47 protein-coding genes (1 of these 47 cut by a window edge) are annotated in these 45,489 nt (G+C 42.6%); 24 read left to right on the top strand and 23 right to left on the bottom strand.

The genetic code is table 11. The features are described 5' to 3' along the window. From L2096_RS11245 to rfbB, 8 genes are all read right to left on the bottom strand, one after another. Window positions 1-617, bottom strand: the 5' portion of a protein-coding gene (locus L2096_RS11245; protein WP_250365434.1) for a glycosyltransferase. The gene continues 565 nt to the left of window position 1, outside the view; the window shows 617 of its 1,182 coding nt (coding positions 1-617); its start codon is at window positions 615-617; the stop codon falls past the left edge of the window. Between the two features lie 4 nt (window positions 618-621). Beyond that, the gene (locus L2096_RS11250; RefSeq protein ID WP_250365435.1) at window positions 622-1,401 is read right to left on the bottom strand and encodes a hypothetical protein; all 780 of its coding nucleotides are present in this window, start codon (window positions 1,399-1,401) and stop codon (window positions 622-624) included. A 183-nt stretch (window positions 1,402-1,584) separates the two neighbouring features. After that, window positions 1,585-2,478 carry a glycosyltransferase family 32 protein gene (locus L2096_RS11255; RefSeq protein ID WP_250365436.1) on the bottom strand — a complete coding sequence of 298 codons (894 nt, stop codon included), beginning with the start codon at window positions 2,476-2,478 and terminating at the stop codon, window positions 1,585-1,587. Next, the gene (locus L2096_RS11260) at window positions 2,478-3,767 is read right to left on the bottom strand and encodes an oligosaccharide flippase family protein (RefSeq protein WP_250365437.1); all 1,290 of its coding nucleotides are present in this window, start codon (window positions 3,765-3,767) and stop codon (window positions 2,478-2,480) included. Before L2096_RS11260 ends, L2096_RS11255 begins: the two co-directional genes overlap by 1 nt. A 3-nt stretch (window positions 3,768-3,770) precedes the next feature. Further along, window positions 3,771-4,337, bottom strand: a complete 567-nt coding sequence (rfbC, locus tag L2096_RS11265) for a dTDP-4-dehydrorhamnose 3,5-epimerase (protein ID WP_250365438.1) — start codon at window positions 4,335-4,337, stop codon at window positions 3,771-3,773. A gap of 67 nt (window positions 4,338-4,404) precedes the next feature. Next, entirely contained in the window at window positions 4,405-5,295 is an 891-nt protein-coding gene (gene rfbA, locus L2096_RS11270) for a glucose-1-phosphate thymidylyltransferase RfbA (protein WP_250365439.1), read from the bottom strand. After that, a complete protein-coding gene (rfbD, locus tag L2096_RS11275; protein ID WP_250365440.1) occupies window positions 5,292-6,200 on the bottom strand; it encodes a dTDP-4-dehydrorhamnose reductase in 909 nt (302 codons plus the stop codon). The genes rfbA and rfbD overlap by 4 nt, the downstream gene beginning before the upstream one ends. Window positions 6,201-6,213: 13 nt before the next feature. Next, window positions 6,214-7,296, bottom strand: coding sequence for a dTDP-glucose 4,6-dehydratase (rfbB, locus tag L2096_RS11280; RefSeq protein WP_250365441.1), 1,083 nt, complete (start codon window positions 7,294-7,296; stop codon window positions 6,214-6,216). Between the two features lie 465 nt (window positions 7,297-7,761). Here rfbB and L2096_RS11285 point away from each other — a divergent pair, with 465 nt between their 5' ends. From L2096_RS11285 to bamJ (L2096_RS11305), 5 genes are all read left to right on the top strand, one after another. Continuing rightward, window positions 7,762-8,865, top strand: coding sequence for a polysaccharide biosynthesis/export family protein (locus L2096_RS11285; RefSeq protein ID WP_250365442.1), 1,104 nt, complete (start codon window positions 7,762-7,764; stop codon window positions 8,863-8,865). Window position 8,866: 1 nt separating this feature from the next. Next, the gene (locus tag L2096_RS11290; RefSeq protein WP_250365443.1) at window positions 8,867-9,295 is read left to right on the top strand and encodes a low molecular weight protein-tyrosine-phosphatase; all 429 of its coding nucleotides are present in this window, start codon (window positions 8,867-8,869) and stop codon (window positions 9,293-9,295) included. A gap of 23 nt (window positions 9,296-9,318) precedes the next feature. Beyond that, a complete protein-coding gene (locus L2096_RS11295) occupies window positions 9,319-11,511 on the top strand; it encodes a polysaccharide biosynthesis tyrosine autokinase (protein WP_250365444.1) in 2,193 nt (730 codons plus the stop codon). A gap of 181 nt (window positions 11,512-11,692) precedes the next feature. Further along, window positions 11,693-12,400 (top strand): BamJ family beta-barrel-assembly machinery protein, encoded by a 708-nt coding sequence (gene bamJ, locus L2096_RS11300; protein ID WP_004941793.1) that lies wholly within the window; start codon window positions 11,693-11,695, stop codon window positions 12,398-12,400. A 64-nt stretch (window positions 12,401-12,464) separates the two neighbouring features. Then, window positions 12,465-13,157, top strand: a complete 693-nt coding sequence (gene bamJ / locus L2096_RS11305) for a BamJ family beta-barrel-assembly machinery protein (RefSeq protein WP_250365456.1) — start codon at window positions 12,465-12,467, stop codon at window positions 13,155-13,157. A gap of 100 nt (window positions 13,158-13,257) precedes the next feature. Here the strand turns inward: bamJ (L2096_RS11305) and murJ are convergent, their stop codons facing one another. Together murJ and ampD are read right to left on the bottom strand one after the other, a co-directional pair. Next, entirely contained in the window at window positions 13,258-14,805 is a 1,548-nt protein-coding gene (murJ, locus tag L2096_RS11310; RefSeq protein ID WP_250365445.1) for a murein biosynthesis integral membrane protein MurJ, read from the bottom strand. Between the two features lie 52 nt (window positions 14,806-14,857). Further along, window positions 14,858-15,448 (bottom strand): 1,6-anhydro-N-acetylmuramyl-L-alanine amidase AmpD, encoded by a 591-nt coding sequence (ampD, locus tag L2096_RS11315; RefSeq protein ID WP_250365446.1) that lies wholly within the window; start codon window positions 15,446-15,448, stop codon window positions 14,858-14,860. A 177-nt stretch (window positions 15,449-15,625) separates the two neighbouring features. Here ampD and nadC point away from each other — a divergent pair, with 177 nt between their 5' ends. Further along, a complete protein-coding gene (gene nadC / locus L2096_RS11320; protein ID WP_151815299.1) occupies window positions 15,626-16,471 on the top strand; it encodes a carboxylating nicotinate-nucleotide diphosphorylase in 846 nt (281 codons plus the stop codon). Here the strand turns inward: nadC and L2096_RS11325 are convergent. From L2096_RS11325 to L2096_RS11340, 4 genes are all read right to left on the bottom strand, one after another. Then, window positions 16,468-16,650, bottom strand: a complete 183-nt coding sequence (locus L2096_RS11325) for an ABZJ_00068 family colistin stress protein (RefSeq protein ID WP_151840458.1) — start codon at window positions 16,648-16,650, stop codon at window positions 16,468-16,470. The two genes, nadC and L2096_RS11325, sit on opposite strands and share 4 nt — an antisense overlap. Before the next feature lie 244 nt (window positions 16,651-16,894). Further along, complete coding sequence (gene rph, locus L2096_RS11330) at window positions 16,895-17,611, bottom strand: ribonuclease PH (RefSeq protein WP_004941812.1); 717 nt, start codon at window positions 17,609-17,611, stop codon at window positions 16,895-16,897. Window positions 17,612-17,722: 111 nt separating this feature from the next. After that, window positions 17,723-18,877 (bottom strand): fatty acid desaturase family protein, encoded by a 1,155-nt coding sequence (locus L2096_RS11335; RefSeq protein WP_004941814.1) that lies wholly within the window; start codon window positions 18,875-18,877, stop codon window positions 17,723-17,725. Between the two features lie 32 nt (window positions 18,878-18,909). Further along, the gene (locus L2096_RS11340) at window positions 18,910-19,932 is read right to left on the bottom strand and encodes a flavin reductase family protein (RefSeq protein ID WP_250365447.1); all 1,023 of its coding nucleotides are present in this window, start codon (window positions 19,930-19,932) and stop codon (window positions 18,910-18,912) included. A 191-nt stretch (window positions 19,933-20,123) separates the two neighbouring features. Between L2096_RS11340 and L2096_RS11345 the strand changes: the two genes are divergently transcribed. Further along, window positions 20,124-20,759, top strand: coding sequence for a TetR family transcriptional regulator (locus L2096_RS11345; RefSeq protein ID WP_004941819.1), 636 nt, complete (start codon window positions 20,124-20,126; stop codon window positions 20,757-20,759). A gap of 129 nt (window positions 20,760-20,888) precedes the next feature. Continuing rightward, a complete protein-coding gene (locus L2096_RS11350; RefSeq protein ID WP_004941821.1) occupies window positions 20,889-21,524 on the top strand; it encodes a TetR/AcrR family transcriptional regulator in 636 nt (211 codons plus the stop codon). An 80-nt stretch (window positions 21,525-21,604) separates the two neighbouring features. Here L2096_RS11350 and L2096_RS11355 read toward each other — a convergent pair whose 3' ends face one another. Continuing rightward, a complete protein-coding gene (locus L2096_RS11355; protein WP_250365448.1) occupies window positions 21,605-22,225 on the bottom strand; it encodes a thiol:disulfide interchange protein DsbA/DsbL in 621 nt (206 codons plus the stop codon). Window positions 22,226-22,404: 179 nt separating this feature from the next. Here L2096_RS11355 and ubiG point away from each other — a divergent pair, with 179 nt between their 5' ends. From ubiG to L2096_RS11410, 11 genes are all read left to right on the top strand, one after another. Continuing rightward, window positions 22,405-23,115: a bifunctional 2-polyprenyl-6-hydroxyphenol methylase/3-demethylubiquinol 3-O-methyltransferase UbiG gene (gene ubiG, locus L2096_RS11360; RefSeq protein ID WP_004941828.1), complete on the top strand. Its 711-nt coding sequence runs from the start codon at window positions 22,405-22,407 to the stop codon at window positions 23,113-23,115. Beyond that, window positions 23,115-23,825 (top strand): HAD family hydrolase, encoded by a 711-nt coding sequence (locus tag L2096_RS11365; protein ID WP_250365457.1) that lies wholly within the window; start codon window positions 23,115-23,117, stop codon window positions 23,823-23,825. The genes ubiG and L2096_RS11365 overlap by 1 nt, the downstream gene beginning before the upstream one ends. 31 nt (window positions 23,826-23,856) lie before the next feature. Further along, window positions 23,857-24,603: a YciK family oxidoreductase gene (locus L2096_RS11370; RefSeq protein ID WP_004941833.1), complete on the top strand. Its 747-nt coding sequence runs from the start codon at window positions 23,857-23,859 to the stop codon at window positions 24,601-24,603. Between the two features lie 308 nt (window positions 24,604-24,911). Then, on the top strand, window positions 24,912-25,313 hold the full coding sequence (locus L2096_RS11375) for an RcnB family protein (RefSeq protein WP_004944447.1): 402 nt from the start codon (window positions 24,912-24,914) through the stop codon (window positions 25,311-25,313). Between the two features lie 182 nt (window positions 25,314-25,495). After that, entirely contained in the window at window positions 25,496-25,801 is a 306-nt protein-coding gene (locus tag L2096_RS11380; RefSeq protein ID WP_004941838.1) for an RcnB family protein, read from the top strand. Window positions 25,802-25,910: 109 nt separating this feature from the next. Then, entirely contained in the window at window positions 25,911-27,263 is a 1,353-nt protein-coding gene (gene argA / locus L2096_RS11385) for an amino-acid N-acetyltransferase (RefSeq protein WP_004941842.1), read from the top strand. A 401-nt stretch (window positions 27,264-27,664) separates the two neighbouring features. Beyond that, entirely contained in the window at window positions 27,665-28,639 is a 975-nt protein-coding gene (locus L2096_RS11390; RefSeq protein WP_250365449.1) for a sulfonate ABC transporter substrate-binding protein, read from the top strand. 17 nt (window positions 28,640-28,656) lie between these two features. Next, window positions 28,657-29,652 (top strand): aliphatic sulfonate ABC transporter substrate-binding protein, encoded by a 996-nt coding sequence (locus tag L2096_RS11395; protein ID WP_250365450.1) that lies wholly within the window; start codon window positions 28,657-28,659, stop codon window positions 29,650-29,652. A gap of 27 nt (window positions 29,653-29,679) precedes the next feature. After that, the gene (gene ssuD / locus L2096_RS11400) at window positions 29,680-30,864 is read left to right on the top strand and encodes an FMNH2-dependent alkanesulfonate monooxygenase (protein WP_025095217.1); all 1,185 of its coding nucleotides are present in this window, start codon (window positions 29,680-29,682) and stop codon (window positions 30,862-30,864) included. After that, on the top strand, window positions 30,861-31,661 hold the full coding sequence (ssuC, locus tag L2096_RS11405; protein ID WP_004941853.1) for an aliphatic sulfonate ABC transporter permease SsuC: 801 nt from the start codon (window positions 30,861-30,863) through the stop codon (window positions 31,659-31,661). The genes ssuD and ssuC overlap by 4 nt, the downstream gene beginning before the upstream one ends. 12 nt (window positions 31,662-31,673) lie before the next feature. Beyond that, window positions 31,674-32,468, top strand: coding sequence for an ATP-binding cassette domain-containing protein (locus tag L2096_RS11410; protein ID WP_151978140.1), 795 nt, complete (start codon window positions 31,674-31,676; stop codon window positions 32,466-32,468). Between the two features lie 62 nt (window positions 32,469-32,530). On the opposite strand, the gene rutG is transcribed toward L2096_RS11410, so the two are convergent. The 5 genes from rutG to rutA all read right to left on the bottom strand — a co-directional run bounded on the left by rutG (window position 32,531) and on the right by rutA (window position 36,797). Then, window positions 32,531-33,895: a pyrimidine utilization transport protein G gene (rutG, locus tag L2096_RS11415; protein ID WP_004944467.1), complete on the bottom strand. Its 1,365-nt coding sequence runs from the start codon at window positions 33,893-33,895 to the stop codon at window positions 32,531-32,533. Between the two features lie 27 nt (window positions 33,896-33,922). Continuing rightward, window positions 33,923-34,489, bottom strand: a complete 567-nt coding sequence (rutF, locus tag L2096_RS11420; RefSeq protein WP_250365451.1) for an NADH-dependent FMN reductase RutF — start codon at window positions 34,487-34,489, stop codon at window positions 33,923-33,925. A gap of 69 nt (window positions 34,490-34,558) precedes the next feature. Continuing rightward, the gene (gene rutC / locus L2096_RS11425; RefSeq protein ID WP_004944472.1) at window positions 34,559-34,945 is read right to left on the bottom strand and encodes a pyrimidine utilization protein C; all 387 of its coding nucleotides are present in this window, start codon (window positions 34,943-34,945) and stop codon (window positions 34,559-34,561) included. 11 nt (window positions 34,946-34,956) lie between these two features. After that, a complete protein-coding gene (gene rutB, locus L2096_RS11430) occupies window positions 34,957-35,691 on the bottom strand; it encodes a pyrimidine utilization protein B (RefSeq protein WP_151840447.1) in 735 nt (244 codons plus the stop codon). Beyond that, a complete protein-coding gene (gene rutA / locus L2096_RS11435) occupies window positions 35,688-36,797 on the bottom strand; it encodes a pyrimidine utilization protein A (protein WP_250365452.1) in 1,110 nt (369 codons plus the stop codon). The genes rutB and rutA overlap by 4 nt, the downstream gene beginning before the upstream one ends. A 449-nt stretch (window positions 36,798-37,246) precedes the next feature. On the opposite strand from rutA, the gene L2096_RS11440 reads away from it, so the two are divergent. After that, window positions 37,247-37,861 (top strand): TetR/AcrR family transcriptional regulator, encoded by a 615-nt coding sequence (locus L2096_RS11440; protein ID WP_004941873.1) that lies wholly within the window; start codon window positions 37,247-37,249, stop codon window positions 37,859-37,861. Window position 37,862: 1 nt separating this feature from the next. On the opposite strand, the gene rutD is transcribed toward L2096_RS11440, so the two are convergent. Further along, entirely contained in the window at window positions 37,863-38,678 is an 816-nt protein-coding gene (rutD, locus tag L2096_RS11445) for a pyrimidine utilization protein D (RefSeq protein ID WP_250365453.1), read from the bottom strand. Between the two features lie 417 nt (window positions 38,679-39,095). Here rutD and ribF point away from each other — a divergent pair, with 417 nt between their 5' ends. From ribF to L2096_RS11465, 4 genes are all read left to right on the top strand, one after another. Continuing rightward, complete coding sequence (gene ribF / locus L2096_RS11450; RefSeq protein WP_104125137.1) at window positions 39,096-40,097, top strand: riboflavin biosynthesis protein RibF; 1,002 nt, start codon at window positions 39,096-39,098, stop codon at window positions 40,095-40,097. A 64-nt stretch (window positions 40,098-40,161) separates the two neighbouring features. Further along, a complete protein-coding gene (ileS, locus tag L2096_RS11455) occupies window positions 40,162-42,999 on the top strand; it encodes an isoleucine--tRNA ligase (protein ID WP_151815309.1) in 2,838 nt (945 codons plus the stop codon). Then, a complete protein-coding gene (gene lspA, locus L2096_RS11460) occupies window positions 42,992-43,531 on the top strand; it encodes a signal peptidase II (protein WP_004941885.1) in 540 nt (179 codons plus the stop codon). Before ileS ends, lspA begins: the two co-directional genes overlap by 8 nt. Beyond that, the gene (locus L2096_RS11465) at window positions 43,524-44,006 is read left to right on the top strand and encodes an FKBP-type peptidyl-prolyl cis-trans isomerase (protein ID WP_004941888.1); all 483 of its coding nucleotides are present in this window, start codon (window positions 43,524-43,526) and stop codon (window positions 44,004-44,006) included. Before lspA ends, L2096_RS11465 begins: the two co-directional genes overlap by 8 nt. A 255-nt stretch (window positions 44,007-44,261) precedes the next feature. On the opposite strand, the gene L2096_RS11470 is transcribed toward L2096_RS11465, so the two are convergent. Both L2096_RS11470 and L2096_RS11475 read right to left on the bottom strand, forming a co-directional pair. Next, a complete protein-coding gene (locus tag L2096_RS11470) occupies window positions 44,262-44,573 on the bottom strand; it encodes an ankyrin repeat domain-containing protein (protein WP_250365454.1) in 312 nt (103 codons plus the stop codon). An 11-nt stretch (window positions 44,574-44,584) separates the two neighbouring features. After that, entirely contained in the window at window positions 44,585-45,373 is a 789-nt protein-coding gene (locus L2096_RS11475; RefSeq protein WP_250365455.1) for a hypothetical protein, read from the bottom strand. Between the last annotated feature and the right edge of the window lie 116 nt (window positions 45,374-45,489).

Here is a 45,489-nt window from a genome sequence, read left to right on the forward strand (position 1 = left end):
GGATATACAATAGACTTATCCTTATAAGTCAAAAATTGACTATAATCATGTGATGATATAAAAATATTTTTTTTTGATCTTTTTAATAAAACACTTTCAAAAAATTTTATTTTCATATAATTTAATATATTAAAAAATAAATTTATTTTTTTATCAAAAAACACTTTCTGATAATGAAAATCTGATTCATTATTATGGGCTATATATATTATATTCAAGTCTTTTAATTCGTAAAGATTTGAAAAAGCATCAAAGTGATCTAATATAACAACAATATCGCTATTTGAACGATAAGTACTCTCTATCTCAGAGATAACTTTCTTTGAATAAACAACATCCATACTTCTTGGAAATTTTGAAAATAAGTTACGAAATATAGCAACCAAACTTGTCGATAAGTTTTTAACTGGTGGAATATCTCTCTGAAATATTTTTACTGTCACATTTTCTGGAACATCATTTTTATTAAACTGATCAGAATCATATTCCACATCAATAAAAAATGCATAAATTTGATCATATTCCTGACTTATTTTCATTAAATGATTGTAACTTGCAAGACGACCTCCTGATTTTCCATTATATGGTATACATCCAGAAATATAGATAGCTTTCATACAATTATCTCCCAAATAGTTTCTTTAAAAAATTTATTACCTTAGGAATAAAAAAGGAATTAATATCAACAACCTTACCGCCATTATATAAAACATTAGCTGTTAATTTTTTTTCGTTTAAAATAGATTTTAGTTTATTTTCTTTCACGCTTAATGGAGCATGCCTAGATTTATACCAACCTTTGGACGGGTCTAGTGGAAATAACCAATTATTTAAATGCTGTGCTAAATTTAGATCAAAATCAGGATTAAATTGAACTCCGGTTTCAGTCACATAAGAATAAAATTCCGATTCAGCACCAGTTACATTATCAAATCTTAAATTATAATTATCTAACAAATCTGAAGAAATAATAAATAGATAGGTACTAATCCAACCATCAATTTCGATATCACTTATACGAAAACTTTCTGAAATTTTATTCTTTTCACCACACAAACCAGATAGCTTTGATTGAATAAAATTATTAAATGCATGTGAAAATTTATATTTTTGATAAATTCCCCATTTTCTATGCTGACAAAAAGTATCATTAGCAAAAATAATATAATCATTTTTAAATACATATTTTTTTCTTATAAAGCTTACTGCACTATCCCACCCTGAAAACTCTAAACCATCATTATTTCCCAAAATATCAAACTTAAATAGTAAATCAGGATTGTTGTTAACTATAATTATCTTATAATCATCGACTTCTAAACTTTTTACCAATTTCTCAAACTCAGAAAGAGTTTTTTTATAATACTCTTTTGAATACACTAACAATACACAATAAATCATATCGATATCCTCCGTAAAAATATAACGATATATAATATACAATCAATAAAGATATAACAATATAATCAAAGAATCTTTAGCTTCAATTCTCAGATAATCAAAATATATTTATTTTTAATTTATATTTCAACAAATATACTTTATCAAAGATAAATTTAAACCAACATCAATTAAAAAATAATTCTACTTAAATAGAATTGATTTTTTTTTATAAACTTTATATTTCAATAAAAATTCTATTAATTTTCTAGAATTTGATGTAAATTTTAATAATGGTGGAATATAGATATCATCTTTATCTTTTAAAAGAATATTAAATGCTATACCGTAGCCATTCCAAAAGTGTTTATAATTATAATAATGACCAGTAACACCTGATGACACATATAAAATATTATACTTCTCTCTATTAAGACATACAATCGCAGATATATAACATAAAAGGTAATCTGGAACTGTAAGATTTTGAATCATTTCTTTATTATTTTTTACATTATCATAATATTTTACTGGATTTTCACTAGTAATACACTTTTTAAATTCATCACGCCATGCATTAATAAATCTACTATTTCTTCTACTTATTATAAACCAATTTTCTGAAATTGGATTTTTTATATTCGATGTACATTCATCTGAATAAAACATAAAAGCATCATGATATTCTATTTTTTTTAAAATCCAGTCTATATTTCTAGTTAGAAAAACAGTTGCATCCATCCATATACCACCATATTTGGACAATAACTCAAGTCTAATTAAGTCTGCTTTTTGTGCCAATAGTATTTTTTGAGACAATTGTGGTAAATCAATATATTGATTTACTGTTACATTATTCAACAAAATCACTTCAAATCCTTTGCAATGTTTAATTATACTTTTCATGCAAATTTTTACTAACGTTGGAATATTTTCATCTTCCCAGTATAACCATATAATTTTAGGAATCTCTTCTATAGAGTCTAATTTTCTAATATCTCTATTTATTTCAATAAAATTTATAGCTGGATCAAAATCTTTTCTATAAAATAAAGCATGATACAAACCAATAATAAATCTATAAAATTTATTCAACATTACTTACCCAATATATATTTCAATGAAAGCTTAATAGATTCAATTTTAAAATCAGACATACTCAATATATAAACATTATGTCTTCTTAAAATAAAAATCTGATAAAATGTTATTAATATCTCACTTAATGTCCATATCAAAGCAATTGTTACAGCCCCACCAAAAGGAAGAATAATCAAGCTTGCTGAAACACTAAGTATTGAAACAATCAATTGAATTTTTACAAAATCTTTGTCTAATCCAATATTTAACATTACTTGACCACCTATCAAGATACCATAAAATACAGCAGCTAGACCAAAAGATAAAATTACAAGAATTTTATAAGAATCTAAAAACTCAATACCAAATAATATTAATATTAAAAAATAACCTGTGAAAATCAGCCCACATAACACTATAAGAGTAATGATATTAAAGATAGGAAGAATTTTTTTTACAGCCTCAACTCCAATTATTTGGCTTTCTCCGAATTTTCTGGCCAAAATAGGAAATACAACTTGGTAAATTGGCATTGCTACTACATTTTTTGCCAGCTCTATAATTTTTTGTGCTGCTCCATAATAACCTACTTCGACTTTGGTCGATAATGCACCCAAAATAACTATGCCAGTCGTTGTATATAGATTAGTTACAATACTAGAAAGAAAAAGATACTTATCCTCTATTAAGTATTTAACCACCTCTTTAAACTTGACAAATTTTAAATAAATATTGAATTTCTTACAAATATAGTAAAATCCAATAATTGCAATAACTAAATTTGAAAAATTCAACAAGATTGCATATTTTATAACATCATCTTTAGATTTTATTAAAATTACGACTCCAATTGTCACAGCCAATTTAGCAACAAAATTAAAAATCGCAATTTGCTTAAACATATTTTTAGCTTGTAGAAACCACATATTAGTAAATATTGGAACTAAACAAGATAAAAAGAAAATACCAAGCAATAGATAATTTTCTCTTAAATCATTAATAAAATATAATGAGATAGAAAATACAATAATACTAACTAAAAACAAATAACATCTTGCTGTTAAGATTGTATTAAACACCTTAACCGGATTAAGCTCATCTTTGGAAATTCTTCTTACACCTGTAAAATTAAAAGAATAATCAATTAATAATACAAAATATGCTGTAATTGCCGTAATATAGGTTATTAAACCTAAATTTTCAGGGCCAAATGCTCTGGCAAGAATAGGAATATTTATTAATGGTAAAAGATAATTTGCTACTTGAACCATTAGCATATAAGACAAGTTTTTTATATTATTGTTCATTAGCTACTTAAACTTATCAGCATTGATAAAAGTTGATGCTGTTCGATCTTTATCAGTCAATTTTAATTCAGTCCCTTCTTCAATAGGCCAATCAATCGCAAGATCTGGATCATTCCATACAATACTTCTTTCACATTCCTTAGAGTAGTAATTCGTGGTCTTATATAAAAACTGAGTATTATCTTCGAGTGCTATGAATCCATGTGCAAAACCAGCAGGTATCCAAAACTGTTTGTGGTTTTCACCTGTAAGCTCAAGCCCTACCCACTCCCCAAATGTTGGTGAGTTTTCGCGAATATCTACTGCCACATCCCACGCTCGGCCCTGTACCACACGTACCAGTTTTCCCTGCGCATGCGGATTAAGCTGATAATGCAAACCGCGCAATACGCCTTTTTGTGAAAACGAGTGATTATCTTGTACAAATTGTGGTACATCTAAATCACGCTCAGTAAGCGCATGCTCAAAGTTTTTTTGGTTAAAACTTTCCATAAACCAGCCACGGTCATCACCAAATACACGCGGCTCTAAAATGAGTAAACCATTGATTTTAGTTTCAATAATATTCATTACGACAATATCCAGTGTGGTTTATATGCAAGGCATCATGTTGATTTAGATAATGACTTGATTACATTTATTTTGAATGTTCTTGATGCAATTTTAACAAGTACTGACCATATCCAGTTTTCTTAAAAAATTCACCACGTGCTTTAAGTTGGTTTAAATCGATCCAGCCATTGTTAAAAGAAATCTCTTCTAAACTGGCAACTTTTAAACCCTGACGATGCTCAATGGTTTGTACAAACTGACTTGCTTCAATCAGTGAATCATGTGTACCTGTATCTAGCCATGCAAAACCTCGGCCAAGTACTTCTACATTTAGCGCTTGTTGCTGTAAATAAATATTATTTACGTCGGTAATTTCAAGCTCCCCGCGATGTGATGGTTTAATATTTTTGGCAATCTCAACCACCGAATTGTCGTAAAAATATAAACCCGTCACTGCATAATTCGATTTTGGCTGCTCTGGTTTTTCTTCAATACTTAAAGCTTTACCCGATGCATCAAAATCGACCACACCAAAACGCTCTGGATCACTCACATAGTAGCCAAATACTGTTGCACCCGTCTGTTGCTCGGCTGCACGCTTGAGCTGCTGCCCAAAACTTTGACCGTAAAAAATATTGTCACCCAAAATTAGGGTGACATTATCTTGACCAATAAACTCTTCACCCAAAATAAATGCTTGAGCAAGCCCGTCAGGAGACGGTTGAACTTTGTAAGAGAGTTTGATTCCAAGCGCCTCACCTGTTCCTAAAAGTTTTTCAAAATTTGGTAAGTCTTCTGGGGTAGATATAATTAAAATTTCACTAATCCCTGCCAGCATAAGTACAGACAGTGGATAATAAATCATGGGTTTGTCATAAATTGGGAGTAGCTGTTTTGATGTACCCATGGTAATTGGATACAAGCGTGTGCCAGAGCCGCCCGCTAAAATAATCCCTTTACGGTTTGTTTGAGTCATGGAAGAAGTTCCTCTAATACTTGTATTACACCTTGCTGCCAGTGAGGAAGATGCAATTTAAAATTTTGTTCTAGCTTGTTGGTGTTTAAACGTGAATTAAGCGGGCGTTTTGCCGGTGTTGGGTATGCCGATGTTTCAATTGGATTTACTTTATTTAAAGCTAAAACTTGTCCTGCATGTCGTGCATGTGCAAAAACAAATTGAGCGTAATCATGCCATGTAGTTTCACCTTTTGGCGCCAAATGATAATGACCATGCAGATTTTGTTTTTCAGTTTCAGATTGTAAGGTGTAATAGCGAATCGCTTGAGCCGTAACATCAGCAATCAGTGCTGCGCCTGTAGGCACCCCAACCTGATCATGAATAATACTCAGTTCTTCTTTGGTCTGAGCCAGTTTGAGCATGGTTTTTATAAAGTTATTGCCTCGTGCAGCATATACCCAGCAGGTACGAAAGTTTAAAAACCGAACATTGCTCTGTTCAAGTGCTAACTCGCCTTCACGTTTGGTGAGGCCATAGTAATTCACTGGTGCGGTTTGATCATCTTCATTCCATGGAGCAATACCATCTCCACTAAAAACATAGTCAGTCGAGTAATGAATCAACAGTGCATGATGCTTTTTGCACTCACTAGCCAAATGCTTCACTGCTTGCGCATTGATAAGCTGTGCCTGTTGCTGATCAGATTCGGCTTTATCAACCGCAGTATATGCAGTGGCATTCACGACGATATCTGGATTAATTTTATCAAACACATCAGAAATGGCAGCGAAGTCTGCAACATTGCCACTGAAGCCCTCAGATGACATATTACGATCAAGTGTAACCACTTCACCAAGCGGTTGGAGTGCGCGTTGCAACTCCCACCCAACTTGACCATTTTTTCCAAGCAACAGTATTTTCATAGTTTCACGCAACTTAATTCATTTTTTCGGTGGTTGTGTACTGTTGCTGAATCCAGTTTTGGTATTCACCACTTTGAATATGCTGTACCCACGCTTGGTTGTTTAGGTACCACTGCACTGTTTTTCTAAGGCCTGTCTCAAAGCTTTCTTGCGGCACCCAGCCTAAATCTTGCTGGATTTTACTTGCATCAATCGCATAGCGCAAATCATGTCCCGGACGATCTGTCACATAAGTGATCAGGTCCTGATAACGTGCTAAACCTTCAGGTTTGTTTGGAGCAAGCTCTTCTAAAAGTTCGCAAATTGCTTTGACCACATCAATATTTTTTTGCTCGTTGTGACCGCCAATGTTGTAAGTTTCACCCACTGCTGCTTCTGTGACTACTTTATACAGTGCGCGGGCATGATCTTCTACATACAACCAGTCACGAATTTGTGTACCGTTTCCATATACAGGTAGTGGCTTACCCGCCAGTGCATTTAAAATTACCAGCGGAATGAGTTTTTCAGGGAAATGGAACGGCCCATAGTTGTTTGAACAATTGGTCAGTACAACTGGTAAGCCGTACGTGCGGTACCATGCTCTAACCAAGTGATCCGAACTGGCTTTGCTGGCAGAGTAAGGTGAACTTGGAGCATAAGGTGTTGTTTCTAAAAACAGATCTTCTGTACCTTCTAAATCGCCATACACTTCATCTGTTGAAATATGATGAAATCGAAATGCTTGTTTTTTATTTTGATCTAGTTGATTCCAGTAATGGCGTGCTGCCTCAAGTAGTTGGTAGGTACCAATAATATTGGTTTCAATAAACGCCGCAGGGCCAGTAATTGAACGGTCGACATGCGATTCAGCAGCTAAATGCATCACAGCATCGGGTTGGAAATTTTCAAATAATTCATCTAAAGCAGCACGATCACAGATGTCAGTTTGAGAAAATGTGTATCGCGGATTTTTAGCAATACGTGCTAAAGATTCTAAATTTCCTGCATAGGTGAGTTTATCGACATTTAATACTTCGTTTTCTGTATTTTCAATAACATGACGAACAACGGCTGAACCAATAAAACCCGCGCCACCTGTAATTAATATTTTCATATATTTCCTGTAATACGACTTAAATGCTTGATCTATCAGTTGGTTGATTCATCTTATGGAAGAAATCGTCTTTATCTATGTTTAAAATAGAATATGTTTATGACATATTTGATAAAAACCGTTATCTGGCCTTTATCTCTTTAAAAGATTTAATTTACAACTCAAATTCATATTTAACTTAGCCGCAAATAATAGCTTCGATTTCAAGGTTTTTAAATAGAAAACTTCAAGCATTTAAAGCAATTTTCTTAAGCATGGGCACTATCGTTGTAAAAAAGTAAAAAATGACGAGAGAAGATCATTTTGCCAATAGTGTGAAGGCTTTTTCGTTCAGACTCATTTTTTCGCTAAACATACAAACTTAAGTTGAAAACGCTATAACTCTCATAAATTATGGTCTAGAATGTCGCGTTATAACGACATTTTAAAATATCACGCTAAAGCTTACAATCTAAGGGTTTCAATGTGAAGTATAAAAGCACTTTACTTTTTTTATCGTCCTGTTTTATAGGTTTATCAGGTTGTGCCGTTACTTCAGGTTTGCAAACACACGACATACCTGAACAAGGCACTTATGTAACCGATCAGGGCGCTCAGGTTTCAATTGTACAGCTCAATCAAACCAATTTGCCTAAACTACAGCCTGCTGAAAATATTCGCTATCAATCGGATATTGCAGCTTTATTTAGAGCATCACACCAGTTATACCGCTTAAGAGCAGGTGATGTTTTATCTATACAGCTTTGGGCCTATCCTGAAATTACACCTCCTCTTCAAGATGGAAATAACATTAAAGGCATTGGTTACCCTATTGATAGTAATGGGAATATCTACTTACCTTTAATTGGAAAAGTACAAGCACAGGGTAAAAGTGTTTCCGAGCTGACTCAGCACCTCCGCGCCAGATTTGCTCAGTACTTAAAAGCGCCAGATGTCGTGGTTCGTGTACTCTCTTATGAAGGTAGCCGTTACTTTGTAAATGGTCAAGTCATGAAAAGCGGACAATATACCTTAAATGACCAGCCGATTAGTATTTACACGGCGCTCAGTATGGCCGGTGGCGTAAATACCGAAACAGGTGACAATACCTCTATTCAGCTCATTCGAAATGGTAAAACCTTCGATTTAAATGCAATAAGCCTAGAAAAACAGGGTTATTCTTTACACAATTTATTGATTCAACCCAACGATACGATTTTTGTAAATACCAAACAAAATCAGAAACTTTACGTGATGGGTGAGTCGAATAAAAGTCAAGCAATTGCTTTACGCGATCAGGGCATGACTTTAAGTGATGTATTGGGTGAAAGCGAAGGGATTAACCCATATTCGGCTAGTGCTGCCCGAATTTACGTGATGCGTACGAACTTACAAGATCGTACATCAAAGCTGTATCATTTAGATTTGTCTAACCTCGGCAACTTGGCTTTGGCCAATCAGTTCCAGATGCAAAAAAATGATATTGTGTATATCGATGCAACGGGCCTGACTCGCTGGCAACGTGTGATTGGGCAAATCGTTCCATTCGCAAGCGCAATTTATTCATTTAAGATTCTTGGAAATAACTAAAATGCAAATCCAAAATGTTTTGGTCATTTGTGTGGGTAATATTTGCCGCAGCCCGATGGCCGAATATCTGCTAAAACAAAAGCATCCTGAGTTACATATAGAATCGGCCGGTATTTCTGGTTTGACTGGCCATAGTGCAGATGATAAAGCCATTAAATGTATGGATGCCTTAAATATTGATATGCGCAACCATGTGGCACGTAAGTTGAATGCAGAGATGATCAAGAAAGCCGATCTTGTGCTAGTCATGAGCAATAATCAGCAAAAACATATTGAGCAGACTTGGCCATTTGCCAAAGGCAAAACCTTTCGACTTGGGCATTGGCAAGGGCAGAATGTACCCGACCCATATCAGCATGATCAGGCCTATTTTGACCAAACTTGTATCAACATTCAGTCGTATGTCGCGGACTGGGCATCACATCTATAATTTGAAGAAGTAACATCGACACTATGAGCCAAAATTCAAATACCAATGAAGACACAATCGATTTAAAAGAGTTGCTCTTCTCGTTAATTGCACAATGGAAATTGATTGCCGTCTGCACCTTATTCTGTCTTATTTGCGCCCTTCTTTATCTGCGGGTTTCTCCAAGTATTTATGCGACAGATGCCATGATACAAGTTGAAGACAGTAAAAGCGCCGCATCTAAAGCACTTTTAGGCGAGCTTGGAAACATCGCTGGTGGTGCAGGTCAAAAATCCCCAGCAGACGCTGAGATTGAAATTTTAAAGTCCAGATTAGTGCTTGGGAATGTCATTGAAAATTTAAATTTAAATATTCAAATAACAGATACCCAAGATACACTTCTTCACCGACTGTTTAATCGTGATAATACTCAAATCGATTACTCACACAAAGGCGTAGAATATAAAGATCCAACTCATGCTTTCTTTATTCAACGTTTAGATGTACCTGAGTACTATCTTGATAAACCCTTAAACTTAGAATTTAAACCTCAAACGCAGCAATTTAGTTTGAGCTATAAGGATATGCCTGTTTTTGAAGGTACGTTAAACAAAGAGAATATTCTTAAAGATACTAAAGGCACATGGCAGGTACGAATCGACAGTCAAGTACCTTTTAATCGTACTTTTATACTTCGTCGTTTATCTGTCCCGACAGCAGTGAAAGAACTCACTCAAAACTACGCAGTGGCTGAAAAAGGCAAACTCACTGGTGTGGTGGGGCTCACTTACCAAGGCCAAGATCCTGTTCATATTACGCAAGTACTGAATAATATTTTAACGGTATATCACGCGCAAAATATCGAGCGTAAGTCTTTAGAGGCACAGCAAACACTAAGCTTTCTAGACAAACAATTGCCAGAACTTAAAAAGCAGCTTGAAGAGTCTGAGCTTAAGTTTAATAAATTCCGTGAACAATACAATACAGTTGATGTCACACAGGAATCTGAACTGTTCTTGAAGCAAAATATTGCACTCGAAACTACAAAAATCGAGCTCAAACAAAAACAAGCCGAACTCGCAGCAAAATATACCAGTGATCATCCACTCATGGCTGAAATCAATGCCCAGCTCGATGCTGTGAATAAAAAGTCTGCCGAGTTAAATGCCACGATTAAAAGACTACCAGAGTTACAGCGCCAGTATCTGCAATATTATCGTGATGTAAAGGTCAATACGGAACTCTATACCAATTTACTCAATAACTATCAGCAGCTTAAAGTTGCGAATGCAGGTGAGATTGGCAATGTACGAGTGATCGATACCGCAATCGAACCTGTGAAACCAATTAAACCTAAGAAATTAATTGTGTTAATTTTATCTCTTTTTGTGGGAGGTTTTATTGGTGTACTGATTGCATTGATGCGTAAAATGCTCCGTACAGGCATTAAAGACTCTGCACAAATCGAAAATGAACTCGACCTGCCTGTGTATGCAACGATACCTCGCTCGCCTATTCAGGAAAGTCGAATCAAATTGCTTAAAAAGAATAAAACTATTCCAATTTTATCGATTAAAAACAGCGACGATATTGCCATTGAAAGCTTGCGTAGTATGCGTACCGCTATTCACTTTGCTTTGGCAAATGCAAAAAATAATTTGATTATGATTGCAGGCCCAGCGCCTGAGGTAGGTAAGTCGTTTGTTTCGGTGAACTTGGCGGCGATATTGGCACAGAGTAATAAACGCGTGCTGTTAATTGATGCAGACTTACGCCGTGGCTACCTAAACAAATACTTTAATGTCGAGATTAAACCTGGCTTATCGGAATATTTAAGTGATCAGACCAGCTTTGAGTCGATCATTCATCATTCTGAAGTGGCTGGTTTAGACATGATTACTCGAGGCAAAAGCCCTACGAATCCGTCTGAAATGCTCGGCTCTGCTAAATTTAAAGCCTTTCTTGATGAAATCATGCCGCTTTATGACCATATCTTGATTGATACGCCGCCAGTACTTGCTGTAACCGATGGTATTATCATTTCACAATATGCAGGGGTAAACCTGATCATTGCGCGTCATAATAAGACGCAAATGAAAGAGCTTGAATTAACCGTAAGTCGCTTCGAACAGGCAGGCGTGAAAGTGAATGGCTTTATTTTAAATGATATCGAGAAGTCGAGTGGCGGCTATGGATACAACTATGCCTATAGCTATACCGCGGCAAAAGATGATTGATCATCTAATCTAATAAACTCAAAAAAGCCGAATCACATGATTCGGCTTTTTCGTTTAAACAACGCAAACAGTATAAAAATCCACTCGTTTTTTTTTACAAACATTATATGCTAAACAGATGCATGCTAAGATCACATGTATTTTTAACATGATCAAATAAACATCTTTTTTGGAACATTGTATGAGTAAAGCCTTACCCGTTGCTGTCGCTATCATTTTAGGCGGTGCTGCACTTATTCCTGTTTATTACGCGACTCAGCATCCTGCAACAAACGTAGGCAGCAAGGCTGATCAAAATGCGTCTCCGGTGCAAAAAATCAGCTATGCGCTCGGTTATGAAGTTGCCAACCAAACACCTGCAGAGCTTGATGTTAATGCATTTGTACAAGGTATTCGTGATGGTCATGCTCATACACCTGCAGCTTACACGCAAGAGCAGCTTCAAGCCGCCTATACTGCTTACCAGCAAGAAGCGCAGCAAAAAGAGCTTGAGCATGCCAAAAAGTCTGAATCGAGTAGCAATGACTTCTTAGCCGAAAATGCCAAAAAAGAAGGCGTTAAAACCACAGCATCAGGCTTGCAATACAAAATTATTACCGAGGGTACAGGTAAACGCCCAACAGCCACGTCTGTGGTCAAAGTTCACTACAAAGGTCAGCTCACCGATGGTAAGGTCTTCGATAGCTCGTATGATCGCGGCGAGCCGGTTGAATTCCCGCTCAATAAAGTGATTCCGGGCTGGACTGAGGGCTTGCAACTGCTCAAAGAAGGCGGCAAAGCGACTTTTTATATTCCGGCAAAACTCGGTTATGGCGAACAAGGTGTTCCAGGCATGATTCCGGCCAACAGCACCCTGATTTTTGATGTTGAGCTTCTCGAAGTAAAATAATCGCTCAAAGGAGAGTCATGTACTCTCCTTGTTTTTTATATGACATATGATTTGGATAAAAATGATGAAAAAAACTGTGCTCGGTTTGGTTTTAACCAGTCTGTCTGTTTCAGGCTTTGCAGCAATTACCAAAAATAGCCCGCAAAAAGATCAATTAGGCTATAGCTATGGATACGTGATGGGTCGTACCAATGCCGATACCCTAAAAGATCTCAATATTGAAGCTTTTGTGCAGGGCCTTAAAGAAGGTGCACAAGGCAAAGATGCCGCTTTGACAGATGAAGACATGGCCAAGGTGCTTAGTCAGTATAAAAAGCAAATGGAAGCCAAACAACTGTATGCCTATCAGCAACTGGCTCAGCAAAATCTGAAAAGTGGCGATGCATTCTTGGCAGAAAATGCGAAAAAACCAGGTGTGATCACCACTAAATCTGGTCTTCAATATCAAGTTTTAAGTGCAGGTAAAGGTAAATCGCCTAAAGCCACATCACGAGTAAAAGTAAATTATGAAGGCCGCCTACTCGATGGTACCGTATTCGATAGTTCGATTGCGCGTAATCATCCGGTCGAGTTTCAACTCAGCCAAGTGATTCCGGGCTGGACCGAAGGCTTACAACTGATGAAAGAAGGTGAAAAAGCACGTTTGTTTGTGCCTGCCAAACTGGCCTACGGCGAAGTCGGCAGTGGGGATGCGATTGGGCCAAACAGTACGCTGATTTTTGATGTTGAATTACTCGAAGTATTACCGGCCAAATAATTAAAAAAACCGCTGTCACCACAGCGGTTTTTTTGACGCTTCACTTGTCTTGCGACATAAAATAAAGCGCAATTTATGTATTGCCACGCGCTGCTTTATTTTATGTCTCATGCTTTAAGTGGCGAGGTCTAAAGCCCGTTGCAAACAGTGCGATTGCATAGGCAGCCACACCCACTATACAAAAAACAATCACTTCGATGATGCGCATCAGTTGAGAAGACTGTCCATCGTACCAATGCAGTGCGCCCCAAAGCGCCCCAATCATGGCTAAATTAGCGACAGCATACTGGAGTGCGAGTTTTTTCCAGTGTCCGCCAAAACGGAAAATATTACGCTTGTGCAGATAAAAATACAGCATTCCAGCATTCACCAAGGCCGAACCCGATGAGGCCAGCGCCAGTGCCATATGTTCGGCTTTCCAGTCGATCAGCTTAAATAGCCCAATAAATATCACGTTTAAAAGCGCATTTGTGGCAACAGCAATCAAGCCTACACGTACGGGAGTTTTGGTATCTTGCTGGGCATAAAAACCCGGTGCAAATACTTTAATTAACATAAAGGCAATCACGCCACCACTCATGCATTGCAGGGCCAGTGCTGTCATTTTGGTGTCTTCCCAAGTAAATTCACCGCGCTGAAACAGCGCCTGAATAATCGGTGTCGACAGCATAAACAGTGCAATACTGGCAGGTAAACCCACCAATACAATCACGCGTGCAGCCCAGTCCAGCATTCCGCGAAACTTCTCCTGATTTTGCTCGGCATGACGGGCAGATAAAGAAGGCAAAATCACTGTCCCAATGGCAACACCAATAAGTCCGAGCGGTAGCTCGGTCATACGCTCGGCACTATAGAGCCACGAAACTGAACCATCCTGCATAAAAGATGCCCAAATAGTGTTGAGCAACAGGTTAATCTGAGTAACCGAAACACCAAACAAGGCCGGTAACATCAGTTTCATGATGCGCTCGACCCCTTCATGCTTGAAGTCAATTTTTGGTGGGATCAGGAGTTTTTTACGCCAAAGCTCTGGAATCTGGATCGCAAGCTGCAAAATACCCGCCCCAAGTACGGCCCAACCCAACGACATAATCGGCTGCTGCATATAAGGCGTGAGCCACCATGCCCCTGCAATCATGGCCACGTTAAGCAAAACGGGAGAAAAAGCTGGTGAAGCAAACGAGCCATAACTGTTGAGAATACTGCTGGCAAATGCGGTCAGCGACATAAACATCAGGTAAGGAATGGTCAGACGAAACATTCCGACAGCCAGATCAAACTTTTCTGGATCGTTGTGAAAACCGGGGGCATAGGCATAAATAATCACCGGTGCAATGATCATGGCCACTAAGGTAAGTAAGCTCATCACCATCAGCAGGCAACCAAACACCCGGCTAATCAGAATTTGTACTTCAGCATGAGCACGACCCGTTTTATATTCGGTCAAAATAGGAATAAAGGCTTGTGAAAATGCACCTTCGGCAAACAAGCGCCTAAAAAAGTTTGGAATCCGAAATGCCACCACAAAGGTATCAAAATCTTTTCCTGCCCCAAACACATTGAGCAGGACCATATCGCGGACCAAACCCAATATGCGAGATAACATCGTCATTGCACTGACAATAAACGTCGATCGCCACAATGCCATCGCCTCTACCCACGCCTAAACACAAAGTCGTTATTGTAATGAAACTTGGATATTATTTCGTTGCGAAATCATGTCTAGCAGCAGTTTTTTTTGCATGAAGTTTTGCGCGAAAATGAGGCCAGTTAAAAAAAGGCCCCGGATCGGTTTTTCTGACGGGTGCGATATCGGAGTGCCCCGCAATATGTGTCTGGATTTTAGGATACGCATGCTGCAAACAACATGTGACATCGGCCAGTGTTTCGTACTGTTCTGGCTCAAAGGGCTGATCGTCACTGCCCTCCAGTTCAATGCCAATCGAATAATCGTTGCACTCGACCTGACCAAGATACTGTGAGCGACCAGCATGCCATGCACGATCGTTAAAGTTTACAAACTGAATCACCTCACCGCTACGCAAAATCAGCAAATGTGCCGAAACGCACATGCCTTCAATTTCTTTAAAATAAGGATGCAGCGACCAGTCTAACTGGTTTTGAAAAAACTGCTGAATGTAACCGCCACCAAATTGTGAAGGCGGTAAACTGATATTGTGAATCACCAGCAAACACATCTCGGTCTGTGGCGGACGCTGATTAAAATTTGGCGAAGGCAACTGCTTTGCCCCGATTAACTGACCATCTTTGACTTCAAAACGCGGCATCATCTGAAACAACTCTCTTTTTTCGCCATAACATTCGCGACATCATCCATCACGTATCGACAGATTGAAACTGCCGAGCGGTATCTGCATTTTAGGAATATTGTGCCAAGAATACTTATTTTTTAAAACGACAATGCTAATATATCGCTCAATTTTCTGGGTTACATCTTGGACGTACTTATGAGCATTCCACAATCATTGCTTGAACAATCGATTCAACTCAATATCCAACAGGCGTTGAACGAAGATATTGGTGATGGCGATATTACGGCATTGCTCACCCCAGAACACGAACAAGCAACTGCGACCATTATTACACGTGAAAATATGATTTTAGCCGGTCGTCCGTGGGTTGATGCGCTTATTCAACACTATGATCATCGAGTCAAAGTGGAGTGGCTCAAAGCCGAAGGTGAACACGTTCAGGCGGGTGAAGCTTTTTTAAAATTGGCAGGTTCGGCACGTAGCCTTTTAACGGTCGAGCGCCCTGCATTGAATTTTATTCAAACTTTATCGGCAGTGGCGACCAAAGCTGCATTTTATGTGAAACAACTCGATGGCTTGCACACCAAACTGCTTGATACACGTAAAACCCTACCTGGTTTACGTATCGCACAAAAATATGCAGTAGCAATTGGTGGCGGACAAAATCATCGCCTCGGTTTATTCGATGCCTTTTTAATTAAAGAAAATCATATTATGGCAGCCGGTGGAATTGCACAGGCCATCGCGCAGGCACGCCAGATTGCACCGAACAAGCCTGTTGAAGTAGAAGTAGAAACTTGGAATGAGCTGGAACAGGCCTTAGAGGCGGGTGCCGATATTGTAATGCTCGATAATTTTTCTCAACAGCAAATGATTGATGCTGTACAGCATGTAGCAGGTCGCTGCAAACTTGAAGCCTCAGGTAATATTACGCTAGATAACTTGCGCGAAGTGGCAACAACGGGTGTCGACTATATTTCGATGGGTGTTTTAACCAAAGACGTCACTGCCATCGATTTATCGATGCGTTTTAACGCTTAAGCATCTTCATGCGCTGAGTTATTCGGCTGCTCAATAATTTTTTGAGTAGCCTGTGATGGTTTCGACTGATCTGGTTTTTGCCATGCAGAAGCCGTTTGCTGATCTTGGCTCGGGCGCGGATCGGCTGCCATCACCGTAAATGTAATCACCGCACAAATCACAATAAATATTTGTAGCATAGTTCACTCCCCTATTTCTCAATTTCAATGCTGAACAACTTTAATGAGTAAGCATGATCAGGATGGGCAGAGAGTGTAGGTGCTTCAATACAAAAGGTTACGCTTTGTGAAACAATTTGAAATCTTGTAACGAAGTTTCTGTTTTCACTATTTTTTTAAACTAGAAAGTGACGCCTAATCTGCATCATATTGGAAATAGACATAAAAAAACGCATCCTAAGATGCGTTTTCTATTGAAACTATTTTACCAGCCTAGTGCATCTTGCTGCTTTTTAATGAGCTGCTGAATTCCTTTTTCAGCCATTTCCAACATGGCATCGGCTTGTGTACGGGTAAACGGCTTGTCTTCTGCTGTACCCTGAATTTCAATGAATTCGCCCGACTGAGTCATGACGACGTTTAGGTCAGTCTGACAGTTTGAATCTTCTTCATAGCACAAATCGAGCAAGACTTCGTCTTGATACATGCCTACAGAAATTGCAGCCACCAAGCCTTTGAGTGGATCATGCTTGATTTTTTTCTTTTCCAGTAACACGTTCATCGCATCGACCAACGCCACAGCAGCACCCGTAATGGCAGCAGTACGCGTTCCTCCGTCAGCTTGGATCACATCGCAGTCGATGGTGATGGTATTTTCACCCAGCTTTTTCAAATCGACCATAGCACGCAGGCTTCGACCAATCAGACGCTGAATTTCCTGTGTACGTCCACTTTGCTTGCCACGCGCCGCTTCACGGTCACTACGTGTATGCGTTGAGCGCGGCAACATACCGTATTCAGCGGTTACCCAGCCCTGGCCTTGGCCTTTTAGAAAACGCGGCACGGAATGATCGATACTAGCAGTACATAAAACCTTGGTATGACCAAATTCAACCAATACGGAACCTTCTGCATAACGCGTATAATTGCGCGTAATTTTTACATCACGTAATTGATCGAGAGCACGTTGGTCAATACGCATAACTTATCCTTAATAGCCACTATTCAAATTGCTGCATAGTATAGCAAACCTGACTTTGAAGATTGGACAAATTTTCAGCGCCTCTTACAACTGTACAAAACAGCAACTGACTCAGGTGTACCCACCCAACAAGCGCTGTTTGATTTTCTGCCAGCGTCCAGTCACTTTGATCGATACATCATTGGGTAACGAACATTTAGCGAGGCGAACCCATACACTCCAAAACTGTTGGGTAAAATTGGCTTCGTTGTAATGTACGCCATACGCTTCGCATAAGGCTTTTACTTTTGGTGCAACCTCGGCATAACGGTTGGCCGGCATGTCTGGAAACAAGTGATGCTCAATCTGGTGGCTCAAGTTACCGCTTAAAATGTGTAACCATTCGGCACCACTAAAGTTGCTCGATCCGCGAATTTGACGTAAGTACCACTGCGCGCGTGTTTCGGTAGCCGTATGATCTTCTTCAAAGGTTTCAGCATCTTCGGTAAAGTGACCATTAAAAATCACCGCAGAAGACCATAAATTACGAATCACATTTGCGACAGCATTGCCCATAAAGACAGGAATCGCATTTGGGCCGGCAATGAGTGGAAAAAATACATAGTCTTTGCCCACCTGACGCACCACTTTTTTGCGCAGTTTGGCAGAGTCCAGCCAGACCTGTTTCCAGCTTCTAGTTTTATACACCAAGGCATCTTCTAGGTGCAGATTTTGCACACCGACGTACCATTCAAAAAACAGCATCAGCTGCGCTGCCATCGGGATATTCAAAAGAAAGCGCGGTTCCCATTTTTGCTGTTCACTCACGCGCAGTAAGCCATAACCGACATCGTGATCTTTACCGACGATATTGGTGTAAGTATGGTGCACATAGTTATGCGTGTGTTTCCAGTCGTCGCCTGTAGCAATAGTGTCCCAGTCGTAATTGGCGCCGTTCAGACTCGGATCATTGAGCCAGTCAAACTGACCGTGCATGACGTTGTGTCCGAGTTCCATGTTTTCTACAATTTTAGAGACACCCAATAGCCCTGTTCCGAGAAGCCATACAGGTGGAATCCAGCCGCCAAACATCAGCATGCCACGTGAAGCAATTTCGCTGTAGCGGACAAAGTTGCGAATTTTATAGATATACAGTGCATCGGCTTCGCCTAAGTGATCCATCACCTCACGGCGAATCGTTTCAATCTCTTGGCCAAAGGCCTCGATTTGTTCAGGGCTTAAATAGCTCGATTTACTGTGTTCAGGAAATTTAACCGACATATTCATTGTTTTTCTCCGAATCCTGATCTTGTAACGTTTTATAGGTTAATCACGACAGGACTGACCGCCTGACTAACGCAAAGTTTGATCTGGGTATTGCTGCCATGATCAATTTCACCGGTCAGTATATTTTTGGTGCTTCCGCTGACTTTGGTGCATGTGCAGGTATTGCAAATTCCCATACGACAGCCATGCGCAGGGCGTAGTCCAGCCTGCTCGGCACTTTCAAGCAAGTTACCTCGGGCCTCAAATTGCTGCTGTGCACGCATAAAAGTCACTGGCTGTGCCTCAAGCGATTCATCCACTTGGGTCTGGAAATACTCCATATGCAATTTGTCGCGGCACCCTAACTGGGTAAAAATGTCATCTGCTGCATGCATCATCGCCGAGGCACCACAGGCATAAACCTGACACTGTGCAAGATCGGATATGCGTTGATTTAAAAAATCCAAACTCAGATGCTGTGGCTGCTGTGCAGTATTAATGTGATGATAGCGGACTGTTTCGTGCTGATCGGCCACCTGCTGCAACATGGCATGAAATGCATCGTCGCGGGTGAAGTAAACCACATCGATTTGCTCAGATTGCTGAAGAAGTGCTTGCTCTAACAAGGCATAAATGGCCGTAATGCCGCTGCCAGAGGCAATGAGTAATACACGATTCGCTGCCGGCGCCAAAATAAAGTCACCTTGCGGCTGCGAAATCTCAATCACCTGCCCCACATTAAGCTGGCTCATTGCACGAGACACCTTGCCTTGTACCTTAACGCCTAAATCAATCTGACCATTGGGGTGGCTACGCATAATCGAATAACTGCGCTGCTGATGAACACCCTCAAGCACCAGCGTGACCAAGAGGTTTTGTCCGGCACGGATCTGCTGTGTATTAAAATGAGTATTCGGTAATAAAGACACTTGATAAAAATCAGGCGCTACGGCTTTAACCGCAACCACCTGTGCTTTGGCTTTCTTCCACGACCACATTGGGTTGACCTGTTCGAGTACAAAATCGACAAAGTCTTCACGAATCCATTGCGGCTGGTAGCGGGCTAACATGTTCATACGTTCCTCGTTTGTATCTGGCTATTTATATGAGTGAACAAATGTGCTTTTAGTGAACACTTGTACACAATAGACTCTTTTTTTATTTCAGTCAACAGGTGTTCACTGGTTTTTTGATTGCTTATTTTTACTTTTTTGAAATACCGATGCTTTTTGATAGACTCGTGGCAGGTTTTTATTAGGTCATGGGCATGTCGATCCGGGATGAACGTAAACAGCAAAGTCGTCAGGCATTACTCGATGCCGCGTTACAACTGAGTACAGGGGGTCGTTCATTTAGCAGTATCAGTCTGCGCGAAGTGGCCCGCGAGGTCGGCTTGGTTCCCACTGCGTTTTATCGGCATTTTCAAGATATGGATGCATTAGGACAAGAACTGGTCGATCAAGTTGCGCTTCATATTAAAAGTCTGATTCATCAGCTCGGTCAAAGTTATCTGCAACAAGCCAATTCACATCCGCAAACCAGTATTGAGCTGTTTTTTCAAGCCATCAACCGCAGCCCTCTAGAATGGCAATTTATGATTGCTGAGCGTTGGGGCGGCTCTGCGGCAGTACGTCAGGCCATTGCACGCGAAATCGACGATTTGATTGAAGATCTGGCCAGCGACCTGCGCAAACTGCCGATGTTTGAACATATTCAGCATTCTCAAGATTTAAAAGTGCTTTCCGATATTTTGATTAATATGTCTTTTACCTGGGCCATGACATGGCTAAGCCTGCCACGTCAATTACAAGAGCCTATGTTGTCTGATCAGCAACACAACTTTGTTGAAAATGCCACAACCCAAGTGCGCTTATTGTTCAGAGGCGTTGCAAACTGGGAATAGCGTGGCTTTTTTTGTTGATGACAGGTGATGCAACATGCTATAGATGGGAGGTATCACCTAAGACAACAGATAATTTCGCCCAAAGCAAATGGATGCTGGCGTGTGATCAAAACAGTGACAGGAATACTCATGAATCCAGATCGCCATCAACAATTTTTAATCCGTAAAGAACGCATCTTAAGTGTCGCCGAAAAGCTGTTATTGGAAAACAATCAGGAAATTACCCTAGACGAGCTGGTGGCAGAGCTTGATATCGCCAAAGGCACCCTCTATAAACATTTTAAAAGTAAAAATGAACTACTTTTAGAGCTGGTGATTCAAAATGAAAAGCGTTTGCTGGAGATTTCCCAACAGCACAATCGTGATTTCAAGGAATATGCACCAACCTACATGTTGCACCATTTGACGGCGCCTGCACGTACCATCTTGCTGCATCAGCTTGAAGAAAATCTGACCATGACCGAATCGAAGCTGAATCACCTATTCGAAGCGCTCTATGAGATTCGTCAGGCACGTATTCTGGCCATCAAGGACATTACTGAGGCCTATTTGAAATCGGTCAATTACGATATGTCGATTCGTGATTACCTGTCGTACATTTGGTCACTGACGTATGGTGCGGCACTGTTGCTCAATTCGAGCTATTATCAGCGTTCGATTGGCTCACGACAAAAACTGATCAACTTGTATATCAATCAGGCGCTTTCTTTACCTGCGCAGTCGATCAATCTGGATGCATTCGAGATTGAACTCAAAGATGCCTAACCCTTGCAAAAGCAGCATGTACAAAAAAGGTTTCTGATGTTCAGAAACCTTTTTATGAGGGCTAATCGCAATTTTGTGGGTTATTTTTTCGCAGCGCGCTCTTTTTGCACCAGATAGTTCACCACCTGAACCACTTTACCATCTTCACCCTGTACCACGTATTTGCCGTTGACCACCACAGCCGGCACGCCCGTTAATTGATACTGCTGCGCCAGTTTGTTCGATTCAGCAATTTTGGCCGTAATCGGGAAAGAGTTAAACATGCTGTTGAACTTTTGCTCTGGCACGCCATAGTTCACATAAAACTTGGCCAAAGATGCCTGATCAAAAATTTGCTGGTTTTGGGCATGGATCGCATGGAACAACGGGAGATGCGTTTTTTGACGTACACCCAGCGCTTCAGACACATAATAGGCACGAGCACCCTGCTCCCAGACTTTGTTCATGGCAGCCGGCGTGCGCAAGAAATTCACATCTTTTGGCAGTTGCTTTAACCATGTTTGCATGTATGGCTCAAGCTTATAACAGTGCGGACAGCCGTACCAGAAAAACTCACGTACTTCAATTTTGCCCGGTACCGCGACTTTACCCGGGTTTGCAATCACGGTGTAGTCCTTGCCTGCCACAAAGTCGGCTGCCATCGTGGTGCCCGAAAAGACCATTATTGCAGCAGAAAGTCCGCCCAAAACAAATTTTTTCATTGTCCGTATTATCCTCTGAATCGTTATGCTGAGTGTATGCGCTAAATATAAAACAAATATTCAATTTTCGTTTCGTTGTGTGAAGATTTTTTCTGAATTTATCGCTTTTTCTAGAATTATCGCTACACTAAACAATATATCAAAATCATGACAATCCATTTTAATCTGAGGTCACCCGCATGTCACAGTTGAATGTTGATCCACAAGAAATTGCAAAATTTGAAGCACTTGCGGCCCAATGGTGGGATCAGGATTCTGAATTTCGACCATTGCATCAGATCAATCCATTGCGTCTGAACTGGATTGACGAGCATGCAGGCGGTTTGGCGGGTAAAAAGGTGCTTGATGTCGGCTGTGGGGGCGGTATTTTAGCCGAAAGCATGGCACGCCGTGGTGCAGATGTACTCGGAATCGATATGGGTGAAGCGCCGCTGAATGTGGGTCGTTTGCATGCCCAGCAAGAAAACGTCAGCAACATCGAATACCGTCAGGTACTGGTGGAAGACTTGGCCAAAGAACAAGCCGGTCAGTACGATGTCGTGACCTGTATGGAAATGATGGAACACGTGCCAGACCCTGCATCGATTATTCGTGCTTGTCAGGCTTTGGTTAAACCGGGTGGACATGTTTTTTTCTCCACCATTAACCGTAATCCAAAGTCTTATGTATTTGCCATTTTAGGTGCCGAATACATCTTGCGTTTGTTGCCAAAAGGCACGCATGACTATCACAAATTTATCCGACCGTCCGAAATGGCGCAAGACATTCGCCATGCGGGGCTCACGCTCAAAAATATGATCGGTCTGCATTATAATCCGCTGACCAAGCGTTACTGGCTCGCGCCAAATGTCGATGTTAACTACATGGTTCATACGGTAAAACAAGGATAATCATGAGCGCTGTTCTTTTTGATCTTGATGGTACCCTGATTGACACAGCGGCTGACTTTATTCGCATCATTCAGACCATGTGCCGTGAAGAACAGCGTGATGTAGTCGATGCCGACTTGATTCGCACTCAAGTGTCTGAAGGCGCTCGTGCCATGGTGAAGTTGGTCTATCCAGAACTGGCCGTCGATGATGCGACCTTTCTCGCGCATCGTCAGCGCTTTCTCGATTTGTATGAGCAAGATATTGTCGTCGACACCGACCTGTTTAGCGGGATGACATCTTTACTCGAACAGTTAGAAGCGCAGCAGATTCCGTGGGGTATTGTCACCAATAAACCACGTTATCTGACCGAATTGCTGTTAAAGCGACTTGATCTGACCGAGCGCTGTGCGGTATTGGTATGCCCAGAAGATGTCAAACATGCCAAACCTGATCCAGAACCCATGTTTCTGGCGGCCGAGCAGCTTCAGGTTCCAGCCGAGAAAATTATTTATGTGGGTGATCATCCGCGTGATATCGATGCAGGACGCGCAGCCAACATGTATACGATTCTGGCCGCTTATGGTTACCTACCGCTGGCCTACAAAGACGATCTGGCGGCATGGCAAGCCGATGCGATTGTGCACACGGTTACAGAACTTGAAACAAAAATTTTGCAGCAGCTGGGTTTAAAATCAAATCCAGCTGAACAGATGCAACAGCATGCTTGATAACAACACTCAATTTTAAGGAGGTTCCACAATGAAATATTCAGAATATCAACCTCGTACCGATTTACTCAAAGACCGCATTATTTTAATCACGGGTGCTGGCGATGGCATTGGGCGTGCAGCAGCACTAAGTTATGCCTTGCACGGCGCTACAGTGGTCTTGCATGGCCGTACCCTAAACAAACTTGAAGTCATTTATGACGAAATTGAGAGTCTGGGTGCACCGCAACCGGCCATTTTGCCGTTACAGCTTTCAAGTGCTTCAGATCGTGATTACGAATTGCTGTTTAATACTCTTGAAGACCAGTTTGGTCGCCTAGACGGTATTTTGCACAATGCGGGCATCTTGGGTGAACGTGTTCCGCTGGCGCATTATCCTGCCGACGTATGGGATGATGTCATGGCAGTAAACCTGCGCGCACCGTTTGTATTAACGCAGGCACTATTGCCCTTGCTTGAAAAATCGCAAAATGCATCGGTAGTGTTTGCCAGCTCCGGTGTGGGCCGTGAAGCGCGCGCATTATGGGGGGCTTATTCGGTTTCAAAAGTTGCCATTGAAGCTGTCAGCAAAATTTTTGCCAGCGAACATACTTATCCGAATATTCGCTTTAACTGCATTAACCCGGGGGCAACACGTACCGCCATGCGTGCTAAAGCCTATCCTGAAGAAGATCCACTGTCTTTACCAACATCCGAATCGATCATGCCCGCCTATCTGTACTTGATGGGTGATGATAGTCTCGATTTAAACGGCGTCAGTATCGATGCACAGGATTAACGGATAAAGCGAATCTTGAACAGCATGTGTTCGGTCACTTACACATTGGTCTAGGTCTGGTTGCGTATGCAATCAGATCCATTTAAAGTGAAGATCATGATCAAATAAAAATATTGCATCTTATGATATACAAGCCAGATCTAAGCCGAAAAAATTCAGCACCTTAGCCTGATAAACAAAAAAGATATCTCCATATTTTTAATAGAATTATTGAATGATCTTCACAGTTTCTCTGCATTTTTTTTGTACATTAAAGGCTCGTACAAATACCCATTCACAGAGAATACTTGTGTCGTCGAGGATGCATCATGAAAAAGATTTTGACAAGCTTAGTCGTATCACTTGCTACGCTCACAAGCACTGTCACGATCGCAGCACCTAATTTTGATCGTGGATCAGATATGGGGGGCCCTCCCCGTGATCGCGGTCAAGGTTTTGATCGCTCAAATCGTTTTGATCGCGATCAGGATGACTCGATTCGTTCGGAGCGCCGCTTTCGTCAAGAACAAGGCGTGCAGCGTTTAAAACAGCATCGCTGGCAGACAGGTTACATCATGCCGCAGCATTATCGCGGCGATGCCTATAAAGCCGACTATCGCGAGTTTAATCTGCCCCGTCCGAGCCGTGGCCAGCAGTGGTATAAAATTAACAATGACTTTATTCTGGTCAATTCAGACAGCAACGATATTGTTCGCATCATGAATTTTTAATCGATCTCCTCAAAAAGTCAGATTTCGCCTGAACCCACGTTCAGGCTTTTTTTATTTAAGAAATTTTTTGGATCCAATTTTTATCCATGAAGTTCACATTTTCACAACGTGTCTTCATTATTCATCTTAAATCATTAATTACATTAGATTTATCAAATCGACAAAGATAAATGAGGAACATCATGCGTAAATTAACTACTGCCATTATTTTAGCAACAGCAGGTATTGTGACCACTTCGGCTATGGCTGCACCACACGATCACAACGACATGCGTCATGAGCATCATGCTGCGTATCAGGATAAAAAAGCCGACTGGCGTCCGGGTCAGTTCGCACCAAAACAGTACGTATCCGACCGTTATAAAGTCGATCATCGCGGATATAAAAAGCTTCATAAGCCAGGGCGCGGCCAACACTGGATTAAAGCCAACGGCCATTATCTTTTAATCAACGATCACAACCACAAAATTATTCAAGTCGTTCGCTAATTGAATTCCTCAAAAATGCCCAAGCCATGACGGTTTGGGCATTTTTTTATTGAAGGATTAGCGATTTTGTTTAGAATCCTAACTATGCTTTCTTTATGCTGAGCCTTCTATGTCGCTTCCAGAAAATCATTCTGAACACACTCAAACCCAACAGTATGTCCACTGGTTTCGAAACTCAGCTCCGTATATCAACGCGCATCGAAATAAAACGTTCGTTTTAATGTTTGGTGGTGAAGCCGTTCAACATCATAATTTCCAGCATATTATTCATGATATTGCCCTGCTGCACTCTCTGGGCATCCGTCTGATACTGGTACATGGTGCTCGCCCACAAATTAACCAGAATCTTCAAGAAAAATCATTATATACGCCTATTCACCAGCATCGCCGTGTCACCACACGTGAATCGTTAGCGAGTGTCATGAATGCGGTGGGTTCAATTCGTTTGCAAATTGAAGCGCTGCTGTCTATGGGGCTCGCCAACTCGCCGATGCACGGCGCACGCATTGATGCGGTGTCTGGCAATTTTGTTACTGCCAAGCCTTATGGAATCCGGGACGGTATCGATTTTCAGCTCACTGGTGAAGTACGAAGTATTGATACCGATGCGATCAGAGGCCACCTCGATAACCATAATATTGTGGTATTGGGCCCAACGGGATATTCCACCACAGGTGAGGTATTCAACTTAATGGCCGAAGAAGTGGCCACCCGTACGGCCATTGCGCTCAAAGCAGATAAACTAATTTTTCTGACCGATCAGCAAGGCTTGGTCAACGATGAAGGTAAACTGCTGCGCGAGCTGACGCCGCATCAGCTTGATCGCTACATTCAGCAAAAGGCACAAAGGCTTGAGCATGTCATTCCGCTACAAAGTGCCCAAACAGCTTCGCTTTCAGGCGTGCATCGTGTGCATTTAATTCCTTATTTTCATGATGGTGCCTTAATTGAGGAGCTGTTTACCCGTGACGGGATTGGTACGCTTATTACCGATGCACATTATGAAGAGGTGCGTATCGCCAACATTCAAGATGTCGGTGGTTTGATTCATTTGCTGCGCCCACTCGAGCAAGAAGGAATTTTGGTGTACCGCTCACGCGAACGACTGGAGAGCGAGATTGCTCAGTTTGCTGTGATTGAACGTGATGGCATGATTCTGGCGTGTGCAGCGCTGTATCCAATACCAACCGCAAAAGGCGAAATTCGTTCGGCCGAAATTGCCTGTGTAGCGGTCGATCCGGCCTATCGCAAATCCAACCGAGGTAGCCAGATTTTGCACTTTTTAGAAGAAAAAGCGCGCCAAGACGGAATTTTACAGTTATTTGTACTGACCACACGTACAGCGCACTGGTTCTTAGAGCATGGCTTTTCGCATGCCAGCGTGGACGAATTACCCGACGCGCGCCAAGCACTTTACAATTTTCAGCGTAACTCGTTGGTCTTTAAAAAAATCCTGATGTAAACCCATCTGTTGGGCAGTCGCTTGCAAGTCAGAGCCAGACTGCCCTTTGCCTTTCGCTACATGTCAGATTGTGTGAGTCATTTGGCTTTAGCAGAACTTGCTATATCTTTATTCATGCAATCTTTAGTCAAATCAGCGCTATTGCCTGCCTTCACCGCTTTATTCAGTTTTAAGATGACATTATCAATATATTAAAAATACATAAAATTCAAACACTTGATTCAATAAAGTTCATTGCCGTCATAATTTTTAAAATGACAAATACAGATAAGCTTTGCAGTTTTTTATTTATCTATTTTTTACATAAGTAATGTTAAAAATCTTATTTTTTATGCAAAGCAATTGGTTCTAAGGTGTGCCCTCTAGTTCGATCTTTTCACTTTTTCGAGGCAGCACGCATCATGGCCAGTATCGCATCTTCTTCATGGTTTAAGTTTTCAGTGATTGCAGCAGGAATCACCAGCATGATGATGCTTAGCGGCTGTGCCAAAGAACAAAAACAAGCACTCACCACTTTAAATATTGGTTTTCAAAAATACGGTTTATTGCCCATCGTGAAACAACGTGGCGATCTGGATCAGGCACTGAAAGCACAGGGTATTCAGGTGAAATGGGTCGAGTTTCCAGCGGGTCCGCAACTGCTTGAAGGCTTAAATGTCGGAAGTGTGGTATTTGGTGAGTCGGGCGAGGCACCTCCTATTTTTGCACAAGCTGCCAGCCCTAATCTGGTGTACGTGGCCAATCAGCCTGCTGCACCAAACGCCGAGGCACTGATTGTTCAAAAAAACTCGCCTATTCAAAGTATTCAAGATTTAAAAGGCAAACGCGTGGCGCTGAACAAAGGCTCAAACGTGCATTATCTGCTGCTTAAATTACTCGAGAAAAACCAGCTCACGCTGCAGGATATTCAAGTGGTGTATTTACCACCTGCCGATGCCCGTGCAGCCTTTGAAAAAGGTGCAGTGGATGCATGGGCGATTTGGGATCCATTCTTTGCAGCAGCAGAGCAGCAAATTGGCGCACGTGTACTGGCCACCGGGCAAAATCTGGTCAGTAACCATCAGTTTTATTTAGCCGATCGCAAATTTGCCGAGCAGCATCCAGAAGTACTTAAGACCGTAGTGCAACAGCTCAATCAAACCACCGAGTGGGTCAAAACCCATCAGGACGATGCAGCTCGTTTATTAGAAAAACCGACCGCGCTGGATTTCAATATTTTAAAAACGTCCATTTCGCGTATGGGCTTTGGGGTTACACCACTCTCACCTGACGTGATTCAGCAGCAGCAATACGTTGCAGATGCCTTTTATCAACAAAAACTGATTCCACAACCACTCAAAATTCAAGATGCCATTTTAACTGGCCAAATAAAATAATTGGGGCAACATTCATCATGACCATATTGAAAACATTCGGCGTAATCGGTGCATTGGGGCTTAGCGTAGTAATGACCGCATGCCAAAAGCATGACGCAGGCACAGAAAATAAAGCCCAAACCACGCCTGCAGCCGAAAGCGCAGTGAAAACCCTGACCATTGGCTTTCAAAAATCATCGCTGAATCTCTTGATTGCCAAACAACAAAAAATTTATGAACAAGAGTTTCCGGGCGCCAAAATTGAATGGCGTGAATTTCCTGCAGGGCCACAAATGCTTGAAGCCTTAGCCGTAGGTGCAGTCGATTTTGGCGCTGTGGGCAATACACCGCCTATTTTTGCTCAGGCAGCCGATAAACCGCTGAGCTATGTCGGATATGAAGTAGTTCCTGCCGATTCGCAAGCCATCTTGATTCCAACAAACAGTGGCATTCAGTCCATTGCCGATTTAAAAGGCAAGCGCATTGCCGTTCAAAAAGGATCGAGTGCGCATGAACTACTGGCCAAAGTATTGCAAAAAGCGGGGCTGAGCTGGAGCGATATTCAGCCCATTTGGCTCCCACCTGCCGATGCGCGCGCGGCTTTTGACAAAGGTGCGATTGATGCATGGTCGATCTGGGAACCGTACTTAAGCACTACCGAGCTTAAAGGCCATGCAAAATCACTGATCGATGGACGTGCGTTTCCAACCACCTATTCATTTTATATCGGCAATCCTCGCTTTATTCAGCAACACCCCGATGCAGCACAGAAAGTTTTAGATGGTTTGAATAAAGCCGATCAATGGTTTGTTCAGCATCAAGATCAAGGTTTAAGTATTTATGCGCAGAGTACGGGTCTAGACACGCAAGTCGCGAGGGCGGTGTTGGATAAGCGTGCCAAACCGTCTCCAATTCAACCCATCAATGCCGAAGTAACGCAAGCGCAGCAGCAGATTGCAGATCTGTTTCAGCAGGTGCAGCTTATTCCCAAAACCATCAACGTGAGCCAGACCATCTGGACTGCGAAGCCCTAGATTTAGCAACTTATAAGGAATGTTAGTATGAATATTTTCTGGTTTATTCCCACTCACGGTGACAGTCGCTACCTTGGAACCAGCAAAGGCGCACGTCAGGTCGACCATGGCTATATGAAGCAAATTGCTGTTGCGGTCGATCAACTGGGTTATACCGGTGTACTGATTCCGACAGGTCGTTCTTGTGAAGACCCATGGATTACGGCCGCCAGCCTCATCGATGCCACAACGCAGCTCAAGTTTTTGGTGGCGCTGCGCCCGGGCATTACCACACCAGCGCTAGCGGCGCGGATGGCAGCCACCTTCGACCGACTTTCGAATGGACGTATTTTGCTTAACTTGGTCACCGGTGGCGACGAACAGGAACTCAAAGGCGATGGCTTATATGAAGACCATGACACGCGCTATCAGACGGCCACCGAATACGTCAAAATCTGGCGCGAAATTTTAACCCGTTCGCATACAGGCGAGTCATTGACCTTTCACGGCGAACGGTTAAGTGTCGATGATGCCAAGCTACTTTATCCGCCTATTCAGCAGCCGTATCCACCGCTCTGGTTTGGTGGCTCATCTGAGGCGGCTGCCGAACTGGCTGCCGAACAAGTCGATACTTATCTGACTTGGGGTGAACCTCCAGCGGCAGTGAAAGAGAAAGTTGACGCCATGAAAGTGCGTGCACAAGCCAAAGGCCGCACACTCAATTATGGAATTCGCTTGCATGTGATTGTGCGTGAAACCAACGAGCAAGCATGGGCTGCAGCCAATGAACTGATCCAATATTTAGACGATGACACCATTGCCGCTGCACAAAAGAAATTTGCCCAGATGGATTCGGTGGGACAACAGCGTATGGCAGCCTTGCATGGCGGACGCCGCGATAAGCTTGAAGTGTCACCCAACTTGTGGGCAGGGATTGGTTTAGTTCGCGGCGGTGCAGGAACTGCACTGGTCGGTGATCCTGAAACCGTTGCCGCGCGTATTCAAGAATATGCCGACCTTGGTATCGATACCTTTATTTTCTCTGGTTATCCGCATCTAGAAGAGTCGATTCGTTTTGCTGAACTGGTGTTTCCACTGCTGCCGCTTAAAACCCGTGAAAAACTGACCCAACCGAATCTGACTGGACCATTTGGCGAGATTATTGCCAATAACTATGTTCCGAACCAGCAAAAGGACGAACCCAAAAATCAGGTCGTCAAGGAGCCCGCATGAGTCGATCGAATACATCGAATGTTTCACGTGGAACCAAAGCACTCGGGCAGCAATTGCTGCCTTGGGTATTCCCGGTGGTGCTGATTGCAGTCTGGCAATTTGCATCGAGCGTGGGCCTGTTGCAAAGCCGTGTTTTACCCGCACCGAGTGCCGTGGTGAGTGCATTTTGGCAGCTTCTGATCAGTGGTGAGCTTTGGCACCATGTCAAGGTGAGTGCTGGTCGTGCACTGATTGGCTTACTAATAGGGGGTGGACTGGGGTTATTTTTGGGGCTGCTCAATGGCTCGTCCAAAATTGCCTCTACCCTACTCGACACCACCTTACAAATGATTCGTAACATTCCTGCACTGGCGCTGATTCCACTGGTAATTTTGTGGTTTGGTATCGATGAATCTGCCAAACTGTTTTTGGTGGCCGTCGGGGTATTTTTTCCAATGTATATCAATACCTATCACGGTATTCGCTCTGTCGATCCTCAGCTGATCGAGATGGGAAAAAGTTACGGTTTGAGTCGCTGGCAGTTATATAAAGAAATTATTTTACCGGGTGCAATGCCATCGATTTTGGTGGGCTTACGTTTTTCTTTAGGTCTGGTTTGGGTATTGCTGATTGTGGCTGAAACCATCTCTGCACAAGCAGGTATTGGCTATATGACCATGAACGCACGTGAATTTTTGCAGACTGATGTCGTGCTGGTAGGCATTTTACTTTACGCCTTGCTGGGCAAACTGGCAGATGTGCTGGCACAAAGCCTAGAACGTTATTTGCTGCGCTGGCATGCAGGCTATCAACAATAAGAGGTCATGATCATGAGCAATTTAAATGTCCCGCTGTATCTAGATCAGTCAAACACAGCAGCCACTCCAGATGATACAAAAGCGCCTATCGGTGCAGAAATTTTAATCGAACAACTGCATAAGTTTTATGGTCAGGTTAAAGTACTCGAAGATCTGGATTTACACATTCAACCCGGCGAGTTTATTGCGATTGTTGGGCGTAGCGGCTGTGGTAAAAGCACCCTGCTACGCCTCATTGCGGGGCTTGAAGACACCAGTTACGGTGAAATCAAATTTAAATCGGCACGCAATTTCCGTGAAGGCATTACATCAGACGACATTCGGGTCATGTTCCAAGATCCACGCCTGTTGCCATGGAAAAGTATTGTGCATAATGTGCAGTTGGGTTTAAAGAAAGAACAGCAGCATCATGCCGCTACCTTGCTTGAAAAAGTCGGCTTAAAAGACAAAGCAGAACAATGGCCGTCGCAGCTTTCGGGTGGTCAGCGCCAGCGTACAGCCTTGGCACGTGCGCTTTCACATTTCCCACGCATCTTATTGCTAGATGAGCCACTGGGTGCGCTCGATGCCCTGACGCGCCTTGAGATGCAAAGCCTGATTGAACGTTTATGGACTGAGCAAGGCTTTACGGCTATTTTGGTTACACATGATGTCAGTGAGGCGGTGCAATTGGCAGACCGCATCATCCTGCTGGATAAAGGCCATATTGCACAAAGTTTTGAGGTGAAATTGCCGCGTCCGCGCCAGAAAAGTCTAGAGTTTGCCCAGCTTGAGCAACAGGTGCTTGAAGCCGTTTTAGCCACCTAAATACTACTGCCCAAATAAAAAACAGCGTGTCATCTGGCACGCTGTTTTTTTTATTTTTCTTTTTAGGAGGAATGCGGTGTTGCAGGATGAATCGTTTTTTCGGTCGATGCATTCACTGTTGCGACAGGCTGCTGCTGAGTTCGGTTTAAAAGCAAATTCAATACAATCGCCGCCAGCGTAGCCGTGCCAATACCGCCCAAATCAAATGCACCAATATGCAAACTAAAGTTACCGGCCCCCATAATCAAACTGACCGCCGCGATAATCAGCGTGCTGTTTTGACTAAAATCAACTCGATGATCGATCCAGATTTTGGCTCCGGCCACTGTAATCAGGCCAAATACCACAATCGATGCACCACCCAGCAGTGCCACCGGAATGGTATGAATAATCGCACCAAATTTTGGAGATAAACCCAGTAAAATCGCAAAGACACCTGCAAATAAAAAGATGGTGGTGGAATAAACCTTGGTCACCGCCATCACACCAATATTTTCTGCATAAGTGGTCATGCCGGTGCCGCCTACAGAAGCCGATAAGGTGGTACAGACTCCATCGGCAAAAAAGCCACGCCCCATATACGGCGAAAGGTTACGACCAGTCATGGCCGAAACTGCTTTAAAATGTCCCAGATTTTCAGCCACCAAAATTAAGGCGACAGGTGCAATTAACAAAATGGCATTTGCCTGAAATACAGGCTGATGAAATGTGGGCAAACCTATCCATGCGGCTTGTGCAATTGGCGCAAAATCGATGGCTTTACCCAACCCCATCAAGTTGGCCAACACAAAGTAAGCCAGATACGCCAAACATAGTCCGACCAGTAATAATAAGCGCCGCAACATGCCTCGCGTAAAGACGGCAACGGCACTGATACACAAAATGGTCAGGACCGCCATCCATGTATCAAAGCCATTAGCAGAGACACTTTTGATGGTGACAGGTGCCAGATTTAATCCAATAATCATCACAATTGCACCCGTGACAATCGGTGGCATCAGTTTTTCAATCCATGCTGTTCCTGTTCGCATCACGATCAGCCCAATTGCAGCATAAATCAGACCACACACCACCGTACCACCCAGTGCCAATGCAATATTGGGATTGGCACCCACACCATTGTATCCTGTGGCAGCAGCAACCGCCGCAATAAAGGCAAAGCTTGAACCTAAATAGCTGGGCATCCGCCCGCCAGTGAGCAGAAAAAATAAGATGGTGCCAAATCCGGTAATCAAGATAGTCAGATTGGGATCAAAACCCATCAACATGGGTGCCAGCACCGTGGCACCAAACATGGCAAAGGCATGCTGCATACCTAAAACCACACTTTTTCCTGCGGGAAGATATTCATCGATTTGAACCGGCTGATGATTCAGGTCGCCTCGATAAGGTTTAAATTTGGTAAACCACGGTTCATGTTGCGACATGACGATTACTCCTGCTCTTTAGCTGCTTTAAGCCACAGCATGTGGTTCACAATAGTGACGATTAAAATACATCAAGGGATTTTTTCCCTGACATTGCTGTACGGCACGTACCTCACAGATCAGTACATCATGACTGCCTACCGAAACGCTTTTCACGACTTCACAATCAAACGACACCAGCGCATCTTGCAATACGGGTGATTGCGTAAGCAAACAATCCCACTCCCCCTGCGCAAAGCGATCGCTCATTGGGGTTTTACCACCAAATAAATTTGACAGATGTGCCTGATGAGCTGCCAGTGTATTTACGCAGAGCACCTTATTTTGCTCAAAGGTTTTAAACACCGATGCCCCCCGATTCAGACATACCAGTAAGGTCGGTGGAGAATCGGTGACGCTACATACGGCCGAAGCTGTAAAGCCGGATTTTCCTGCAATGCCATCGGTGGTAATCACGTGGACAGCGGCACCCAAATTAGACATTCCCTGTCGAAAAACCTGTGAGTCGACGTGTAAAGTGGTCGAACGTTCAAGTGGTGAACTGTGACGAATCAACGTTTCAATATGTTTTGCAGTGTCTTCTAATACGGTCATAACCTGTCTCCTGCCTCACTGGGCTAAGCGTGGTATCTCATACGCCGGTCGCTTTAAGGTTTTAATACTTTAAGGGGCCACATGAGCCACCGATGCAATTTCGATTAAGGCTTCGGGCTTAACCAAACCCACCTGTACGCAGTAGCGTGCTGGACGCTCATCTGGAAAGAATTCGGCATATACGGCGTTAATCGCCGCATAGTCAGACCAGTCACGTAAAAAAATATGGTTAAAGGTGATGTCTTTGAGCGTTCCTCCAGCATGACTGACAATGCCTTGAATGGTTTCAAGCACATGCCGAGTTTGGGCTGCGGCATCGCCGACATGCACCACATTGTTGTGTGCATCGAGCGGTAAAATACCAGAAACATAGACAATATGATCTGCCTTGGTGGCAGGTACATAAGGTGCCAGTGGGGCTGGTGTTCCGGCGGGTAAAATAATTTCTTTTGGCATACGGCGACTCGCTAGGCAGTTTTGGCTAAATGAGATTGATCGAAAGTTTCGACAAAGGTCTGGGTATCCGATACCCAGCCAAAAAAGGTTTTAATGTTGTACATGCTGGCCTGTTGCATCTCGACTGGCCCAGCCTGATAGCAGGCATCTTCCAGTGCAACACCAAAATATTCTAAAAAGAAGCCGTCTCGCAGAGTCGATTCCACACAGACATTGGTGGCAATACCCACAAAAACCAGATTGCGTATGCCGCGTGCACGTAGCATGCTGTCTAGCGCGGTATTGAAAAAGCCACTATAGCGAGGCTTTTCAATCACGATGTCTTGTGCCAGCGGTGTCAGTTCATCAATCAGCTCAAAATCCCAGCCACCTTTTGCCAGTAATTTGCCTTGTAATTCGGGTTGTTTGCGCATGGTTTTTAAGGCATTGGATTTATGAAAGTTCGGAGATCCTGAACCTCCTGCCTCAACATAGGCCTTGTCCCAACCATTTTTAAAATAAATGACTTGTATACCCGCAGCATGCGCGGCAGCGACGGCTTTTTGAATATTCTTGACCACAGGTTTGGTTTTCGAGACATCAAATCCGGCCAAGTCCAGATAACCGCCAATCGAGGTGTAAGCGTTTTGCATATCAATCACAATCAGCGCGGTATGCTCAGGTGCCATTTGGATGGCTTCTGGCTCGGCTTTAAGTACACATCCCGTTCCGGCACGTTCGGTAAAATCAGCAACAACGGTATTCATGCGCTTTTCTCCAATGCGGTGAGTGGACGATATTCAGCAACTGCATCTTGGCGCGACATCATCAGCGGTTGGATGCGCTCGCCAAAATCTTCAACACCTTGAACAAAATCATCAAAGGTGAGCAAGATGCCTTCAGTCCCCTGAATCTGGGCAATTTCATCGAGCATGGCAGCCACACTGGCATACGAGCCCACCAATGTGCCCATATTGATATTGACCGGTGACACACTCGAAGCCATCTGACGTACATTGGTATCTGTGCCTGAGCGTGTATCTTTACTGCCTTGATTCATCAGCCAGTTAATCGCCTCAACGTCTGCACCGGCATTGTAATGTTGCCACTTGGCCATGGCCTCAGCATCAGTTTCTGCCGCAATCACCATAAACAGCACATAAGTTTGTACATCACGCCCGGTTTGATCGGTAAACTGCTTTAAACGGTCATTAATTGCGGCATAGGCAGTCGGGGTGTTGAGGCCTTTGCCAAACACAAAATTGTAGTCGGCATGTTGTGCCGAAAATGCCAGCCCCGAATCGGATTGACCCGCACAAATAATTTTCATATCGGCTTGCGGCGTAGGGCTCACGCGGCAATCGTCCATCTGGAAGTGTTCCCCTTTAAAATCGGATTGTCCTGTCGCCCAGAGTTCACGCAGGATCTGTACATACTCAGATAAATAGTCATAGCGTTTGGCAAAATACTCATCGCCTGGCCACATTCCCATCTGGCTATATTCAGGTGCTTGCCAGCCCGTCACGACATTAAGTCCAAAACGACCATTCGAAATCGAATCAATGGTTGATGCCATTCGCGCCACAATGGCTGGTGGCATCACCAGTGTTGCAGCAGTGGCATAAATTTTGATTTTACTGGTGACCGCAGCCAACCCTGCCATGAGTGTAAAGCTCTCCATGTTATGATCCCAAAATTCAGTTTTTCCGCCAAAACCACGAAGCTTGATCATAGAGAGCGCAAAATCGAAGCCGTAATGTTCAGCGCGTTGTACAATTTTTTTATTCAGTTCAAATGTCGGCATATATTGAGGCGCATTTTCCGAAAGCAGCCAGCCGTTATTTCCGATAGGACAAAAAACACCAATTTTCATACTACCCATCCTTCTTATGACGGCAATAGGTCACGCTGTGCGTGATCGCCTAGATTAATAATCGTGGTACGTAGAATGGCCAATTCTTAATTTTTTATATTGCATACAACGTGCCAACTTTAAATAAATATTATTTTTCATATACTTAATAAAAATATATGGTCAAACAGTTTTTACCATTTAGTAAAATAATGTGGCATTCAGATGCACTGTTTTTGTGTACAGCGATTCAATAGTGTGCAAAAATCGCGCAGCAGAAAATCTGGCTGCGAAATAGGCGACTACAACCCGTTGTATGCAGCATGTGTTTACTTCCTAATCAAACTAGATAATCTCTAAACAGATGAGCGACTTAAGCGGACATAAAGCGAAAGAAAATCGCCAAGAACTGTGCACAAATCATTCGATTTCCCTTACAATGAGCTGACTTTCCCCAGTTTGTTAAATCAATGGAACAAAAAAAGAGTACGCAAAAACGTAATCAGCTTCTCAATGCCGCTCTGGATGTCTTTTCTACGTATGGCTTTAGTGGGGCGAGTCTGGACGAAATTGCGCAATTGGCACAAATGCATAAGTCCAACATCTTTTATTATTATGAAAATAAAGAAGCACTCTACGTTGAGGTGCTGACCACTGTTTTACAAAAATGGCTGGCGCCTTTACAGACGCTTGAAGTTGAGTTGGAGCCAACCGAGGCTTTGGCCCATTATCTGATTCAAAAAATTGAAGTCTCACGTACCCAGCCAAAAGCATCCAAACTGTTTGCGCTTGAGATTATTCAGGGTGCGCCGCATATTCTGGAAATTCTAAAAGGGCCGCTGAAAAAACTGTTTAAGCGTAAAGCTAAAGTTATCCAGACTTGGCAGGAACAAGGCAAAATCTCGGCAGAGATCGACCCAGAATTACTGATCTTGAACATTTGGGCCGTTACCCAAAACTATGCCGATTTCAGCACGCAAATGGACATGGTCACCGGCAAAACCTTGAAAAATAAAAGTATGCATCAGCGCGCGATCGAACATACCGTGCACATGATGCTCTATGGTGTACTGCCGCGTACGTGATTCAAGCTGATTTGAGCTGAGCATTATCTGTTTGATTCAAAAACTCAATCAGACAAGTATTGACCTGTCCAGCTTGCGTGACCGTGCAGGCATGGCCGCCTTGCGGCAAAATCACCAGCTCTGCATGACCCAGCGCCCGATACAATTGCAAAGATTGTGTATAGGGCACCAGCATATCGTCCTGATTGCACAACAGTAAAATCGGAAGTGAGTCTAGAGCGGTACAGCGCGGTTTATCCAAAACATAGTGCATCAAGGCATTTAGGCGCGCCAGAACGTTGCCATGTGGTGGAAAATCTTGCTGCAACTTGGCTTCGTGTTCAATCAGCATCGCGCTATGACTGGAAATCCAAGTGGGTGGATATAAAAATAGGGCCTGGGCATGTAAGTAAGCCTCAGCCCCGGCCTGCTCAAGTAAGGTGCGCCGAGTGGTAAAACATCTCCGCGTATGCGCATCGAGAGATTGCCAGGCATTAATCAGACTCAGACTGAGCATCTGGGCGCTGGTTTGCGCAAATCGATATGCCCATTCCACGCCAATAAAACCACCCAAGGCATGACCAATAAAATGAAAGCGTTTGATCTGCAAATGACAGAGTAACTGCTCGACCTGCTCGGCAAGATTAAAAAAAGAATAGTCTTTAGGCAAAGCCGCGCTGTCGGCATGACAGCCTTCCTGATCGTAGACCACCACATGAAAGTATGCTTGCAAGGCCTGTATTTGCGGTTGCCAGAAACTGGCATGACCACCTAAACCCGAGGCCAGCACCACATAATCGGCCTCTTTGGTCATATTTGGATAAACCTGATAGTACATTTTCAACCATTTGGTAAAATCATGATTGAAATGATCAGCAAAATTTATGCCGTTTTATAGCATATGAAAATCTTTTATGAGCAAGCCTAATCGAAATATCAAAAATCGTGCACTACACTGTTTGATGAAGGATCACCTATCCATCAGATCATAGAAATACGTATTTATCCTTTTTCATCACAAGCAGTATTGGATTATGTATATGCCGATGGGATCGATTCAGATTGACCCGATGCAGTGCGTATATTTATCATGAAAAACAGGAAAACTGATTAATGACTCATAAAAACATTAGAAATACTGATCTATAACAATAAAAAGAGAAAGTTTTCCTTTGCATAAAAACACAACAACAAGACGAATGCGTTAGATTATGGCAATATAAAGCCTCTGCAAAATTCTCAGTATTTAACGCTCATGAAGTTGCTTCGTCTTAACGCATTATCGCCAGATTTTCAGTTAGCTCCAACTGCGGTCACGATCGGCAATTTTGATGGTGTTCACTTGGGACACCAAGCGATGATTTCACAGCTTAAAGCATTGGCTCAGGCTGAGGGATTAAAAACGCTGGTCATGATTTTTGAGCCTCAACCGCTTGAATATTTTAAAGGCTACGATGCTCCACCACGTATCAGTTCTCTTCGCGAAAAAGTCGAATATTTGACTGAACTGGGTGTCGATTATATTGCGGTTGCTAAATTCGATCAGTTCTTTCGCAGCCTAAATGCCACCGAATTTGCAGATTTGCTCAAATTTAAACTCAATGCCCAGCATCTGGTCTTGGGGGACGATTTTCATTTTGGTAAAAACCGTCAAGGCAATAGCGAGTTTTTACGCGATTACGGCTTTGATGTGACCAACTTAAACACCATCAACTTTGAAGGTGACCGCGTCAGTTCCACCCGTATCCGTCAGGTTCTGGCCGAAGGAGATTTGGCACTGGCTGCGCAGCTTTTGGGGCGTCCGTATAGTATTATTGGTCGGGTTCAATATGGTGACCAGATTGGTCGTACCCTAAACTTTCCGACCATCAATGTTCGTCTTGGGCGCCATAAGCCTTGTTTAAGTGGCATTTATGCCGTAGACGTGGTCTGTGAAACCACCGCCTTAAATGAAAAAGTTCGTGCGCAAAATCCGGAGCAACCCGGCGTAGCTGGTTATCGAAGTGACAGCCTGTTTGGCGCAGGCCATGTAGGTACCCGTCCTGCCATTGCGCAAACTCATCCCGAATGGCGATTGGAAGTACACTTTCCACAAGTTTCTGCTAATCTGTATGGCTTATTGATGCGGGTGACGTTTTTGCACTATTTACATGGTGAACGACCTTACCCTTCGCTTGAAGCACTCAAGGCCGGCATTGACCAAGATGTTGAAGATTTGCTCGAATATCGTGAGCAACATTCACAACACCCTTTTTAATTTCGAATTTTTTGATAGTAAAACACGTCAGCGTTCGAGCTGATTGAACTGGAAGACGACTTGCATGAGCGATAAGCAAACTCCTGAAAATGCAGTGGATTACAAAGCCACGTTAAACCTGCCGGGCACCGAATTTGCAATGAAAGCAAACTTGGCCGTACGCGAAGTAAAATGGTTAGAAGAGTGGTACGCCGACAACATTTATCAGAAGATTCGTGAATCGCGTATTGGCAAGAAAAAATATGTATTACACGATGGCCCTCCGTATGCCAACGGTCAGATTCATTTGGGTCATGCAGTCAACAAGGTACTCAAAGACATCATTATTAAAAGCCGCGTGATGGACGGCTTTGATGCGCCGTATGTACCCGGCTGGGACTGCCACGGCTTGCCAATCGAACTTAAAGTTGAAGAAAAAGTCGGTAAAGTCGGCGTTAAAATCGATGCATCGAGCTTCCGTAAAGCCTGCCGTGACTACGCCATGAGTCAGGTCGACTTACAGCGTAAAGACTTTATCCGGATGGGCGTTTTTGGTGACTGGAACGATCCGTACCTGACCATGAACTTCAAACAAGAAGCTGATATTGTGCGTGCCTTGGGTGAAATTCAAAAAGCAGGCCATATCGAACCTGGTTTAAAACCTGTGAACTGGTGTATCGACTGTGGTTCTGCATTGGCAGAAGCTGAAGTGGAATACGAAGATAAAAAATCCGACGCCATTGACGTTGGTTTTGGCGTGGTCGATCTTCACGATCTGGCACAACGTGTCAATGCAGACGTCACCGCACCAACCGATATTGTGATCTGGACAACTACTCCATGGACATTACCTGCCAATCAGGCGGTTGCACTGAACGCCGAGATTGATTACCAACTGGTACAAGTTCAAGGCGAACGTGGTCTGCAAAACTTTATTCTGGCCAAAGATCTGGTCGAATCGGCGATTGAGCGTTACAAGCTTGAAAATCCAGTCGTGTTGGCAGACTTTAAAGGCGCAGCACTTGAGCATCTCAAGCTGCAACATCCATTACTGGTGGATCGTCAGGTTCCTGTGATCTTGGGCGAACACGTCATTGCCACGAGCGGTACGGGTGCAGTGCATACCGCGCCGGGCCACGGTGCAGACGACTACAAAGTTGGCTTGCAATACAACTTAAAAGTAGATAACCCAGTGGGTGGAAACGGGGTTTATTTACCAAGCGCACCTATTTTTGCCGGTGAGCACATCTACAAAGCCAATCCGCAAATCATTGAGGCATTGGGCAGTGTTGGACGCTTGTGGGCACATCAACCAATCAAACACAGCTATCCACATTGCTGGCGCCACAAAACACCAATCATTTTCCGTGCAACACCGCAATGGTTCATCAGTATGGACCAAAAAGGCTTACGTGACGGTGCAATGAATGCCATCGAAAATGAGATCAGTTTTGTACCTGATTGGGGTAAAAACCGTATTCAATCCATGATTGAAGGTCGTCCAGACTGGTGTATCTCACGTCAGCGTACATGGGGCGTTCCAATTCCATTCTTTGTACATAAAGATACCAATGAATTGCATCCGCGCACCGCTGAACTCATCGAAGAAGTTGCCAAACTGATCGAACAAGAAGGCATCGATGCATGGTACAACCGTGATGCCAAAGACTTCATTGGTGAAGATGCAGCGCACTACAATGCAGTCCGAGACACACTAGACGTCTGGTTTGACTCAGGTACAACACATTATGCGGTTTTGCGCCAGCGTGAAGAATTAACCGATCCGGCAGATTTGTACCTTGAAGGGTCTGACCAGCATCGTGGCTGGTTCCAGTCATCTCTGCTCACTTCTGTCGCGATTAATCAGCGTGCACCTTACAAAGGCTTACTGACGCACGGTTTCGTGGTCGATGAAAAAGGCCGTAAGATGTCGAAGTCTTTAGGCAATATCATTACCCCTCAAGACATCATCAAAGACATGGGTGCAGATGGCTTACGTTTCTGGATTGCGTCAAGTGATTACCGTTATGAGATGACCGCAGGTAAAGAAATTTTCAGCCGTGCCTCAGATGGTTATCGTCGTATTCGTAATACCTTGCGCTTCTTGCTGGCCAACCTCAATGGCTTCAAACCGTCTACAGATGCATTGCCTGTCGATCAATTGATTGCACTGGATCAATACATCTTGCAACGTGCTGCTGAGGTTCAAAAAACTATTCAGCAAGCTTACGAAGATATGAACTTCCATATCGTGTGCAGTGCATTGACTAACTTCTGTATCAATGACTTGGGTGGTTTCTATCTTGATATCATCAAAGATCGTCAGTACACCACCAAAGCAGACTCACAAGCGCGTCATTCTGCACAAACCGCTTTGTATCATTTGGTTCAGGCATTTGTACGCTGGATGGCACCAATCTTAAGCTTCACTGCACAAGAAGCATGGCCGTTAATTCCAGAGCAAAGCGAGCAATATGTCTTTACTACCGAGTGGTACGATATTCCTGTCGCAAGCAGTGCAAACTTGGTGTCTGAGGCCGACTGGCAAACATTAATTAACGTAAAATCAGCAATTAATAAGCAGATTGAAGCGGCACGTAACGCTAAGATCGTGGGAAGTAATCTTTCTGCCAAAGTTGAAATTTGGGCCAAAGATGACATTCAAAGCGTTTTAAACCAGTTGGGTGATGAACTCCGTTTTGTACTGATTACATCGCAAGTGCATGTTTATGCCTATGCAGAGCACGGTGAAGCGACAGAGCTTGATGGCCTACGTGTCAAAGTGACTGCGGCTGAAGGTGAAAAATGTGTGCGCTGCTGGCACGTACTTCCAGATGTCAATACACATGTAGATCACCCAGGTTTATGTGGTCGTTGTATTATTAACGTCACGGGCAGTGGCGAAGTGAGAAAATATGCCTAAGCTTCAAGCAAAAAAGGGCTTATTCCAGTTTTATCCTCATAACCTGATTTGGCTCGCACTTTCTGTGCTGGCCATTGTGGTGGATCAGTGGACCAAGTGGATTGCCAGCACCCATCTAAATTATGCAGATCCGGTGCCAGTTTTGCCCTTTTTAAACTGGACCTTACTGCATAATTATGGCGCAGCATTTAGCTTTCTGTCCGATGCAGGAGGCTGGCAGCACTATCTATTTACAGGTTTAGCAGGCATCGTATCCATCATTTTTGTGTTTTGGCTGATGCGCATGCCTAAACAGACCGTTGTGCTGCCTGCTGCGATTGCATTGATTTTGGGTGGTGCATTGGGCAATCTGATTGACCGTGTGACCTTAGGTTATGTGGTCGATTTTATCCATGTATTTTATCAAGATCACCACTTCCCCGCGTTTAATATTGCCGACAGTGCGATCACTCTGGGTACCATTTTATTGTTAATCGATACGTTCTTTCTAGAAAAGCAACGCATCCAACGTGCAGAAGCCAAACATGACTGAGATTATCCAGCCTAACGAAGAAATTCGTATTGAAGAAGGTGCAAAAGTCGATTTGCACTTTTCAGTGGCCATTGAAAATGGCGTTGAAATTGATAATACCCGCAGTCGTGAAGCGCCTGTTAGTCTTACCATTGGCGATGGCAACTTACTGCCAGGCTTCGAAAAAGCACTGTTTGGATTACGTGCTGGTGACCGCCGTACGGTACATTTACCACCAGAAGACGCTTTTGGTGAATGGAATCCAGAAAACATACAAAAGTTTGATACGGTCAAATTCGAGCAACGACCTATTGTCGGCCATATGATCGAGTTTGAAGATAAAGCGAAAGCCACCTTATTTGGTGTGGTGAAATCGGTCGACGACAGTATTACCGAAATCGACTTTAATCATCCACTTGCAGGAAAAAATATCACCTTTGAAGTTGAAATCTTTAAGGTAACACCTGCTGGCCAGCAAGGCATTAAACTGATGTAAATCAAAAGCACTCTTCGGAGTGCTTTTTTTATCACGTTGTCAGCAAAAGCCTACACGGATCATGGTGAATCACCCATGTTGTGATTAAGAATTTTTAACTAAGATACAAGACATAGAGAGACAGGAAGTCTCATTGAAAATAAAAATACACAGGACGTGGTCGTGAATAGGACATTAACGACACAATAATCGGAATACAAAGAACCCCTGTCAGGATGATAGGGGTTCTTTTTTGGCTGTTATTTTTATATATGGTTATAAATCTTTTAGGTACTGCACAATCTGTGTATTTTGTGCCATTTCTGCCAGTTCCAGTGCCGTATATTGGCCTTTAAAACTGATATCGGCACCTTTACTGACCAAAAGCTTTACAACATCCAGATGATCATTTTCAGCAGCAGCCTGAAGAGCACTGTAACCTTCTTCATCGCTCTGATTCGGATCGATACCGTCTGCGAGTAATTGCCTTACCCGCGCTGTATTACCAAGTGATGCCCAGTACACGAGTTCAGGTAGATTGATTTCGTCATCATCTTCCGGGAGTGGGGAGAAGGAATTGAGTTTCATAATAGATTCTTTTATTCTAATGGAAATTTTAGCTTGCCTTCTATAACAAATTTACTCATCGCCTTCATTCTGCGGTAATGAGCCATTAGTAATTTAGATACTTCTTCTTCGTCTCCAATTTTTTTATACATGTCATCTAGACTATCAAATCCAAGACCCTTTGCAAGTTCATCATTTAATTTACGAGTATGCTTTATATTTTCAGCATCAAGTTTCAATAAATTATTTTGCTTCTCTTTTCTTTTTCTTCCAAGTTCAAGATAGATATTATGTAATTTATTATAAGTTTCAGCTGTGGCAGTTAAACCTTTAATAAAAGCAGCAATACTCAAAGCTATTTTTATTGCTATTTCATAATTTAAAATTAACTCTATAAATCCGGGAGATGCATATGAAATAGCACGTACTTTAGGTCTTTCTTTATCGGGTACATGTCTAACAAATAAAGAGTAAATGTTTACATAAGTTAATCCATCACGAAGTTTATATTCATTTAACTCAGAAGCTAGAGTTACAGCTCTTAAATTATTTTTATTATTCTCAAGACAATATAAAAAAGCATAGTTTTGCAAATATAATCTTGAAAAATCATTTAGATTTTCTAATGACCATCTTTTATCTAAAAGCACTCTATAATTATCTGAGTCATACTTTTCAACCATCATGAAATACCCTTTTTGCCTGATATTTAAATTTCTAATTTTCTTATTATTTATAACAGAACTTTTTCTTAGAATTAATATATATCTACTTTTATTCTCTACTGTATTCAGAATTTCATCAAATTTTCTTCTTTCCAATAAATAAAGCCCCCTTAACGTATGTTAAGGGGGCTTAGTATTTAAAAGCTGGCGATGACTTACTCTCACATGGCTAACGCCACACTACCATCAGCGCGAAGAGGTTTCACTTCTGA

Source organism: Acinetobacter sp. ACZLY 512, from assembly GCF_023614015.1.
GTDB classification, from domain to species: Bacteria; Pseudomonadota; Gammaproteobacteria; order Pseudomonadales; family Moraxellaceae; genus Acinetobacter; species Acinetobacter soli.

What these genes read in the sequence shown, in the direction of transcription:
- rfbD (WP_250365440.1), bottom strand. Translation starts at nt 6,200, where the DNA reads ATGAAAATACTGTTGCTTGGAAAAAATGGTCAAGTTGGGTGGGAGTTG.
- L2096_RS11440 (WP_004941873.1), top strand. Translation starts at nt 37,247, where the DNA reads ATGGAACAAAAAAAGAGTACGCAAAAACGTAATCAGCTTCTCAATGCC.
- L2096_RS11380 (WP_004941838.1), top strand. Translation starts at nt 25,496, where the DNA reads ATGCGTAAATTAACTACTGCCATTATTTTAGCAACAGCAGGTATTGTG.
- L2096_RS11260 (WP_250365437.1), bottom strand. Translation starts at nt 3,767, where the DNA reads ATGAACAATAATATAAAAAACTTGTCTTATATGCTAATGGTTCAAGTA.
- rfbA (WP_250365439.1), bottom strand. Translation starts at nt 5,295, where the DNA reads ATGACTCAAACAAACCGTAAAGGGATTATTTTAGCGGGCGGCTCTGGC.
- L2096_RS11410 (WP_151978140.1), top strand. Translation starts at nt 31,674, where the DNA reads ATGAGCAATTTAAATGTCCCGCTGTATCTAGATCAGTCAAACACAGCA.
- L2096_RS11250 (WP_250365435.1), bottom strand. Translation starts at nt 1,401, where the DNA reads ATGATTTATTGTGTATTGTTAGTGTATTCAAAAGAGTATTATAAAAAA.
- rutB (WP_151840447.1), bottom strand. Translation starts at nt 35,691, where the DNA reads ATGAATACCGTTGTTGCTGATTTTACCGAACGTGCCGGAACGGGATGT.
- bamJ (WP_004941793.1), top strand. Translation starts at nt 11,693, where the DNA reads ATGAGTAAAGCCTTACCCGTTGCTGTCGCTATCATTTTAGGCGGTGCT.
- rutA (WP_250365452.1), bottom strand. Translation starts at nt 36,797, where the DNA reads ATGAAAATTGGTGTTTTTTGTCCTATCGGAAATAACGGCTGGCTGCTT.
- bamJ (WP_250365456.1), top strand. Translation starts at nt 12,465, where the DNA reads ATGAAAAAAACTGTGCTCGGTTTGGTTTTAACCAGTCTGTCTGTTTCA.
- L2096_RS11375 (WP_004944447.1), top strand. Translation starts at nt 24,912, where the DNA reads ATGAAAAAGATTTTGACAAGCTTAGTCGTATCACTTGCTACGCTCACA.
- rutD (WP_250365453.1), bottom strand. Translation starts at nt 38,678, where the DNA reads ATGTACTATCAGGTTTATCCAAATATGACCAAAGAGGCCGATTATGTG.
- L2096_RS11390 (WP_250365449.1), top strand. Translation starts at nt 27,665, where the DNA reads ATGGCCAGTATCGCATCTTCTTCATGGTTTAAGTTTTCAGTGATTGCA.
- L2096_RS11350 (WP_004941821.1), top strand. Translation starts at nt 20,889, where the DNA reads ATGAATCCAGATCGCCATCAACAATTTTTAATCCGTAAAGAACGCATC.
- L2096_RS11290 (WP_250365443.1), top strand. Translation starts at nt 8,867, where the DNA reads ATGCAAATCCAAAATGTTTTGGTCATTTGTGTGGGTAATATTTGCCGC.
- nadC (WP_151815299.1), top strand. Translation starts at nt 15,626, where the DNA reads ATGAGCATTCCACAATCATTGCTTGAACAATCGATTCAACTCAATATC.
- L2096_RS11340 (WP_250365447.1), bottom strand. Translation starts at nt 19,932, where the DNA reads ATGAACATGTTAGCCCGCTACCAGCCGCAATGGATTCGTGAAGACTTT.
- L2096_RS11470 (WP_250365454.1), bottom strand. Translation starts at nt 44,573, where the DNA reads ATGAAACTCAATTCCTTCTCCCCACTCCCGGAAGATGATGACGAAATC.
- rph (WP_004941812.1), bottom strand. Translation starts at nt 17,611, where the DNA reads ATGCGTATTGACCAACGTGCTCTCGATCAATTACGTGATGTAAAAATT.
- L2096_RS11465 (WP_004941888.1), top strand. Translation starts at nt 43,524, where the DNA reads ATGACTGAGATTATCCAGCCTAACGAAGAAATTCGTATTGAAGAAGGT.
- rutF (WP_250365451.1), bottom strand. Translation starts at nt 34,489, where the DNA reads ATGACCGTATTAGAAGACACTGCAAAACATATTGAAACGTTGATTCGT.
- rfbC (WP_250365438.1), bottom strand. Translation starts at nt 4,337, where the DNA reads ATGAATATTATTGAAACTAAAATCAATGGTTTACTCATTTTAGAGCCG.
- murJ (WP_250365445.1), bottom strand. Translation starts at nt 14,805, where the DNA reads ATGGCATTGTGGCGATCGACGTTTATTGTCAGTGCAATGACGATGTTA.
- L2096_RS11370 (WP_004941833.1), top strand. Translation starts at nt 23,857, where the DNA reads ATGAAATATTCAGAATATCAACCTCGTACCGATTTACTCAAAGACCGC.
- ssuD (WP_025095217.1), top strand. Translation starts at nt 29,680, where the DNA reads ATGAATATTTTCTGGTTTATTCCCACTCACGGTGACAGTCGCTACCTT.
- L2096_RS11335 (WP_004941814.1), bottom strand. Translation starts at nt 18,877, where the DNA reads ATGAATATGTCGGTTAAATTTCCTGAACACAGTAAATCGAGCTATTTA.
- lspA (WP_004941885.1), top strand. Translation starts at nt 42,992, where the DNA reads ATGCCTAAGCTTCAAGCAAAAAAGGGCTTATTCCAGTTTTATCCTCAT.
- L2096_RS11325 (WP_151840458.1), bottom strand. Translation starts at nt 16,650, where the DNA reads ATGCTACAAATATTTATTGTGATTTGTGCGGTGATTACATTTACGGTG.
- L2096_RS11295 (WP_250365444.1), top strand. Translation starts at nt 9,319, where the DNA reads ATGAGCCAAAATTCAAATACCAATGAAGACACAATCGATTTAAAAGAG.
- ribF (WP_104125137.1), top strand. Translation starts at nt 39,096, where the DNA reads ATGAAGTTGCTTCGTCTTAACGCATTATCGCCAGATTTTCAGTTAGCT.
- L2096_RS11395 (WP_250365450.1), top strand. Translation starts at nt 28,657, where the DNA reads ATGACCATATTGAAAACATTCGGCGTAATCGGTGCATTGGGGCTTAGC.
- rfbB (WP_250365441.1), bottom strand. Translation starts at nt 7,296, where the DNA reads ATGAAAATATTAATTACAGGTGGCGCGGGTTTTATTGGTTCAGCCGTT.
- L2096_RS11255 (WP_250365436.1), bottom strand. Translation starts at nt 2,478, where the DNA reads ATGTTGAATAAATTTTATAGATTTATTATTGGTTTGTATCATGCTTTA.
- rutG (WP_004944467.1), bottom strand. Translation starts at nt 33,895, where the DNA reads ATGTCGCAACATGAACCGTGGTTTACCAAATTTAAACCTTATCGAGGC.
- rutC (WP_004944472.1), bottom strand. Translation starts at nt 34,945, where the DNA reads ATGCCAAAAGAAATTATTTTACCCGCCGGAACACCAGCCCCACTGGCA.
- ampD (WP_250365446.1), bottom strand. Translation starts at nt 15,448, where the DNA reads ATGATGCCGCGTTTTGAAGTCAAAGATGGTCAGTTAATCGGGGCAAAG.
- ssuC (WP_004941853.1), top strand. Translation starts at nt 30,861, where the DNA reads ATGAGTCGATCGAATACATCGAATGTTTCACGTGGAACCAAAGCACTC.
- L2096_RS11345 (WP_004941819.1), top strand. Translation starts at nt 20,124, where the DNA reads ATGTCGATCCGGGATGAACGTAAACAGCAAAGTCGTCAGGCATTACTC.
- L2096_RS11355 (WP_250365448.1), bottom strand. Translation starts at nt 22,225, where the DNA reads ATGAAAAAATTTGTTTTGGGCGGACTTTCTGCTGCAATAATGGTCTTT.
- ileS (WP_151815309.1), top strand. Translation starts at nt 40,162, where the DNA reads ATGAGCGATAAGCAAACTCCTGAAAATGCAGTGGATTACAAAGCCACG.
- argA (WP_004941842.1), top strand. Translation starts at nt 25,911, where the DNA reads ATGTCGCTTCCAGAAAATCATTCTGAACACACTCAAACCCAACAGTAT.
- ubiG (WP_004941828.1), top strand. Translation starts at nt 22,405, where the DNA reads ATGTCACAGTTGAATGTTGATCCACAAGAAATTGCAAAATTTGAAGCA.